The sequence below is a fragment of the Castellaniella sp. genome, from assembly GCF_049651205.1.
Classification (GTDB): Bacteria; Pseudomonadota; Gammaproteobacteria; order Burkholderiales; family Burkholderiaceae_B; genus Castellaniella.
This window is the reverse complement of sequence record NZ_JBASBR010000004.1, coordinates 1-56,519: the sequence shown is the minus strand read 5'-3', so window position 1 is coordinate 56,519 and position 56,519 is coordinate 1. Positions and strand designations below refer to the sequence as shown.

53 protein-coding genes and 1 other RNA gene (1 of these 54 running past the window's edge) are annotated in these 56,519 nt (G+C 59.6%); 28 read left to right on the top strand and 26 right to left on the bottom strand.

Annotated features, from left to right (window positions below; genetic code table 11):
• From WA928_RS01415 to WA928_RS01395, 5 genes are all read right to left on the bottom strand, one after another.
• Positions 1-769 carry the 5' portion of an ABC transporter ATP-binding protein gene (locus WA928_RS01415; RefSeq protein ID WP_424298622.1) on the bottom strand. It extends 272 nt beyond the left edge of the window, so the window shows 769 of its 1,041 coding nt (coding positions 1-769); its start codon is at positions 767-769; its stop codon lies beyond the left edge, outside the window.
• A gap of 29 nt (positions 770-798) precedes the next feature.
• Entirely contained in the window at positions 799-1,452 is a 654-nt protein-coding gene (locus WA928_RS01410; protein ID WP_417251976.1) for an ABC transporter permease, read from the bottom strand.
• A 194-nt stretch (positions 1,453-1,646) separates the two neighbouring features.
• Positions 1,647-2,630: a GlxA family transcriptional regulator gene (locus WA928_RS01405; protein ID WP_417251975.1), complete on the bottom strand. Its 984-nt coding sequence runs from the start codon at positions 2,628-2,630 to the stop codon at positions 1,647-1,649.
• 81 nt (positions 2,631-2,711) lie between these two features.
• The gene (locus WA928_RS01400; protein WP_417251974.1) at positions 2,712-3,368 is read right to left on the bottom strand and encodes a MarC family protein; all 657 of its coding nucleotides are present in this window, start codon (positions 3,366-3,368) and stop codon (positions 2,712-2,714) included.
• Positions 3,369-3,476: 108 nt separating this feature from the next.
• Positions 3,477-5,123, bottom strand: a complete 1,647-nt coding sequence (locus WA928_RS01395; protein WP_350382105.1) for an electron transfer flavoprotein-ubiquinone oxidoreductase — start codon at positions 5,121-5,123, stop codon at positions 3,477-3,479.
• Positions 5,124-5,231: 108 nt separating this feature from the next.
• Between WA928_RS01395 and WA928_RS01390 the strand changes: the two genes are divergently transcribed.
• The 10 genes from WA928_RS01390 (at position 5,232) to ftsB (ending at position 14,953) form a co-directional block, all read left to right on the top strand.
• Complete coding sequence (locus WA928_RS01390; RefSeq protein WP_424298616.1) at positions 5,232-5,669, top strand: acyl-CoA thioesterase; 438 nt, start codon at positions 5,232-5,234, stop codon at positions 5,667-5,669.
• A 36-nt stretch (positions 5,670-5,705) separates the two neighbouring features.
• On the top strand, positions 5,706-6,401 hold the full coding sequence (locus tag WA928_RS01385) for a CoA transferase subunit A (protein ID WP_350382102.1): 696 nt from the start codon (positions 5,706-5,708) through the stop codon (positions 6,399-6,401).
• An 11-nt stretch (positions 6,402-6,412) separates the two neighbouring features.
• Positions 6,413-7,069, top strand: coding sequence for a CoA transferase subunit B (locus WA928_RS01380; protein ID WP_350382101.1), 657 nt, complete (start codon positions 6,413-6,415; stop codon positions 7,067-7,069).
• A 6-nt stretch (positions 7,070-7,075) separates the two neighbouring features.
• Entirely contained in the window at positions 7,076-8,887 is a 1,812-nt protein-coding gene (locus tag WA928_RS01375; protein WP_424298611.1) for a M24 family metallopeptidase, read from the top strand.
• 98 nt (positions 8,888-8,985) lie between these two features.
• Entirely contained in the window at positions 8,986-9,453 is a 468-nt protein-coding gene (locus WA928_RS01370) for a MarR family winged helix-turn-helix transcriptional regulator (protein ID WP_424298608.1), read from the top strand.
• The gene (locus WA928_RS01365) at positions 9,450-10,655 is read left to right on the top strand and encodes an MFS transporter (RefSeq protein ID WP_417276184.1); all 1,206 of its coding nucleotides are present in this window, start codon (positions 9,450-9,452) and stop codon (positions 10,653-10,655) included. Before WA928_RS01370 ends, WA928_RS01365 begins: the two co-directional genes overlap by 4 nt.
• 66 nt (positions 10,656-10,721) lie before the next feature.
• Positions 10,722-12,377, top strand: coding sequence for a CTP synthase (locus WA928_RS01360; protein ID WP_350382096.1), 1,656 nt, complete (start codon positions 10,722-10,724; stop codon positions 12,375-12,377).
• A gap of 18 nt (positions 12,378-12,395) precedes the next feature.
• Positions 12,396-13,247 (top strand): 3-deoxy-8-phosphooctulonate synthase, encoded by an 852-nt coding sequence (kdsA, locus tag WA928_RS01355; RefSeq protein ID WP_424298605.1) that lies wholly within the window; start codon positions 12,396-12,398, stop codon positions 13,245-13,247.
• 122 nt (positions 13,248-13,369) lie between these two features.
• A complete protein-coding gene (gene eno, locus WA928_RS01350) occupies positions 13,370-14,656 on the top strand; it encodes a phosphopyruvate hydratase (RefSeq protein ID WP_424298602.1) in 1,287 nt (428 codons plus the stop codon).
• 9 nt (positions 14,657-14,665) lie between these two features.
• Complete coding sequence (ftsB, locus tag WA928_RS01345; RefSeq protein ID WP_350382091.1) at positions 14,666-14,953, top strand: cell division protein FtsB; 288 nt, start codon at positions 14,666-14,668, stop codon at positions 14,951-14,953.
• Between the two features lie 51 nt (positions 14,954-15,004).
• On the opposite strand, the gene WA928_RS01340 is transcribed toward ftsB, so the two are convergent.
• From WA928_RS01340 to WA928_RS01280, 13 genes are all read right to left on the bottom strand, one after another.
• Entirely contained in the window at positions 15,005-16,108 is a 1,104-nt protein-coding gene (locus WA928_RS01340; protein WP_424298599.1) for a hypothetical protein, read from the bottom strand.
• Positions 16,109-16,250: 142 nt separating this feature from the next.
• A complete protein-coding gene (locus WA928_RS01335; RefSeq protein WP_424298596.1) occupies positions 16,251-17,183 on the bottom strand; it encodes an Hsp33 family molecular chaperone HslO in 933 nt (310 codons plus the stop codon).
• Positions 17,180-17,698 (bottom strand): RDD family protein, encoded by a 519-nt coding sequence (locus tag WA928_RS01330; protein WP_424298593.1) that lies wholly within the window; start codon positions 17,696-17,698, stop codon positions 17,180-17,182. Before WA928_RS01330 ends, WA928_RS01335 begins: the two co-directional genes overlap by 4 nt.
• 151 nt (positions 17,699-17,849) lie before the next feature.
• Positions 17,850-18,038 (bottom strand): hypothetical protein, encoded by a 189-nt coding sequence (locus WA928_RS01325; protein WP_350382086.1) that lies wholly within the window; start codon positions 18,036-18,038, stop codon positions 17,850-17,852.
• Between the two features lie 118 nt (positions 18,039-18,156).
• Positions 18,157-19,845 carry a THUMP domain-containing protein gene (locus tag WA928_RS01320; protein ID WP_424298590.1) on the bottom strand — a complete coding sequence of 563 codons (1,689 nt, stop codon included), beginning with the start codon at positions 19,843-19,845 and terminating at the stop codon, positions 18,157-18,159.
• Positions 19,846-19,850: 5 nt separating this feature from the next.
• A complete protein-coding gene (locus WA928_RS01315) occupies positions 19,851-20,267 on the bottom strand; it encodes a CopD family protein (protein WP_424298587.1) in 417 nt (138 codons plus the stop codon).
• Positions 20,268-20,269: 2 nt separating this feature from the next.
• A complete protein-coding gene (locus WA928_RS01310; RefSeq protein ID WP_424298584.1) occupies positions 20,270-21,538 on the bottom strand; it encodes a glutamate-5-semialdehyde dehydrogenase in 1,269 nt (422 codons plus the stop codon).
• 24 nt (positions 21,539-21,562) lie between these two features.
• A complete protein-coding gene (holA, locus tag WA928_RS01305; RefSeq protein WP_424298581.1) occupies positions 21,563-22,618 on the bottom strand; it encodes a DNA polymerase III subunit delta in 1,056 nt (351 codons plus the stop codon).
• Positions 22,618-23,244 carry an LPS assembly lipoprotein LptE gene (lptE, locus tag WA928_RS01300; protein ID WP_424298578.1) on the bottom strand — a complete coding sequence of 209 codons (627 nt, stop codon included), beginning with the start codon at positions 23,242-23,244 and terminating at the stop codon, positions 22,618-22,620. Before lptE ends, holA begins: the two co-directional genes overlap by 1 nt.
• A 5-nt stretch (positions 23,245-23,249) precedes the next feature.
• Entirely contained in the window at positions 23,250-25,901 is a 2,652-nt protein-coding gene (gene leuS / locus WA928_RS01295; protein ID WP_424298575.1) for a leucine--tRNA ligase, read from the bottom strand.
• A 218-nt stretch (positions 25,902-26,119) separates the two neighbouring features.
• Positions 26,120-26,287, bottom strand: coding sequence for a 50S ribosomal protein L33 (rpmG, locus tag WA928_RS01290; RefSeq protein WP_094827438.1), 168 nt, complete (start codon positions 26,285-26,287; stop codon positions 26,120-26,122).
• 19 nt (positions 26,288-26,306) lie between these two features.
• Positions 26,307-26,543, bottom strand: coding sequence for a 50S ribosomal protein L28 (gene rpmB, locus WA928_RS01285; RefSeq protein ID WP_066453342.1), 237 nt, complete (start codon positions 26,541-26,543; stop codon positions 26,307-26,309).
• Between the two features lie 80 nt (positions 26,544-26,623).
• The gene (locus WA928_RS01280; RefSeq protein ID WP_424298570.1) at positions 26,624-27,829 is read right to left on the bottom strand and encodes a multidrug effflux MFS transporter; all 1,206 of its coding nucleotides are present in this window, start codon (positions 27,827-27,829) and stop codon (positions 26,624-26,626) included.
• Between the two features lie 68 nt (positions 27,830-27,897).
• On the opposite strand from WA928_RS01280, the gene WA928_RS01275 reads away from it, so the two are divergent.
• The 4 genes from WA928_RS01275 to WA928_RS01260 all read left to right on the top strand — a co-directional run bounded on the left by WA928_RS01275 (position 27,898) and on the right by WA928_RS01260 (position 32,662).
• Positions 27,898-29,157: a class I SAM-dependent methyltransferase gene (locus tag WA928_RS01275; protein WP_424298567.1), complete on the top strand. Its 1,260-nt coding sequence runs from the start codon at positions 27,898-27,900 to the stop codon at positions 29,155-29,157.
• Between the two features lie 401 nt (positions 29,158-29,558).
• Complete coding sequence (locus WA928_RS01270) at positions 29,559-30,527, top strand: ABC transporter substrate-binding protein (protein ID WP_417276241.1); 969 nt, start codon at positions 29,559-29,561, stop codon at positions 30,525-30,527.
• A 10-nt stretch (positions 30,528-30,537) separates the two neighbouring features.
• On the top strand, positions 30,538-31,392 hold the full coding sequence (locus WA928_RS01265; RefSeq protein ID WP_417276192.1) for an ABC transporter permease: 855 nt from the start codon (positions 30,538-30,540) through the stop codon (positions 31,390-31,392).
• Position 31,393: 1 nt separating this feature from the next.
• Positions 31,394-32,662, top strand: coding sequence for a quaternary amine ABC transporter ATP-binding protein (locus tag WA928_RS01260; RefSeq protein ID WP_417276193.1), 1,269 nt, complete (start codon positions 31,394-31,396; stop codon positions 32,660-32,662).
• Positions 32,663-32,729: 67 nt separating this feature from the next.
• Here WA928_RS01260 and WA928_RS01255 read toward each other — a convergent pair whose 3' ends face one another.
• From WA928_RS01255 to radC, 4 genes are all read right to left on the bottom strand, one after another.
• The gene (locus tag WA928_RS01255; protein ID WP_417276194.1) at positions 32,730-34,142 is read right to left on the bottom strand and encodes an MATE family efflux transporter; all 1,413 of its coding nucleotides are present in this window, start codon (positions 34,140-34,142) and stop codon (positions 32,730-32,732) included.
• A gap of 30 nt (positions 34,143-34,172) precedes the next feature.
• A complete protein-coding gene (locus WA928_RS01250) occupies positions 34,173-35,927 on the bottom strand; it encodes an ArnT family glycosyltransferase (protein WP_417276195.1) in 1,755 nt (584 codons plus the stop codon).
• A 128-nt stretch (positions 35,928-36,055) separates the two neighbouring features.
• Positions 36,056-36,316: a type B 50S ribosomal protein L31 gene (locus tag WA928_RS01245; RefSeq protein WP_350382280.1), complete on the bottom strand. Its 261-nt coding sequence runs from the start codon at positions 36,314-36,316 to the stop codon at positions 36,056-36,058.
• A 106-nt stretch (positions 36,317-36,422) separates the two neighbouring features.
• A complete protein-coding gene (radC, locus tag WA928_RS01240; RefSeq protein WP_417276196.1) occupies positions 36,423-37,103 on the bottom strand; it encodes a RadC family protein in 681 nt (226 codons plus the stop codon).
• 39 nt (positions 37,104-37,142) lie between these two features.
• Here radC and WA928_RS01235 point away from each other — a divergent pair, with 39 nt between their 5' ends.
• The 11 genes from WA928_RS01235 to WA928_RS01185 all read left to right on the top strand — a co-directional run bounded on the left by WA928_RS01235 (position 37,143) and on the right by WA928_RS01185 (position 49,818).
• Positions 37,143-37,616, top strand: a complete 474-nt coding sequence (locus WA928_RS01235; protein ID WP_417276242.1) for an FKBP-type peptidyl-prolyl cis-trans isomerase — start codon at positions 37,143-37,145, stop codon at positions 37,614-37,616.
• Positions 37,616-38,590 carry a 4-hydroxy-3-methylbut-2-enyl diphosphate reductase gene (ispH, locus tag WA928_RS01230; RefSeq protein WP_417276197.1) on the top strand — a complete coding sequence of 325 codons (975 nt, stop codon included), beginning with the start codon at positions 37,616-37,618 and terminating at the stop codon, positions 38,588-38,590. The genes WA928_RS01235 and ispH overlap by 1 nt, the downstream gene beginning before the upstream one ends.
• Before the next feature lie 74 nt (positions 38,591-38,664).
• Positions 38,665-39,549: an NAD(P)-dependent oxidoreductase gene (locus tag WA928_RS01225; RefSeq protein ID WP_424298560.1), complete on the top strand. Its 885-nt coding sequence runs from the start codon at positions 38,665-38,667 to the stop codon at positions 39,547-39,549.
• Positions 39,546-40,967 (top strand): YdgA family protein, encoded by a 1,422-nt coding sequence (locus WA928_RS01220; protein WP_424298557.1) that lies wholly within the window; start codon positions 39,546-39,548, stop codon positions 40,965-40,967. The genes WA928_RS01225 and WA928_RS01220 overlap by 4 nt, the downstream gene beginning before the upstream one ends.
• A gap of 2 nt (positions 40,968-40,969) precedes the next feature.
• Positions 40,970-41,401 (top strand): HIT family protein, encoded by a 432-nt coding sequence (locus WA928_RS01215; protein ID WP_424298554.1) that lies wholly within the window; start codon positions 40,970-40,972, stop codon positions 41,399-41,401.
• Between the two features lie 429 nt (positions 41,402-41,830).
• Complete coding sequence (locus WA928_RS01210; RefSeq protein WP_424298551.1) at positions 41,831-43,192, top strand: substrate-binding protein; 1,362 nt, start codon at positions 41,831-41,833, stop codon at positions 43,190-43,192.
• An 88-nt stretch (positions 43,193-43,280) separates the two neighbouring features.
• Entirely contained in the window at positions 43,281-44,147 is an 867-nt protein-coding gene (locus tag WA928_RS01205; protein WP_424298548.1) for a branched-chain amino acid ABC transporter permease, read from the top strand.
• On the top strand, positions 44,144-46,030 hold the full coding sequence (locus tag WA928_RS01200) for an ABC transporter permease subunit (RefSeq protein WP_417276203.1): 1,887 nt from the start codon (positions 44,144-44,146) through the stop codon (positions 46,028-46,030). Before WA928_RS01205 ends, WA928_RS01200 begins: the two co-directional genes overlap by 4 nt.
• A complete protein-coding gene (locus WA928_RS01195; protein ID WP_417276204.1) occupies positions 46,017-46,721 on the top strand; it encodes an ABC transporter ATP-binding protein in 705 nt (234 codons plus the stop codon). Before WA928_RS01200 ends, WA928_RS01195 begins: the two co-directional genes overlap by 14 nt.
• A 118-nt stretch (positions 46,722-46,839) precedes the next feature.
• Complete coding sequence (ribA, locus tag WA928_RS01190; protein ID WP_417276205.1) at positions 46,840-47,487, top strand: GTP cyclohydrolase II; 648 nt, start codon at positions 46,840-46,842, stop codon at positions 47,485-47,487.
• 180 nt (positions 47,488-47,667) lie between these two features.
• Entirely contained in the window at positions 47,668-49,818 is a 2,151-nt protein-coding gene (locus tag WA928_RS01185) for a putative bifunctional diguanylate cyclase/phosphodiesterase (protein ID WP_424299553.1), read from the top strand.
• Here WA928_RS01185 and WA928_RS01180 read toward each other — a convergent pair.
• Entirely contained in the window at positions 49,815-51,410 is a 1,596-nt protein-coding gene (locus WA928_RS01180; protein WP_424298543.1) for a glycosyltransferase family 39 protein, read from the bottom strand. The two genes, WA928_RS01185 and WA928_RS01180, sit on opposite strands and share 4 nt — an antisense overlap.
• Before the next feature lie 132 nt (positions 51,411-51,542).
• On the opposite strand from WA928_RS01180, the gene lipA reads away from it, so the two are divergent.
• A complete protein-coding gene (gene lipA, locus WA928_RS01175; RefSeq protein ID WP_424298540.1) occupies positions 51,543-52,529 on the top strand; it encodes a lipoyl synthase in 987 nt (328 codons plus the stop codon).
• A 23-nt stretch (positions 52,530-52,552) separates the two neighbouring features.
• Here the strand turns inward: lipA and WA928_RS01170 are convergent, their stop codons facing one another.
• The gene (locus WA928_RS01170; protein WP_424298537.1) at positions 52,553-53,458 is read right to left on the bottom strand and encodes a LysR family transcriptional regulator; all 906 of its coding nucleotides are present in this window, start codon (positions 53,456-53,458) and stop codon (positions 52,553-52,555) included.
• Positions 53,459-53,553: 95 nt separating this feature from the next.
• On the opposite strand from WA928_RS01170, the gene WA928_RS01165 reads away from it, so the two are divergent.
• Positions 53,554-54,435 carry a pirin family protein gene (locus WA928_RS01165; protein ID WP_424298534.1) on the top strand — a complete coding sequence of 294 codons (882 nt, stop codon included), beginning with the start codon at positions 53,554-53,556 and terminating at the stop codon, positions 54,433-54,435.
• Between the two features lie 98 nt (positions 54,436-54,533).
• Here WA928_RS01165 and WA928_RS01160 read toward each other — a convergent pair whose 3' ends face one another.
• Positions 54,534-54,854, bottom strand: coding sequence for a hypothetical protein (locus WA928_RS01160; protein WP_424298531.1), 321 nt, complete (start codon positions 54,852-54,854; stop codon positions 54,534-54,536).
• A 242-nt stretch (positions 54,855-55,096) separates the two neighbouring features.
• Positions 55,097-55,765 carry a dienelactone hydrolase family protein gene (locus WA928_RS01155; protein ID WP_424298528.1) on the bottom strand — a complete coding sequence of 223 codons (669 nt, stop codon included), beginning with the start codon at positions 55,763-55,765 and terminating at the stop codon, positions 55,097-55,099.
• 119 nt (positions 55,766-55,884) lie between these two features.
• On the opposite strand from WA928_RS01155, the gene ssrA reads away from it, so the two are divergent.
• Positions 55,885-56,250: a transfer-messenger RNA gene (gene ssrA, locus WA928_RS01150) on the top strand.
• Positions 56,251-56,519 lie beyond the last annotated feature (269 nt).

Genomic DNA, 56,519 nt, shown 5'->3' with positions numbered 1-56,519 from the left:
CATCGTGTACTGTGAGTAGTCTCAGCCGTTTCAGTGTGCGATCACGCCCCACGAAATCCGCAACAAATTCATTGGCTGGAGAGGCCAAAACATTGTTGGGCGTGTCAAATTGCTGCAGGCAGCCTTCACGGAAAACAGCGATCTTGTCACCCATCTTGACCGCTTCGTCGATATCGTGGCTGACAAACAGGATCGTCTTCCCCAATTTTTCCTGCATCTTCAGGAACTCGTCCTGAATGACCTGGCGGTTGATCGGATCGATTGCCCCGAAGGGCTCATCCATCAGCAGCACCGGGGGGTCTGCCGCCAATGCGCGGGCTACGCCTATACGCTGTTGCTGACCACCGGAAAGTTCTTTGGGATAGCGCGGCAGAAAGATGGCTGGATCCAATGCGACCATTTCCAACAGAGCCTCGGTGCGCTGCTGGATGCGGCGCTTGTCCCAGCCCAGCAGGCGGGGCACGACGCCGATGTTTTCACCAACCGTCATGTTGGGAAACAGGCCAATCTGCTGGATCACATAACCGATCTGCCGCCTCAGGCTGATGGTGTCGTAGTCGGTGGTGTCTTTGCCGTTTAAAAATACCCGGCCCGAGCTGGGCTGGATGATGCGATTCACCATCTTCAGTGTGGTCGTTTTGCCGCAACCTGATGGGCCCAGCAAAATGCAGATTTCACCCGTCGGCACCTCCATATTGATATTGTCGGCGGCCGTAGCGATACCTTCGTGGGTGGTGAATTTTTTGGTGAGGTTTTCCAGCCGGATCATGGTGTCGGGCCTCTTTTCTGGTTTAGGGGTCAGGCGGTTTGCACACCGGCCGGCGTGAGACGGTTCTGCAGCCATAGCAGAAAGAAATCAGCAACAATCGCCAATACGCTGACAGCAACGGCGCCCGTCACGAGCTGGCGGGGATCTGTTTGCGAAATGCCACGGCTGATGAATACGCCCAAGCCGCCCGCGCCAATGTAGGCAGCGATGGCCATGATGCCGATGGAGAGCACCACGGCGCTGCGCACACCGGCCATGATGACTGGTATCGCCAGCGGGATTTCCACCCGGCTCAGCCGCTGCAAGGGGGTCATGCCCATGCCGCGTGCGGCTTCCCGCAGGGCAGGATCGACATTATTGATGGCGGTATAGGTGTTGCGGATAATCGGCAACTGCGAATAGAGCAGTACCGCGATGACGGCGGGTACGTAACCGATGCCGTGACCAAACAGGGATAACACCGGGATCATCACGCCAAAAAGTGCGATCGATGGCACCGTCATGATGATCGAGGCAATGTAAAGCACCAGGTTGGCGGCGCGCTGGTTCTGCGTGATGGCGATACCGATGGGCACACCCGTCAGGATGGCCAGCCCGATGGCTACGCCCACAAGCGAAATATGCTCAATCGTGCGGGCAAGGATCAGGTTGGCATGGCCGACCATGTAAAGCAGGATGTCCACGAATTTGTCTCCTCTTTTGAGGCGTGGGGCGTTGTGCTTGCAACACCTTTATGTGGCGTAGACTGCCATGGTGTCATGGCTGTGTTTCCGCACTTTGAGCGCCCATAGTAGGGTGTGTTTGCTTGTGCTGATAGTCCAAAATAGACGTTATATAGTCTTTTTATGCTATTGCTGGATTTTTGCCTGTGGTGGCTTCAGGCGCCTGGCATGTGTGGTGCGTCTGCGTAGCGCCCACGCTGATGCCCACGCGCAGCGGTGGGGGTATGGCTGAAACGCTCGCGAAAGCAACGAATGAAGTGCGAGGTTGTGGCAAACCCGCAGGCCAGGCTCACTTCGGCCACCGGCATACCGGTTTGCTCCAGCAGATTGCGGGCGCGTTCAAGACGCAGGTTCCGATAAAAGCCGCTGGGTGTTACCGAGAAATTTGATTGAAACAGGCGGTTCAGTTGCCGTACCGACAAACCAACCTGCAATGCCAGCTGTGCACTGCTCAACGTGTCTTCCATGTGCCGCTCCATGCATTCGATGGCGGCCAGCAGGTGCGGGTTGGTTACGTTCAGGCGATTGCGCAGCGACAGGCGCTGGCTGGCCCGGGATTTGCGGATTTCCGGGTGGATGCATTGTTCTGCCACAGCGGTGGCCAGGCGATATCCATGCCGCTGGCCGATCAGATGCATCATCATGTCCAGCCCCGCGGTGCCGCCTGAACAGGTCAAGCGCTGACCATCAATTTCGTAGAGCTCATCGGTGATATTCAATAGTGGGAATTCCTCCCGCAGTCCCGCCACGTTCTCCCAGTGAATAGTGCAACGGTGCTTGTCCAGCAAACCTGCCCGGGCCAAAAATAGCGGGCCGACAGAGGTGGCCCCCAAATTAACGTTGTGGCTGGCCAGCCGGCGCAGCCAGCCCAAGATGTCTGGGGTGCAGTACGTATTGGCATCGATTCCGGCCACGACAATCAATGTATCCAGCGTGCCAGGTGCTTCCATGCGTCCGGTAGGCTCGAACAGCAGGCCATTGCTGGCTGGAACCGGCAGATTTTCTGGTGTAAACATCTGCCAGCGGTAGAGTGGTGTTTCCACCAGGCGGTTGGCCATGCGTAGCGGTTCGAGCACGCCCGAGAATGAAAGCATGGAAAACTGCGGGATCAGCAGAAAGCCGAATTCGACGGGTGCCATATATCGCCTCGGGTGTGGTGCCTCGCCGTCTGGGGGGAGACCGAGGCTGCGGCAGCGCTGCCGTTCAGTGCTGCCCCGATATCAGTGCGCCAGCCCTGGCAGCATCGCCTTGGCGCCGGCAAACACCATCTCTACCGCAATGGCGGCCAGGATGATGCCCATGATGCGGGCCATGATAACGCGCATCTTGGTGGACAGCAGTTTGCCGATTGACGCGGCAAAATACAGAACGACAAACAGTGCGGCCAGTACCGCCAGCAGCACTACGCTAAAACCGACGATACGGGCAGTGCTTCTGGCCTGGGCACTGTAGATGATCAAGGTAGCGATGGTGCCGGGCCCGATGATCATGGGGAAGGTCAGGGGGTAGAAGGCTGGGTTGTCATCCGTGCCTGCGGCCGCTGCCGCAGCGGTGTTGGCACTTTTTTCCTGGGTGGCGCGCTCGTGGGATGTAATCGGTTGGCCATTCAGCATGGACAGCGCAATGCCAATCAGTACCATGCCGCCCGCAACCCGGAAGGAGTCCAGACTGACACCAAAAAAGCTGATGATGTGGCTGCCCCCCAGTGCAATCACGACGCACATGGCAGTGGTGTATCCCAGGATGGACACGGCCAGATTGCGCTGCTCGGCCACGGATTTCTGTGTGGTCAGCGCCAGAAACAGTGGCAGAGTAATAAAGGGATTCATGATGGCGAACAGCGCGCCCAGAAACTTGGTGGCGTATGCGATATCCATTGATTTTTTTGCCGGGGCCTTGCCGCTCAGGTGCTGATGTAGCCATAAGGTGACAACATCTTCGGGTGATGAAAAAGGGCGCTGTCTCAAGCAGCGCCCCGTGTCATTTTACATGCCGTTATATACCGGCCCCTCGCCACCCTGTGGTGTCACCCAGACAATATTTTGCGTGGGATCCTTAATATCACAGGTTTTGCAATGAACACAGTTTTGCGCGTTGATCTGCAGACGGTCTTCGCCGGTGTCTGTTTTGACGAACTCGTACACGCCCGCCGGGCAGAAACGCGCCTCGGGGCCGCCGAACTTGGCCAGGTTTACCTGCACAGGCACGGTATCGTCCTTCAGTGTCAGGTGCGCGGGCTCGTTTTCATCGTGGTGTGTATTGGAGATGAACACCGAGCTCAGGCGATCGAATGTCAGCTTGCCGTCGGGCTTGGGGTAGTCGATGCGCGCACACTGCGCTGCGGGTTGCAGGCAGGCGTGATCCGGTTTGGTGTGATGGATGGTCCAGGGGATGCTGCCCTTGAGCAACCATTGCTCGACACCTGTCATCAGCGTGCCAATGGTGCGGCCTTTTTTAAACCACTGCTTGAAGTTGCGTGATTTGTTGAGCTCGGCATGTAACCAGGAGGATTCAAATGCAGCAGGGTAGGTGGTCAGCTCATCATGGCTGCGGCCGGCTGCCAACGCCTCGAATGCGGCTTCGGCCGCCAGGGCCCCTGTCTTGATGGCAGAGTGGCTGCCCTTGATGCGCGATGCATTCAGCACACCGGCTTCGCAGCCCACCAGGGCGCCCCCCGGAAACACCATCTTGGGCAGCGACAGCAGGCCGCCGGCTGTCAGCGAGCGGGCACCGTAAGCCACACGCTTGCCGCCTTCGAAGATGCTGCGGATATGCGGATGTGTCTTGTAGCGCTGGAACTCGTCAAAGGGCGACAGCCACGGGTTGGCGTAATCCAGCCCCACCACCAGCCCAACCGCCACCAGATTGTCTTTGAGGTGATACAGGAATGAGCCACCATAGGTATCTGAATCCAGCGGCCAGCCCGCCGTGTGCATCACCGTGCCAGGCCGTGCCTGGGCAGGATCAACCTCCCAGAGTTCTTTGATGCCGATTGCGTAGCTTTGAGGATCGCGCCCGGCGTCCAGACGGAATTTTTCGATCAGTTGGCGTCCCAGATGGCCGCGAGAGCCTTCGGCAAAAATCGTGTAACGGGCAAGAAGCTCCATGCCGGGCTGATAGGCGTCGGTATGGCTGCCGTCTTTGGCCACGCCCATGTCGCCTGTCAGTACGCCTCGCACGGCACCGGTGTCCGAATAAAGGATCTGGGCGGCGGCAAACCCTGGGAAAACATCCACGCCAAGGGCTTCAGCCTGCTCACCCAGCCAGCGGGTAACGTGCCCCAAACGCACAATGTAATTGCCGTGATTTTTAAAGCAGTCGGGAAGCAGCCAGCCCGGTGTGCCGCGGCTGCCTTTTTCGGTCAGAAACAGAAAGCGGTCTTCCTGAACCTCGAGATCCAGCGGGGCGCCTTTTTCTTTCCAGTCGGGGATGAGCTCGGTGATGGCTCTTGGATCCATCACACAGCCCGACAGAATGTGGGCGCCGATTTCGGATGCCTTCTCCAGCACACAGACGCTGACTTCCTGGCCGCGATCAGTGGCCAGTTGCTTGAGGCGGATGGCGGCTGACAGGCCTGCCGGGCCGCCGCCAACGACGAGGACGTCGTATTCCATGGATTCGCGTTCAGTCATGTCTATGGCTCCCGTGTCTTGGTGCTTGAATTGCCGGCCATTGTATTGCAGATCGTTATACTGCATGGCTGTGAATGGCGCGGGCCCGGCCTGCTCAAGGAGTGTTGCATGTCCGCTGAATATCCAGACAGTCAAACACCTTCAGGGACGTTTGAAATCCAGCTGGACATATGGTGGGGCGATATGGACGCACTGCGCCATGTCAACAACGTGGCGTATTTTCGCTACTTTGAAGAAGCACGCGTACGTTTGTTTCGGGCTATGGATCTGGAGCCCTCCAAGGGGCGTTATTGTGTGCTGGCACATGCCTCGTGTGATTTTCTGAAACCTCTGTTGTATCCTGCTTCTATTGTGGTGGGCATGACGCTCGTGCGTGTGGGCCAGACCAGCATCGAGCTCGATTGCTGGATCGCTTCGGCTGACAACCCCGAAAACCGTCATGCGCACGGCCGCAATGTGCTGGTGTGCACCGATGGTGCCACCGGCCGGCCTGTACCCTGGACATCTGCAGATCGCCATATGTTGGCGCACTGTTTTTCGCACTGATTCTTTTTTCTCAGTTGGTCTCAAAGGAAACGTCGTATGGATAAAGTCTATGAAAACGCTGCCGCGGCTTTGCGCGACATCGTTGCCGACAACCAGATGATCGCTGTCGGCGGTTTCGGGCTGTGTGGCATCCCCGAAGCCCTGATTGCCGCATTGCGGGACTCCGGTGTTCAGGGTCTCACGTGTGTCAGCAACAATGCGGGCGTGGATGATTTTGGCTTGGGACAGTTGCTGACCACGCGCCAGATCAAAAAAATGATTGCCTCATATGTGGGCGAAAACAAAGAATTTGCGCGCCAGTTCATGGCCAAAGAACTTGAACTCGAGTTCACGCCGCAAGGTACCCTGGCCGAGAAGCTGCGGGCAGGTGGTGCCGGTATCCCGGCATTTTTTACACCCACCGGGGTGGGCACCGTGGTGGCCGATGGCAAGGAAACCCGCGAGTTCAACGGCCGCACCTATCTGATGGAAACCTCGCTGACACCCGACATCTCTCTGGTCAAGGCCTGGAAGGCTGATCGCAGCGGCAACCTGGTGTTTCGCCGCACTGCGCGCAATTTCAACCCCAATGTCGCCATGGCCGGGAAAATCACCGTCGCTGAGGTCGAAGAGGTGGTGCCCACAGGCACCTTCGATCCCGATGAAGTTCATTTGCCGGGCATTTATGTGCACCGTATCGTCCTCAATGCGCATCCCGAAAAACGCATCGAACAACGCACTATTCGTCAATAAGGGGCATTTACATGGCTTGGGATCGTGAACAAATGGCGGCACGTGCTGCCAAAGAATTGCAAGACGGCTTTTACGTCAATCTGGGTATCGGCCTGCCCACAAAAGTGGCCAACTACGTGCCTGACGGCATGGAGGTCTGGTTGCAGTCCGAAAACGGTTTGCTGGGCATTGGCCCGTTTCCCACGGATGATCAGGTCGATGCCGACCTGATCAACGCCGGCAAGCAAACCGTCACCACATTGCCTGGTTCGTCCATCTTTGCCTCGGCCGATTCCTTCGGCATGATTCGTGGCGGCAAGATCAATCTGGCCATTTTGGGCGCCATGCAGGTGTCCGAGAAAGGCGATCTGGCCAACTGGATGATTCCGGGCAAGATGATCAAAGGCATGGGCGGTGCCATGGACCTCGTCGCCGGGGTTGGCAAGGTCGTTGTCCTGATGGAGCACGTTGCCGTCAATAAAAAAGATGGCTCCGAAAGCCTCAAGCTGCTGCCCGAATGCACCTTGCCGCTTACCGGCGTCGGGGTAGTCAACCTGATCATCACCGATCTGGGCGTCATGGAAGTCACCGACAAGGGCCTCAAGCTCACCGAGCTCGCCCCCGGCGTCTCTGTCGACGAGATCAAGGCCAAGACGTCTGCCAAACTGGATGTGTCGGCAGTTGCCTAAGGAACCATGGTGTCTTTGTTGCATTCTCTAGCGGCTCCGGCCGATCGCATTGCGGCCCTGCGCGGGCAGATGGCCCTGTCCGGGGTTCAGGCTTGCCTGATCCCCACGGCCGATCCCCATCTGTCCGAATATCTGCCAGAACACTGGGCGGCCAGGGCCTGGCTGTCGGGTTTTGATGGGTCGGCAGGCAGTCTGCTGCTTACAGCAGATTTTGCCGGCCTCTGGACGGACAGCCGTTATTGGGTGCAGGCTGATGCCCAGTTGCAGGGTTCAGGCATCATCTTGATGCGTGCGGGTACCCCCGAGGTACCCGACATGCTGGATTGGCTGCTTGAACACCTGCAGCAGGGAGACCAGCTGGCCGTGGACGGCCGCGTGCTGGATCAGTCCACTGCGACACGCTGGCAGCCGGCCTTGCAGGCCGCCTCGATCAGCCTTGTGCTTGGACAAGATCCTGTTGGCGCCATCTGGGAAGATCGCCCCGATCTGCCCACCGCGCCGGTGTTCGAGCACCTGCCGCCGCACGCCTGCCGCAGCCGCGCTGCCAACCTGGCCGAGGTGCGCCGGGCCATGCAGGCTAAAGGGGCTCAGTACCACCTGTTGTCCTCTCTGGACGACATCGCCTGGCTGCTTAATTTGCGCGGCGCCGACGTCGATTACAACCCGGTATTTCTGGCGCATGCCTTGCTGGATGAATCCCGCGTGCGCCTGTACGTGGCGCCTGCAAAAATTGATGCGGATCTGGCTGTGCGTCTGGCCGAGGATGGGGTTGAGCTGCGTGATTACCCGTCGCTGGCAGCCGATCTGTCGCAGTTGCCGGTCGATGCCCCCTTGCTCGTGGATCCCGTGCGGGTGACGGCAGGTACGCTGTCGCATGCCACGCAAACCCGCCTGATCCAGGACATCAACCCTTCGCAGTTGCTGAAAGCTGTCAAAACAAGCGCAGAAGCTGCTCAGATCCGTCAGGTCATGGCCCAGGATGGTGCCGCCCTGTGCGAGTTTTTCGCCTGGTTTGAGGCTGCCCTGGCCGAGGGCCAGAAGCTTACCGAGGTTGATGTCGACACCTATTTGTCGGCTGCACGTGCGCGGCGCCCTGGGTTTGTCAGCCTGAGCTTCGCCACTATTGCGGGTTTCAATGCCAACGGCGCGATGCCGCATTACCGTGCCACGCCGCAGGCGCATGCGTTTATCCAGGGTGACGGCCTGCTCCTGATTGATTCGGGCGGGCAGTATCTGGGTGGCACCACCGATATCACCCGGGTAGTGCCCATAGGCACGCCTTCGGCGGCGCAGCGGGTGGATTACACCTCGGTACTCAAGGCCCATATTGCGCTGGCCCGCGCCCAGTTTCCAGTGGATACCCCGTCATCTGTGCTGGATACGCTGGCGCGTACCCCTTTGTGGCAGCGTGGCCTGGATTATGGTCATGGCACCGGCCATGGGGTGGGCTATTTTCTTAACGTGCACGAGGGCCCACAGTCTATTTCCGTGCGTGGCCATGCCCGAGCCCACCAAGGCATGCGGGCAGGCATGCTCACGTCCAACGAGCCCGGCCTTTACCGGGACGGCCAATGGGGCATTCGCATCGAAAACCTGATGCTGGCTGTGCCTGCGGCGCAAACGGCCTTTGGCTCGTTTCTGGCGTTCGAAACCGTCACACTGTGCCCCATTGATACTCGTTGCGTGGTACGTGAGCAACTGTCTGCCGATGAGATCCGCTGGCTGGATACCTACCATCAGCACGTGCGCAAGCAGCTGCTGCCCCTGGTGGATGGCGATACGCGCAACTGGTTGATGCAACGCACCGAGGCTATATAACCAGCCACACCACCAGCTGTTTCTGATGCTCATTCCATCGGTTCAGCTGGTTTTTTCGCTATAATTGCATAGCTATACTATTTAAATATGGATTTGACATGTCTGGGTCTGCTGATCATTTATTGGTGGGTGCACAGCTGCTTGATCGCATCGTCCGGCTTAACCGCTGGGTTACCCATCACACCCAATGGGCTGTGCCTTTGGCGCAGGCGCGGGTGCTGTCTCAGATCAGCCAGTTGGGCCCGTCCCGCGTGGGAGACCTCGCCCGGGCCGAGCACTGCAGCCAGCCCACCATGACCACCCTGGTCAAGCGTTTGCTGCAGCAGTCTCTGGTGCGGCGCGTACCCGATCCCTCCGACGCGCGTGCGGGGCTGGTGTCCCTTACCCCCGCAGGACAGCACATGCTCGACGACTTGCGTCGCGAACGGGCGAGGGTGATGGGGGCGCTTATTGCCCAGTTTGCGCCTGCCCAGCGCCAGGGCCTGGACACCACGTTGCAGACCCTGGAAGGCTTGCTGGATGCGGCCTATACCGATTCTGTTTATTTTCCGGATCTTTCATCATGAATTTATTGCGACAACCCAAGGCCGTCATGGCCGTCGCGTTTGCCTGTGTCATTGCCTTTATGGGCATCGGGCTTGTGGATCCCATCCTCAAGCCGATTGCGGATTCCCTGGGCGCTACGCCCTCACAAACCTCCCTACTGTTTACCAGCTACATGGCTGTCATGGGTCTGGCCATGCTGATCACCAGCGTGGTTTCCAGCCGTCTGGGGGTCAAGCGCACGCTGCTGCTGGGTTTGCTGGTCATTATTGCAGGGGCCGGGCTGGCCGGGATGTCTGGATCAGTGATGGAGATCGTCGGCTACCGCGCCATCTGGGGCCTGGGCAATGCGCTGTTTGTGGCCACCGCACTGGCCGCGATTGTCAGCGCTTCCCAAGGGTCTGTTCGGGATGCCGTCATTTTTTACGAAGCTGCGCTGGGTGTAGGGATCGCCGCCGGGCCGCTTATCGGTGGCGTGCTGGGTTCCATTTCCTGGCGCGGGCCTTTTTTCGGGGTGTCGGTATTGATGGCCATCGCTTTTGTGGTCACGTTCTTTCTGTTGCCGCCCTTTGCCGCCACCGTGCACCACAGCTCCTTGCGCGACCCTTTCCGGGCCCTCAGGCATCCCGGTTTGCTGGGGGTGGCCATCACCGCGCTGTTGTATAACTTCGGCTTTTTCACCTTGCTGGCCTACACGCCATTTCCGCTGGACATGGGCGCGCAGCAGGTGGGCCTGATTTTCTTTGGCTGGGGGGTGATGCTGGCGTTTGCTTCCGTGTTTCTCGCACCCCGTTTGCAAAGTGCGTGGGGCACGATTCCATCGATTGTGTTTGCCCTGCTGGGTTTTGCCCTGGTGCTGGCCGTGATGGCCATCTGGACAGACCATAAATCTGTGCTGGTGGTTGGTGTGGTGGCGGCCGGCCTGTTTTTAGGCATCAACAATACCTTGGTCACAGAAACCGTCATGAAAGCAGCCCCTGTCGAACGCGGAGTAGCCTCTGCGGCCTACAGTTTTGTCCGCTTCAGCGGCGGGGCGGTGGCGCCCTGGCTGGCAGGCTATCTGGGTGAAACCCTCAACGATCACGTGCCCTATTGGGTGGGCACGCTTGCAGTATTGGCTGCTGTGGGGGTGCTGCTGGCAAGCCGTGCACATTTGACTGCTGTGGACCAGCCGCACGACCTCGAACCCGTTGTGCCGACGGCACCTGCAGTCGAGGGCTGCTAAGCCCGTCGGCAAGCGGCTATAATTCCCATTTCCCGCTCCGCCCGTCCACACCGGGCAAGTATTCAAATGACCAAATACGTATTCGTCACGGGGGGAGTCGTCTCATCCCTGGGCAAAGGCATTGCTGCGGCATCTCTCGCCGCCATCCTAGAATCCCGCGGCTTGCGGGTCACCATGCTCAAACTGGATCCCTATATCAACGTCGATCCTGGCACCATGAGCCCGTTTCAGCATGGCGAGGTTTTCGTCACCGAAGACGGGGCCGAAACCGACCTTGATCTCGGCCACTACGAGCGCTTCGTCTCGGCACGGATGCACAAGGTCAATAATTTCACCACCGGTCAGATCTACGAATCCGTCCTGCGCAAAGAGCGCCGTGGCGATTACCTGGGTAAAACCGTACAGGTCATTCCGCACATCACCAACGAGATCCAGGATTTCATCGCCCGCGGCGCCAAGGCGGCCTATAACGGCCAGGCCGATATCGCCATGGTCGAGATCGGCGGTACGGTGGGTGACATCGAATCCCTGCCGTTCCTCGAGGCCGTGCGCCAGATGAGCCTGCGCCTGGGGCGCAATCAGTGCGCGTTTGTGCACCTTACGCTGGTGCCGTTCATTGCTTCTGCCGGCGAGCTCAAAACCAAGCCCACTCAGCACTCGGTGCAAAAACTGCGCGAAATCGGCATTTATCCCAATGCCCTGTTATGCCGCGCCGATCGCCCGGTGCCCGATGACGAGCGTGCCAAAATCTCATTGTTTTCCAATGTGCCGCTGGATGCCGTGATTTCTGTGTCCGACGCGGATTCCATCTACAAGATTCCGGCCATGCTGCATCAGCAGGGGCTCGACAGCCTGGTGTGCGATGCGCTGGCCATCACGCCACCGCCCGCCGATCTCACCGTCTGGGATCGCCTGGTGCACGACCTCGAAAACCCGCGCGGCTCGGTCACTATCGGCATGGTCGGCAAGTATGTCGATCTCACCGAGTCCTATAAATCGCTGTCCGAAGCCTTGGTGCACGCAGGCATCCATACTCATTCCCGTGTCGATATCGTCTATCTGGATTCCGAAGAGATCGATACCCAGGGCATCGCTTGCCTGGCGGGCCTGGACGCTATTCTGGTGCCCGGTGGCTTTGGCAAACGGGGTACCGAAGGCAAGATCAAGGCCATCCAGTATGCCCGCGAGCACGGCATCCCCTATCTGGGCATCTGCCTGGGCATGCAGCTGGCTGTGGTCGAGTTCGCACGTCATGTGGCGGGCTTGGGCGGTGCCAACAGCACGGAGTTCGATCCTTCCGCACCGCATCCCGTGGTGGCCCTGATCACCGAGTGGCAAGATCGGGAAGGCAAGATCGAGAAGCGCGATGCGTCTTCTGATCTTGGCGGCACCATGCGCAAAGGGGCCCAGCGTTGCCCGGTCAAGCCGGGTACACGGGCTGCCAGCATCTATGGCACCGAGGTCAACGAACGCCATCGCCATCGCTACGAGGTCAATAACGTCTACGTCAATCGCCTCGAAGAAGCCGGCATGGTCATCAGTGCCCGTACGCCCACCGAGAATCTGCCGGAGATCATGGAGATCCCCAGTCATCCGTGGTTCATGGGCGTGCAGTTTCACCCCGAGTTCACCTCTACGCCGCGTGACGGCCATCCTTTGTTCAGCAGTTTCATTCAGGCAGCGCTCACCTATCAGCAAAGCCAGGTAAAAAAGGCCGGTTGACGGCCAAAGGGGTACCCCATGCAGTTATGTCACTTCGAGGCCGGGCTCACCCAGCCCTTGTTCCTGATTGCCGGGCCATGCGTCATCGAATCCCGCGAGCTCGCTTTCGAGACGGCCGGTGTTTTGCAAGAAATCACCCGGGCCCTGGGTATCCCCTTTATCTACAAAAGCTCGTTTGATAAGGCCAATCGCAGCTCTGGCGCGTCTTTCCGCGGCCCGGGCATCGATGAGGGCCTGAAAATCCTGGCCGATGTGCGCCAGCAGCTGGGCGTACCCGTGCTCACCGATGTGCACGAGGCCGGCCAGGCCCGCGAGGTTGCCTCGGTTGTGGATGTGCTGCAGACGCCGGCCTTTTTATGCCGTCAAACCGATTTCATCCAAACCTGTGCAGCCACGCTCAAGCCGGTCAATATCAAAAAGGGGCAGTTTCTGGCCCCCGAAGACATGCTGCAGGTTGTGGCCAAGGCCCGTGCCGCTGCCATCGAGGCAGGCGGAGATGGCCAGAACATTATGGTCTGCGAGCGCGGCGCATCGTTTGGTTACCATAATCTGGTTTCTGACATGCGGTCCTTGGCCATCATGCGCGATACGCATTGCCCGGTGGTTTTTGATGCCACGCATTCAGTTCAGCTGCCCGGTGGGCAGGGCACCCGGTCGGGCGGCCAGCGTGAGTTTGTCCCTGTGCTGGCGCGTGCGGCGGTGGCGGTTGGCGTGGCCGGTATCTTTATGGAAACACACCCCGATCCCGAAAAAGCATTATCCGACGGCCCTAATGCTGTGCCGCTGGATAAAATGCGGGCCTTGCTGCAAAGCCTGGTGGCGCTGGATCGTTGCGTCAAGCAAGACGGTGCGGTATCACTGACTCTGTAATAGCGGCTATAAAGCCGGGCTAATCGTGCGGCGGCTGTCCTGAAGTAGACTGAACCCGTGCATCCCCCGCTACAATAGTGGGGTTTCCCTTGAACACATTACACAGGCAGGACACCCTCACCATGAGCGCAATTGTAGATATCATCGGACGCGAGATCCTCGATTCACGCGGCAACCCCACTGTAGAGTGTGACGTTTTGCTCGAATCCGGTGCCATGGGTCGGGCTGCTGTGCCCTCGGGTGCCTCCACGGGCTCGCGCGAGGCCATCGAGCTGCGCGACGGTGATAAAACCCGCTATCTGGGCAAAGGGGTGTTGCGCGCTGTCGAGCACATCAACACCGAGATCTCCGAGGCACTGTTGGGCCTGGATGCCCAAGAGCAAACGTTTATCGACCGCACCCTGATCGAACTCGATGGTACGGAGGATAAAAGCCGCCTGGGTGCCAACGCCATCTTGGCTGCCAGCATGGCTGTGGCCAAGGCAGCCGCCGAGGACGCCGGCCTGCCCCTGTACCGCTATTTTGGTGGCAGTGGCCCTCTGCAAATGCCCGTGCCGATGATGAACGTCATCAATGGCGGGGCGCATGCCAACAACAGCCTCGATCTCCAAGAGTTCATGATCCTGCCGGTGGGCGCGGTCAGCTTCCGTGAAGCCCTGCGCATGGGTGCAGAAATCTTCCATGCACTCAAAAAGATCATTGCCGATCAAGGCATGTCCACTGCCGTGGGTGACGAAGGCGGGTTTGCGCCCAACGTGGCCAACCACGAAGCCGCCATCCAGCTGATCCTGCAAGCAATCAGCGCCGCCGGCTACGAGGCCGGCACGCAAGTGGTGCTGGGTCTGGATTGCGCCAGCTCCGAGTTCTACCGTGATGGCAAGTACCATCTGGCCGGCGAGGGTGGTGTGTCTTTAAGCTCGCAGGATTTTGCCAACCTGCTGGCCTCCTGGTGCGACAAATACCCCATCGTCACCATCGAAGACGGCATGGCCGAAGACGATTGGGACGGCTGGCGCATTCTCACCGAGCAACTTGGCAAAAAGGTTCAGTTGGTGGGCGACGACCTCTTCGTCACCAACACCCGTATTCTTAAAAAGGGCATCGAGCAGCACATCGCCAACTCGATCCTCATCAAGATCAACCAGATCGGGACCCTCACCGAAACCTTCGCCGCCATCGAGATGGCCAAGCGCGCCGGTTACACCGCAATCATTTCGCACCGCTCGGGCGAAACCGAGGACGCCACCATTGCCGATATCGCGGTGGCAACCAATGCCATGCAGATCAAAACCGGCTCTCTGTCGCGCTCCGACCGCATGGCCAAGTACAACCAGTTGCTGCGCATCGAAGAAGAGCTCGCCGAAGTGGCCAGCTATCCCGGTGTGTCTGCCTTCTATAACCTGCGCTAAAACGGCCTCATGCGCCTGCTCAGCCTGGTTCTGCTGGCGCTTGCGCTAGTCATCCAGTACCCGCTTTGGTGGGGCAAGGGTGGCTGGCTGCAAGTGCAGGCGCTCGAGACGCAGGTGCATAAAGAAACGGACACCAACCAGGCCCTGATGGCCCGCAATAACGCCTTGCAGGCCGAAGTTCAGGATCTTAAAACCGGTATCTCCGCCGTCGAAGAGCGCGCCCGGGGCGAGCTCAACATGATCCGCGAAGGCGAATACTTCGTGCAGGTCTTGCCGCGGCCGCCTCAAGGCCAATAAGGTTCTGCAGGCCAGCTATTGGCCGTTTGCGCCGTTTATCCAAATCAGATCTTAAGGCGCGCACAGCGCACCTGGCGGAGTGCCTGCGTCCGTGCCGGGTGCCGGGGCTTGCCCGTCGCCTGTGCCAGAGCCGGGCACGCCTTCGTTGTTTGCGCCCGCTGGGTTGCCATCACCGCTCGCTGCACTCGGGGCCACTCCTGTGCCATCGGGTATCGGTTCGGTGGATGGGTTTGGCACGTTGCCGGTGGCCGGCGAGTCTGGCATTGTGGGCAGGGGTGGTGCCGGATTGCCGGGCAGTGGCTGATTGCCTGGTGCTGATCCATTTACGCCGCTCGGCGTGGCGTGCACCACACGGCCATCCGGCAGATCCGGCCAGTTCAGTGGATCGGATTGCATCGATAGCGTCAGCTTGCGCTTAAAGGGCAAATACCCGTGCTGCATCATACGCTTGGCCAGTGGGTCGGGGTGCAGGCCGGCCAGTGCCCGTATCAAGCTTGCCGTGGGTGGCAACAGGGCTTGCTGGGGCCACCAGAGTTCCAGGCTCAGCGTATTGGCCTGCTGGATTGTCTGGCCAGACTGTGGCCCACGGCCTTGCGGCCAGCCTTGGGTAAGCCGTTGCTGGTGCTGCAGAGCCTGGTAATCGTTGCGGATGCGTGCCAGCCCTGCGGGATGGGCGCCTGGGCGGTGGCTGAAGGCATATGGCGCTGCCGTGGTGGCAAGCTGCGTAGAACCTGGCTGGCCGGGATGGTCTGCGTGATCGGCAAAGGCGGCAGCGGTGGGCTGCAGGATGCGGATCTGCCAGGGGATGCCCAGAGACACCTGCTTGGCCAGTACCCGGGATTGTGCTGTGTGGTTTGGGTAGAGGCGGTGCAGCGATTGCTCAAATGCGGCCGCAATGGCTCCAGGGCTGGCCTGGCGGGTGATGCCCGCACGGGCGGCATCCATCAGGTTCAGGCTAAGCGTCTGGCGCAGGTTCATCCAGTGTGCCAGTTCGGCACCTCCCAGGCCCAGACCCAGCACAGGCATGGCCGCCAGCAAAAAGCCAACCATACCCACGCCGTGTTGTTGCCGTGCGCTGTGCAGGCAGACGGCCTGGTGCTGTCGGCGGTCCGTTGCGGGCACAGGCCTGTGTGTCTGGATGAGGTACCCGCGCATGCGTGGCTCCACAGCAGTGTCTGGGGCCTGTCCAGGAATGCAACAGGATGGACACCTAGTGTGCCGCAAGCGCCCGCAGCAGGGCAGGCGGGGGATCCCTCTGTGCTGCTTTGGGGGTATCGGGGCTTGTCAGCCGCAAGAATCAGTGGATGGTGCCTGAGCCAGGTGCGGGGGTTTGGGCGGGATCGTCCAGAAACAGGCTGGCACAATCCACAGCGTCAAAATCGTAGGGTTTGCCACAGAAATTGCAGTCGATATGCACCTGTCCTTGTTCTTCAAGGATGGATTGAACCTCGGCCTGGCCTAGATTGCGCAGCATGTCTGCCACCCTGGCACGGGTGCACGGACAGTGCCAGCTGACTTCCTGGTCGTCAAAGGCCAGCAGGTCGTCTTCCCAAAACAGCTTGTGCATCAGGGTGTCAGGGCTGTCGGCCAACAGTTCGCCGGACCGCAGGGTTTCGGCCAGCGTCTGGCAATGCGCCCAGGTGGCGTTGGCTGCGTCGGTGGTGGCAGGGGTTGCCTGGGGGCTGCTGGGTAATGGCATGCGTTGCAACATCAGCCCGGCACATTGCTTGTTGTCTGCCGCCAGCCACAACCGGGTGTCCAGCTGTTCGGAGTGCTTCATGTAATGCTCCAGCGCATCAGAGACGCGATCGCCTTCCAGGGGCACAATGCCCTGGTAGGGCGTTGCGCCGTTTTCCCGGTGGCTGGGGTCCAGCATCACGGTGAAGCGTCCTTGCTGATCAGCGTTTAATAGTGCTTGCAAAGAAGCAGATTCGGGGATGATGGCGTCTTCGCGCAATTGTGCGGTGGCACGCAGCTGCAACGCAGCGGTGCATTCGACCATGATCAGGCGCACAGGCCCGTTGCCTTGCAGCTGCAGCACCACAGAGCCATCAAATTTGATGTTGCCGGCCAGCAAAACAGCCGCTGCTGCGAGTTCGCCCAGGAGTTGTACAACCAGCGGCGGGAGATTCTGGTGTGCCAGCCCGGTTTGCCAGGCTGACTCCAGATGCAGGGCCTGAATGCGGGTGCTGTGGTCGGGGGTAAGGTATTTTTTTAGGATATTGCTCATGTCGGGGTAGACCGGAGATCGTGGAGTTCAGTGCCCAGAAGGCGATCGTGCAGAAACTGGCCCTGCGGATCTATCCACGTCCAGATGAAAATTGAAAATGGTGCCAGAACAATCAGCATGTCGATGGCCGGCCAACCGCTTAAATGGGCAATGCCGCCGATCAGCAAGGCACTCAGCAAAGGCAGTGGCCACAATAATACATAGCGCAACAGCATGCGGCTGGTGCTGACGGCGCGCCCGCCGCGATCTGTCAGGCGGATATCCCAGGTTTTCATGGGCAGGGTCTGGCCACCGCGGCGCCAGCAGGTCACAAAATACACGCCGATTGCGATAAACAGGACTACCTGGCGCACATTGCGCAGCATCAGCCCGCTGCGGCTTTGCGTCAGCGTGTCAAACAGATAGCCTGCCAAAAACACCACCCCAAACAGCAGGACGCCTTCATACATCATGGAGGCAAAACGCCGCAAGCGTGGTGGAGCAAGGGGCGGGATAGGCAAGGCGGAAGCAGACATGGTAGGCCGGGGTCTAAAACGCGCGTGGCGTGAAAGCCGCATTATCCCACGGTCACGCCTTGCGTACGGCATCTGGTATCCGTCTGGCTGCGCAGGCAAAGCAAAGGCCGCCCTAGGGCGGCCTTTGCCAGATCAGCCTGTTGTGGCGTGATCAGTTGGCGGTGCGTACCGTGTGGTGCACTCGGCCTTCCGGGGTCTTGAAGAAACTGGCAACTTTCTGAACCAGCGACTTCACCATGCGATCCAGTGTGTATTCTTGTTGGGCCTCGATGGCTTCAGCCAGCAGTTGGCGTTCCAGGGCATCGGTCAGGCGGACATCCGCGTAGTTCGTGTTTTTCATTGCAAGCCTCTTTGCGTGAAAAGAGCGTTTCGCTCGGGTTAACCCTATTATAGGGTTTACCCTAGTCGAAATGCAAGTGCTTGTACTGAAAATAAAAGGCGGGTGTAGCCCCGGCGCATCAATCGATATCGTCTGCCTGGCCTGGGGGGTTACGATATCCTTTGGCTACCAGATCAAACTGGAACAGGCGGCAATCCAGTGCACCGTTGTGCAAGGGGTGGCGCCGTCGGGCTTTCAGCCGCAGCTGCTTGGGAAAATCGAGGTCGCTGGTGATGACATTGAGCTGCCAGCCTGCATATTGTTGCTTAAGCTGTGAGGCCCATTGCGACCAGATCTCTGCCTCGCCGCTGCCCAGACGCTCGCCGTAGGGTGGGTTGGTCACGATCCAGCCGTGGTCAGCTGGTGCCGGCATCTGCCTTGCGTCGCACACACGAAAATCAATTGTGCCGGGGCTTAGATGAGCCCGCTCGGTATTTGCCCGGGCCGCCTCGATGGCCGCTGCATCGATGTCGCTGCCCACCAGGGGCTGCTCCAGACGCGGGGCAATGTGACTGCGGGCATCTTCTTTCAGATCACGCCATAGGCGTGCATCGTGCGGGCGCAGCCGCTCGAATCCGAAAGGCCGCCAAATGCCCGCGGGTACGCCCAGTGCAATCCAGGCGGCTTCAATCAGGATGGTACCGCTGCCACAAAATGGATCCAGCAGGGGGGCGTCGGGTTGCCACCCGGACAAGGCCAGCAAGCCGGCTGCCAGGTTTTCGCGCAAGGGGGCCTCGCCTTTGTCCAGTCGCCAGCCGCGCTTGAACAACGATTCTCCTGATACGTCCAGGTAGAGGGTTGCGTGCGTGGCGTCCAGAAACAGGTGTACCCGGGCGTCCGGGCGCACGGTGTCAATGTCGGGGCGGCTACCTTCGCGCTCGCGCAGGCGGTCGCAGATGCCGTCCTTGGCTCGCAGATTGCAGTATTGCAAGCTTTGCATTGGACTGTGGATGGCAGAGGTATCCACACGCAAGGTGTCCTCGGGGCCAAACCAGCGTTCCCACTCGGTTTCGCGTGCCAGGGCCAGGATGTCGTCCTCGTGTTGCACCGGGGCGTGGGCCAGCTGTACCAATATCCGCGTCGCCAGGCGTGAATATAGATTGGCACGCAAGATGCCGGTCCAGTTGGCATCAAAATGGCAGCCGGCCCGGCCTGCCTCAACCCTGTCGTAGCCCAGTGCCTGGAGTTCCAGGCTTAGGGCCTCTTCCAGCCCGTGGGGGCAGGGCGCAAACACGTGGAATACTTCGGCGGTAAAGGGGGCTCTTGGGCGCCGCGTCTTATGTTGAATACGAGGTGGTGAGTCTTCGTCCGGCCGGCGGCGCTCGGTGGTAAATGTCCGTGCCCTGGGTGTGCGGGTTTCAGGTTGCCAGGATGTATCGTCTGCCCGGGTGTTTCGCCGGGTGTCTGTCCGTGAGTCTGGCCGCCTGGAGGCACCGCGAGGGCGGGCGGAGGGTGATCCGTCTGTCTGCCGTGCGGGTGAACGCGGCCGAGAGGGTGATGACTCATCAAAGCGGCGTGAGGGCGAACGCCCTGGGGCCTGGTCGTCCTGCCATCTTGGCGCGGTGCCGGGCCGGGAATCCCTGGTGTGGCTTCTCGGACTGCTGGTCTCGGGTGTGTCTTCACCGCGGGCGTGCAAGGCGCGCTCTTGCAGCGCTGCCTGACGGGCGCGTGCGCCCGATCTTTTGGGACGTTGATCGTCGGCGGGCTCTTGGTGTGTGCGCTTTTTGGGCTTGAGACGCAGTGTTTTGCTGGGGCTGGAGTCGGTCATAGGGTTCAGAAGGGTTTAACCACCACGAAGATCAGAATCAGCAGCAGCAGCAGGACGGGGATTTCGTTGAACCAGCGGAAATACCGGTGGCTGTGCCGGCTGGATCCGTTGGAGAACACCCGCAAATGGTGGCGGCAGGCGATGTGAAACGCCAACAAGCCCAGGACGCCGCACAACTTGGCATGCATCCAGATCTGGCCTTGCCCGATGCCGTATCCCAGCCACAGGATCAGGCCTAGAATCAAGGCCAACACCCCTAGAGGGGTCATGAAACGATACAGTCGCTGCGCCATGCCCAGCAGCGTCTCGCGCGTAGAGGCATCGGTGGTCTGGGCCAGATTGACAAAAATGCGTGGTAAGTAAAACAGGCCGGCAAACCAGGACACTACGAACAGGATATGCAATGTTTTAACCCACAACATGCTTAGCCTCGCAGCTGGCCGTTGCCGGTCAGCACCCATTTCTGGATGGTCAGGCCTTCCAGGCCAACCGGCCCGCGGGCATGCAGCCGGTTGGTGGAGATGCCGATTTCCGCACCCAGGCCGTACTCAAAGCCATCGGCAAAGCAGGTAGGCAGATTGACATACACCGAGCTGGAATCCACCTCGCGCTGAAAACGCTGGGCCGCCGAGATATCCTCGGTGAGGATGGACTCGGTGTGTTCGGAACTATACCGGGCAATGTGATCCATGGCTTCGTCCAGAGAATCCACAACCTTCACGGCCAGTATGGGGGCCAGGAATTCGGTGGCCCAGTCGTCCTCGGTGGCCGGCACTGCATCGGGCATCAGCGCAGCGGCCCGTGGGCAGGCGCGCAACTCGACGCCCAGCTGGGCAAAGCGTGCCGCAACATCCGGCAGCCAGGCGGCGGCGATATCCGCATGCACCAGCAGGGTTTCCATGGCACCACAGATCCCGCAGCGGTAGGTTTTGGCATTCACCACGATCTCAAGTGCCTGATCCAGCCGGGCGGCGCGGTCGACAAAAATATGGCAGTTGCCTTCCAGGTGCTTGATCAGCGGGATGCGGGAATCTTTGGACAGGCGGGCAATCAGGCTTTTGCCGCCCCGAGGGATAATGACATCGATATAGTCTGTCAGGGTGATCATCTCGCCCACGGCTGATCGGTCGGGTGTATCCACCACCTGCACGGCCTGCGCCGGTAAGCCTGCCGCCTGCAGGCCTTCCTGGATGATGGTACCCAGTGCCTGGTTGGAATAAAACGCCTCGCTGCCGCCGCGTAAAATTGTGGCGTTGCCTGATTTCAAGCATAGGGCAGCGGCGTCGATGGTGACGTTGGGGCGGGATTCGTAGATGATGCCGATCACGCCCAATGGTACGCGCATGCGGGCCACCTGCATGCCGTTGGGGCGCACAATGGTTTCGCTTAAACCACCGATGGGATCGGGCATGGCGGCAATCTGTGTCAGGCCGGCAGCCATGGTATCCAGCGCCTTGTCCGACAGTTTCAGCCGATCCATCAGCGGGGCTTCCAGGCCACGTTGCGCTGCAGCCTGAAGGTCGCGTACGTTTTCATCCTGCAGCCATTGCCGGCGGGCCTGCAGTTGCTTGGCCATGGCCAGGAGGGCGGCCGATTTGGCGGCCCCGGAGGCAATTCGCATGTGTCGGGCTGCCTGGCGCGCCTGGCGGCCCAGTTGTTCTAACGGTGTGTGGTCTGTGTGTGCAGCAGTCATGGCAGTCTCGGAAAGACGTGAAGATCAGGTGCGGGCAGGGCGGCGGCCCGGCGTGCTGGCGATGCGTAACACCAGGCGGGCCAGTTCATCCCAGGGGTTGGAGAGCCGGCCGGCCACCGGGATGCCTTTGATCAGGCAGTCGACCTCGTGGGTATGGCGCAGGGCAGCCGGCCAGGCTTTGCTGGGCACGCGCTGCAGCGCCTGTTTGAACAGACGCTCGCGGGGCCCAAAAATACGTTGCGCCCGAAAAGCGTTTTCGGGGTTGGGTTCTTGTGCCAGACGTGCCAGCAGCCGGATTTCCTCGCCTACCGACCACAATACCAGAGGCAGCGCCTCGCCTTCGGCATGCAGGCCGTCGAGGATGGCAAGTGCGCGGTCGCTTTGACCTGCCAGCATTGCATCGCGCAGATCAAAGGGGTTGTAGCGGGCCACGTTAAGAACCGCTGCCTGGATATCGGCCAGTGTCAGGGCGCCGGCGGGATGCAGCAGGGCCAGCTTCTGGATCTCCTGGTGGGCAGCCAGCAGATTGCCTTCTACCTGGTCGCTTAACCAGGCCAGCGCGTCGGTGTTTGCCGATTGATCCTGGCGTGCCAGGCGCTCGGAAATCCAGCCAGGCAGTGCGGCCCGGGTAATGCTCGGGACGTCGATCCAGAGTACCTGTTTTTTAAGTGTTTGAACCCATTTGGCTTTTTGGCTTGCCCAATCCAGCGCGGGGAGCCGAATCAAAATGCGCACATCCGGCAACTGCCCCTCGGCCGCCATGGTGGCCAGCGACTGTAGAGCGTCTGCCCCGACTTTGCCGGGTTTGCCAGTGGGCAGGCTGATTTCCAGCATGCGCAAATCGCCAAACAAAGAGGTGTTGCGTGCCGTGGCCAAGGCGACAGACCAATCGCTGCGCGCATCCATCACCAGGTGTGTGCGCTCGCTGCACCCTTGCTGGATGGCCGCTGCCTTGCAGGCGTCGGCGATCTCGGTGACCAGCAGGATCTCGTCTCCCGACAATACCGCGCAAGCAGGCAGCTCGCGGCCGTTCTGGAACTGCTCGATCAGTTGGCGGGCGTCGGACGCTTGTCGGGACACTAGTACCCCCGTCTACCCGGGTTCATCAGCAGTTCGCCGGCCGAGTTGTCTTGCTGGATGGTGTCATCGGGCATCTGGATCACCGGCTGCGCGGCAATGTTTTCATAGGCTTCCTGGACGTCCGGTGCGCTTAGGCGACGCAGGATCTGGTCGATCAGGCTCTGGCGCATGTCCTTGAAGGTGCGGGTGATCTCGCTTTCTTTGGCCTGCACGATGCGGTCGTTGTAGGGCAGCTCACGGGTACTGTGCAGGATGGTGGGCGCCAGCAATACGTGGCCTGCGGGATCCAGCAGTTCGAAGGTGAAATCAAGATTGAGCTCGTATTCCTCGACCCGGCCTTCGGTGTCGATGGATAACTGACGCAACCATTGGTTTTCGGATATCTGGTGCAGATAGACGTCGGCCTCGGATCGCTCTCGTGTGAATCGTGTATCGGGCGAATTGGCGCTGACGATGCGCTCCAGACGTGCACCAAATGCCGAATCAAGATCGATGTTGGTGTAGATCTGGTGAAATGGCAGTGGTGTGGCAGCTTTGAGATGAAAGCCGCATGCGCCCAGCGCCAGCAGGCATCCCAAAGACAGGAGCAAGCGCAGCAGGCGATTGGATGCAGGCAAAATGTTCATGCGGCTTATCCCACAATATTGACCAGTCGGCCAGGCACCACCACCACACGCTTGGGTGGGCGGCCTTCAAGAAACTTGCCCACGGCTTCGTGCGCGGTGGCCATGGTTTCGATCGTTGCCTTGTCGGCTGCTTCGGGCACATTCAGGTGTCCGCGTACCTTGCCGTTGATCTGCAAGACCAGTTCGACGACATCTGCGTGCAAGGCGGCCTCGTCGACTTCGGGCCAGTTGGCGTCCAGGAGGTCGCCAAGCGAATCAGCAAAGCCAAGCTCGCGCCACAATTGCCAGGTAATGTGTGGCACCACCGGATACAGCACGCGCAGCAATATGGAGGTGGTTTCGGCCAGGGCCGGGCCTGCAACACCCGCTTGCGCGGCGGATTCCAGCGCGTTCAGCATTTTCATGGCAGTGGAGACCACGGTGTTGTACTGAATGCGCTGGTAGTCGTAGGCGGCCTGTTTCAGCAGGCTGTGAACCGTACGGCGTAGGTCGGCCGCGGCATCGTCCAGGCCTTCCCAAGAGATGCTGGGCTTGAGTTGACCGTGCAGTGCTGCTTGCTGGCTTTGACAGTAAGACCACAGGCGCCGCAAGAAGCGATGGGCGCCATCCACCCCGGAGTCAGACCATTCGAGGGTGGTTTCGGGGGGGCTGGCAAACATCACGAACAGGCGGGCGGTGTCGGCGCCCATGCTGTCGATCAAGGATTGGGGATCGACACCGTTGTTCTTGGATTTCGACATAGTGCCGATGCCGCCGTAATCCACGGCTGAGCCATCGGACTTGAGGCGGGCTCCTGTGATGGCACCTTTGTCGTCGGTGATGTTTTCAACCTGTTCGGGCCAGAAGTATTCGATCCCGCCACGCGAGGTGCGGCGTGAGTAAATGTGGTTAAGCACCATGCCCTGGCATAGCAGCCGGGTAAAGGGTTCGGAAAACTTGAGCATGCCGAGGTCGCGCATGACGCGGGTCCAGAACCGCGCATACAGTAGGTGCAAGACTGCGTGCTCGATGCCGCCGATGTATTGATCCATCGGCATCCAGTAGTCGTTGCGTGCATCCACCATGGCCTGATCGTTGCCTGGTGAGGTATAGCGCATGAAATACCAGGACGAATCAACAAAGGTGTCCATGGTGTCGGTTTCGCGTCGCGCCGGCTTGCCGCAAGACGGACAATGGCAGGACAAGAAGGCCTCGTGTTTGGCCAGGGGGTTGCCACTGCCATCGGGGACGAGGTCTTCTGGCAACACCACCGGCAGGTCTTTCTCGGGTACTGGTACCGGCCCGCAATCGGGGCAATGAATGATGGGGATGGGGGTGCCCCAATACCGCTGACGGGAGATCCCCCAGTCGCGCAGGCGCCAGGTGGTGCGCAACTGGCCCAGATCCATGGCCTGGAGGTCGGCTGCCACGGCCTGGATGGCCTGGGCCGTGCTCAGGCCATCGTATTTGCCCGAGTTGACCGTATGGCCGACTTGTTTATCGCCATACCATTCTTGCCACTGGGTGTCAGACCATGTCTGGCCCTCGGCCTGGATCACCTGGTGGATAGGCAGACCATATTTGCGAGCAAAGGCAAAGTCGCGTTCGTCGTGGGCAGGCACGCCCATGACGGCGCCATCGCCGTATGTCATCAGTACATAATTGCCTACCCAGACCGGGACAGGCTTGTTGGTAAGAGGGTGGGTGACAAACAGCCCGGTGGGTAGGCCTTCTTTCTCGCGTGTGGCGAGTTCGGCCTCGGTGGTGCCACCCTGGCGGCAGGCTTCGATAAAGCTGGTGAGTTGAGGGTTGTCCTGGGCCGCGCGTGTCGCCAGAGGATGCTCGGGGGCCACCGCGCAGAAGGTGACGCCCATGATGGTGTCGGCGCGCGTGGTAAAGACATGCAGCAGGCCGTCCTGGATCAGATTGCCCTCGGCATCCCGGATATCGTGGCGAAATGCAAAGCGCACGCCTTCACTGCGGCCGATCCAGTTTTCCTGCATCAAGCGCACACGCTCGGGCCAGCCGGGCAGACTGTCTTTCAGGGTGCTCAGCAGCTCGTCGGCGTAGTCGGTGATGCGCAGGTAGTAACCGGGGATCTCGCGTTTCTCAATTACCGCACCCGAGCGCCAGCCGCGCCCGTCGATGACCTGCTCGTTGGCCAGCACGGTTTTGTCGACCGGATCCCAGTTGACGGTTTGCGTCTTGCGATAGGCGATGCCTTTTTCGAGCATCTTCAGGAACAGCCATTGATTCCATTTGTAGTAGGCTGGATCGCAGGCGCACATTTCGCGCGACCAGTCGATGGCCAGCCCCATCGCCTGCATCTGCTTTTTCATGTAGGCGATGTTGTCGTATGTCCATTTGGCCGGGGGCACGTTGTATTTCATGGCGGCGTTTTCAGCCGGCATGCCAAACGCATCCCAACCCATTGGCATCAGGACGTTATATCCGCGCATGCGCAACTGGCGCGCCATCATGTCGTTGATGGTGTAGTTGCGCACGTGGCCCATATGCAGCTTGCCACTGGGGTAGGGCAACATCGAGCAGGCGTAGAACTTTGGTTTTGGCGAGCCATCTGCGTGAGTGGCGTGTTCGGTGACGCGATAGACGTCGCCTGCGCGCCAATGGGCCTGAGCGTCGGATTCGACCTGGTTCGGGTTGTAGCGTTCCTGCATGGATGTGTCTGGAGAAAGAGAAGGTTGAAAAAGGGCCAAGCCAGACATTATAGGGCGCAACGATATCCGTGATGCCCGGATATGCCGGATGTGGGAGCGTGGCGGCGCTGGGGGTGACCAGACGTAGCTTGCTTGAGGGTGCGGCAGGCATAAAAAATCCCCGCCAAAAGGCGGGGATGATCGAAACCGGTGAGACGGTCCGGGTGAGGCGCCCCGGATTATTTCAGCTTGATTTCTTTGTAGTCGACGTGCTTGCGAGCAACGGGATCAAATTTCTTGATCAGCATTTTCTCGGGCATGTTGCGCTTGTTCTTGGTGGTGGTATAGAAATGACCTGTACCAGCCGTGGACTCAAGCTTGATTTTTTCGCGGATACCTTTTGCCATGATGTATTCCTAGGGCCAATCAGGCCAGTTCGCCGCGAGCACGCAAGTCGGCCAAAACGGAATCAATGCCGTTCTTGTCGATGGTGCGCAGGGCTTTGGTGGACACGCGAAGGCGCACCCAGCGGTTTTCGGACTCGACCCAAAACCGGCGCGATTGCAGGTTGGGCAAGAAGCGACGCTTGGTTTTGTTGTTCGCGTGCGAGACATTGTTGCCCACCATTGGGCCTTTGCCGGTTACTTGGCATACGCGTGCCATGGTCTCACCTCTGTATCTATATCAGGAAAGCCTGTTATTCTATACTGAAGTGCTGCTTTAGAGCAAGCAGCCTTTTGATCTTATATTGATGTCCTAAGGACAGGCGGCTTGGCCAGATGGCTGGCTACCCACGACAGCAGTGCGCAAATCGTCAGCAGGGTGGTAAGCGGCAGGGGGCTATCTGCATGCCACAGGCTGATGGCAAACCCAGACAGCGCGCCACACAGCATTTGCAGGCAGCCCATCAATGCAGACGCCGTGCCCAACCGTGGGCCTTGTTCGGCCAGGGCCAGGGCCGCTGCATTGGGGTTTACAAACCCTTGGCTGGCCATAAAGCCCATCAGGCACATCATCAGCAGCGGTAGTGTAATCCAGCCGGCAAGCGTCAGGATCAAGCCCAGTGCGGTCATCAACACCAAAGAAATCTGGGCGCGCAGCAATAGTTTCAAGGGAGTATGGCGGCGCAGCAGGCGAGCACTGATCTGTGCAGCCAAAATCAGCGAGGCAGCGTTCAGGCCAAACAAAAGTCCAAACCAGCGGGGGCCGATGCCGTAGATGTCGATGAACACCTGGGGCGAGCCTGAGATATAGGCAAACATGCCCGCGGAGCCAAAGCCCCCCGCCAGTGCGTAGCCCATGAAACCGCGATGCCGCAGCAGCAAGCGAAAGTTTGCTGTAATGGTGGAGACGGCCAGCGGCGTGCGTAACTCTGCGGCCAGGGGCTCGCGCATGTTTCGCGTGGTCAGCCAGGTCAGTGCCACGCCGGCCGCAGCCATCAGGTAGAACACCGTGCGCCACGAGCCCAGAGTAACCGCCTGACCACCCAGCAGTGGCGCCACAATGGGCATGACGCCCATCACCAGCATCAATAAAGACAGAGCCCGGGCGGCTTCCTGGGTATCCAGGTAATCGCGGATGACTGCGCGCGGAATCACCATGCCGGCTGCGCCGCCAAATGCCTGGACAATGCGCCAGACAGTCAGTTGATAAATGTTGTCACTCAGTGCGCAGCCCAGCGAGGCAATGGTAAAGAGCACCAGCCCGGCCACCAGCGGCAGCTTGCGGCCGTAACGATCCGCCAGGGGCCCATACAGCAGCTGTGCCCCTGCCAAACCCAGCAGGTAACTGGCAAGTGTCCGCTCGACAAGGCCCTGGGGTGCTTGAAGGTCGTGAGCAATGGCACCGAAGGCCGGCAAATACATGTCAATTGCCAGCGGGCCCAGAGCTGCCAGCGCGCCCATCAGAACCAGCCAGGATGGCATCAGGGCAGGGATTTTACGGGGCATTTGCGGCTTGATGAGGGCATCATTGGCGCTACTATAACAAGGTTCGTTGTGAACCCAGGGAGGCTCTGTTGACTGCTCTTGCATCCGTTATCGAAAACAAGCTTGGTGCATTGTCCATTCCAGTATCCATGGAACTACCCGATGGTCAGCGGGTAGGCGCGGCCGATGCTCAAGTGCACTTCATCATCAAGGATTCGTCCGTACTCACGCATTTTGCGGCTGGCGAAGTCGGCGCCTTAGGCGAAGACTACGTCGAGGGCAAATTCGAGTTCAATGGCTCGGTGCGCAACTTGATGAGTCTGGCATCAAGTATCTTGCCAGGCTCGCCCGTCGAGGCAGCCCAGCGCGGCTGGCTCACTGGCCTGGTTCAGCGTCTGGTGTCGGTTTGGCGCCATTCCATAGAGCGTGATGCCCGCCAGATCGAGTTTCACTACGATTTATCCGATGATTTCTATGCCTTGTGGCTGGATCCACGCCGGGTGTATTCCTGTGCGTATTTCCGCACGCCCGACATGACCATCGCCCAGGCGCAAGAAGCCAAACTCGATCACATCTGCCGCAAGCTGGCACTCAAGCCGGGCGAGCGTTTCCTGGATGTGGGCGGCGGCTGGGGCGGCCTGATGCTATGGGCCGCCGAGCACTACGATGTGGATGTGACGGGCATTACGCTCTCGCACAACCAGCATGCGTACGTCAATAAGCTGATCCAGGAAAAGGGCTTGTCCGGGCGGGTGCGCATGGAGCTCCTCGACTACCGCAAGCTGGATGAATCCCGGCCGTACGACAAGATCTCCTCCGTGGGGATGTTCGAGCACGTGGGCCGGGCCCAGTTGGTGGGTTACTTCGGCAAGCTTCGGCGGCTGGTGCGGCCCGGCGGCCTGATCATGAACCACGGGATCACCGCTGGTGGGCTCAGCAACACAGAGCTCGGTGCTGGCATGGGTGACTTCATCGAGAAATTCATCTTCCCCGGTGGCGAGCTCTCGCATATTCACTTTGTGATGCAGTCGCTGGCCGAGGCTGGTCTCGAAGACCTCGATGTCGAAAACATCCGGCCGCATTATGCCCGCACCTTATGGGCTTGGAGCGATGAGCTCGAAGCCCGGCTGGACGAAGCCAAGGCGATTCTCAATACACCCCAGGGCTTGCGCTCCTTGCGTGCGTATCGCATGTATCTTGCCGGGTGTGCCATGGGTTTCGAGCATGGCTGGATTGCGCTGCACCAAATCCTCGCCCAGCCCCAGCCCGCAGGGCGCTCAGACGAGCTCGATTATCCGGCGGATCAGGCGTATCCCTGGCGTAGGGATTACATCTATACCAGTCGCTAAAGCGTCTGTTTATATGGTGCATATTCCCCCCAAGAGGCTGGTCTTTTTGGGGGGAAATTCTTGAGTTTCTGCTAAAGGTCTTTATTTTCTTGCATCTTGCGTGTAAAATAACGTTTCTGCTGTATTAAGATCTTCCCACTCTGATAGCGGCGAGCCCCGTTTCCTGGGCACTCGCCTAGATCTGTCCCTTGGCGCATCGCGCCTGCAGTGTCGGTATGTATTGGCGGTTTCCACTGTCTTCCGCACACCCTCCCCTAAGCTATGGCGTCTGGTGCCCGCGTGTCGGACGTCTCCGTAACCCAAAGGAGGCTTCAATGTCTAATTTCCTGCGCACGTCGCGTACCGCGACTCCTCTCTCCCGCCTTAATCGCTCGGTACTGGGCCTGGCGCTGACCGCTGTCATGGCCGGCCTGTCACTGGCACCGGCTGCTGCCCAGGCGGCCGATGATCTCAAGTGCGAACTCGATCGCCCCATGCGTTTTGGGGGCATGAACTGGGAGTCCAACCTGGTGCTGGTCGAAGTCGAGCGCTTTATCGTCAAGCATGGTTATGGCTGCGATTCTGAAGTGCTGCCCACCGAAACCTTGCCTGCGCTGGCAGCCTTGCAACGGGGCGACCTCGATATCAACAGCGAAATTTGGCTTAACAGCACGCTCGAACCCTGGACCAAGGCCGAGGCCACAGGCAAGGTCAAGCGGATTGGGGACATCTACATGGGCGGCGAAGCCTGGTTTATTCCCAAGTACACCGCCGAGCGCCTGCCCGATCTGAAAAAGGCCTCTGACCTGCCCAAATATTGGGAAGACTTCAAGGATCCCGAAGAGCCCACCAAGGGCCGCTTCTATGGTTGCCCAGCCGGCTGGGGCTGCGAAGTTGTCAGCACCAACCTGTTTCATGCACTGGGCCTCGAAGACACCTTCACGCTGTTCTCCCCGGGTACCGGCGCCACGCAAAAGGCAGCCCTGACGGCCGCCTATCAGCGTAAAGAAAATGTCGTGTTCTATTACTGGTATCCCACACCGCTGGTGGGCTCCATGGACCTCGTCAAACTCGAACTGCCTGCTTATGATGCCGCCAATCAAAAGTGCCTGACAAACCCCAATTGCGAGAACCCGCAAGCCAGCGACTACCCCGAGAACCCGGTCTTTACCGCGGTGACCACTCAGTTCACCAAGGATGCGCCCAAACTGACGGCGTTCCTGTCCAAGGTCAAGGTACCGCTGGATGTCATGAACCAGACCATGGCTTACATGGAAAAGAACGAAGCCGAGCCCCAGCCCACCGCACAGTGGTTCTTGCAAAACAAGCAGGACGTCTGGACGAAATGGTTGCCTGCTGACGTCACCGAGCGGGTCAAGGCTGCCTTGTAAGGGGCGCTGAATGTTTCCCGAACTGATTTCAGCACGGACACTGCAAAAGCCCATTGATGACTTCGTCAATGGGCTGGTGACGCAGTATTCAGATGTGCTGCGGGCCTTGACGCAACCTCTGCTGGATCTCCTGATCTGGGCCGATCACTTGCTGCGCTATTCGCCCTGGTGGGCGGTTGTCCTGGCTGTGGTGGGCCTTGCCTGGTTCAGCAGCAAGCAGTGGCGCTTTAGCCTGGCCATGGGCGGCTTGCTGTGCCTGCTGGGGGCCATCGGCCTCTGGGAGGCCTCGATGCAGACGCTGTCCTTGATGCTGGTGGCCGTGGTGTTTTCTGTGGTGATTGGTATCCCGGTGGGGATTGCCATGGCCAGCTTTCGCTGGGTCCGTACCGTGATGCTGCCTGTCCTGGACATTATGCAGACCATGCCCAGCTTTGTGTATCTGATTCCAGTGGTGATGCTGTTCAATCTGGGTAAGCTGGCGGCCTTGTTTGCCACCGTCATCTACGCCGTGCCACCAGTGATCCGTCTCACCGACCTCGGCATCCGTCTGGTGGATTCCGAGGTGCTCGAGGCCTCCAGAGCCTTTGGTGCCAGCCGGTCACGCCAGTTGTTTGGCGTACAGCTGCCCCTTGCGATGCCCAATATCATGGCGGGCATTAACCAAACCACCATGATGGCATTGGCCATGGTCGTGATTGCCTCCATGATCGGGGTGCGTGGGCTGGGCTACGAAGTATTGCAGGGCATCAATCGCCTGCAGGTGGGGCGTGGCCTGATGGCAGGGCTGGGCATTGTCATTTTGGCCATTATTTTTGATCGCATTACCCAAAAATTTGGCCAGCGGCATGCCACCCGGAGGGCCTGATATGAGCAAGATCGAAGTCCGCAATATTTACAAGATTTTTGGATCCCATCCAGATCGTTGGCTGCCGGCGGCCCGTGAAGGCCTTTCCAAAGAGGCCTTGCTCGAGCGCAGCGGCCACACCCTGGGCCTGCGTGATATCAGCCTGTCCATCAAAGAAGGTGATATCCACGTGATCATGGGTTTGTCCGGCTCGGGTAAATCCACCCTCATCCGGCATTTCAACCGCCTGATCGAACCCAGTGCGGGTCAGATCCTGGTGGATGGGGTGGATGTCGTGGGCCTCAAGCCCAAAGAGCTTGAACGCTTTCGCCAGCAAAAAATGAGCATGGTGTTTCAGCGCTTTGGCTTGATGCCACATCGCACGGTGCTGGATAACGCCGCCTACGGGCTGGCTGTGCAAGGCGTAAGCCGTTCGCAGCGTAATCAGCGTGCCGCCCATTGGCTCGAGCAAGTGGGGCTGAGCGGGTTTGAGGCGCAATATCCCCACCAGTTATCGGGCGGGATGCAGCAGCGGGTTGGCCTGGCGCGTGCGCTGGCCACGGATGCCGAGATCCTGTTGATGGATGAGGCGTTCTCGGCACTGGATCCTCTGATCCGTCATGAGATGCAGGATCAATTGCTGGCACTACAGGCCCGGCTGAACAAAACCATCGTGTTCATCACGCATGATCTCGACGAGGCCCTGCGCCTGGGTAACCGGATTGCGATCCTCAAGGATGGCGAGCTGATCCAGGAAGGCACCCCCGAAGACATTCTGCTGTCTCCGGCCAATGATTACATCGAGTCTTTCCTGCAAGATGTCAATCGTGGCAAGGTGCTCAATGCGTCGCACGCCTGCAACGAGCGTCCCCTGACGCTCACCATGCGCAGCAAGCCGGATCACGCCCTCGAACGCCTGACGGCGCGGGATTACGAATATGCTGCTGTGCTGGATGGCAAACGCCTGGCGGGTGTGTTGATGCGGGCAGATGCGCAACGCGCCGTGTCCGAAAACGCCCGGGATATCGGGCGCTACATCAGTGATATGGCTTCTGTGCCCGCTTCGGCAGGCCTGGATCAGGTGCTGGCACAGTTGCTGCAAACGCCTGCGCCCGTGGCCGTCACCGACGCTGCGGGTGAATTCATCGGTGTGCTGTCACGCAGCAAGGTGGTCGAGCTGGTTACCCCAGGGCCTGGTGCGGATGCAGACGAGAACGGTGAGGCGGCGTTGGCGGATGTGCTGACCAACCCTGCACCAGAGGCCGAGTCGGTCCGGCGTCCGGCGGCTTGATAGCCGCTGCCCCGCGCTGGTAGGCTGGGGTCGGCGAGACCCAGCCTGGCGAGCATCAAGCCGGGGCTTATGCCGGTTTGATGCCTGCACGGTTACGCTGCTGGCGCAGCACATGGCCATACCAGCCAAACAGCAATAAGGCGGTTAGTGCCAAGCCTGCCATGGCCATGATCCACATAGTGGCGGTGCCTACCGGGGCGCCCGGCATAAACCAGGTAGCCACCGGTGCCAGGGCACCAGCCTGGGGGCCATAGCCCAACCACCAGCCACCAATCAGGCCCAAGCCGGTCAGTGCCGTGATTTGCAAAATCAGCGGCACCATGGCAATTTTGTATGCTCGCAGAATGTAGGCGCTGATGCAGTGCATGGCATCACAAAAGTGAAACCACGGCGCAATTTGCAACAGCGTCAGGGCAATCAGCGCCACCTGGGTGTCGCTGGTATAGGCATACACAATGGGCTTTTGCGCCACAATCAGCAGCAGATTGGTGATCAGGGCGCCGGCCAGCACCAGCCCAACGCCGTGCAGGCCGGTTTGCCGGGCAGTGGCCAGTTGATGCGCGCCCACTGCCTGTGCGGTCAGTGAGGCCGTGGCAAGGCTGAGCGACATGGGCAGCATGTAGCAAAGCGCAATCAGGTTGGCCAGGATCTGCTGGGCGCCGCTGGCATAGATGCCATCGCGTGCCACCAGCAGCGCCATGAAGCTGAAGGCACACACCTCGATCAGATAAGAGCCTCCCATGGGCAGGCCCAGGCGCAGCAGCTCTTTTTGGTCCAGCCATCGAGGCCGGCTGACGCGCAGCAGCAGCTGGCGAAACGCGGCCTGGTGCCGGATCATCCAGAACCCGGCAGCCAGCATCATCCAGCTGACCATCAAGGTAGAGAGGCCGGCGCCTACCGCACCCAGTGGTGCGACACCCAGGCCGCCGAAAATAAACCAGAGGTTGAAGCCCAGCTTGAAAACAATGCTGCCCAGGTTGATGATCATCACCCCGCGCGTTTGCGAGATGGCCGTGGCCATGGCGTAAATGGTGCGAAACAGCAAGGCGGCTGGCAGAGCGGCAGCCAGGGCCATCAGATAGCCTGCTACCCGCTCTCTGACGGCGGGCTGGACGCTGCCGGAGAGCGACAACCAGATATCCGGAAACATCAGGGTGGCGCCGCCCAGCACTGATAGTGCCAAGGCTAGCCAGACGCCCTGGCCCCAGGCGGCGCCCGCTTGGGGTAACCGTCCGGCACCAAAATGCTGGGCGATGATGGGGATCAGGGCGTGCACCACACCCATCAGGCCAATAAATACGGTGATGTAGATGGATGCGCCCAAGGCCATCGCTTGCAGATCGATGGCGTCGGTGTGTCCCACCATGGCGGTGTCCAGCACCGCAAAAATGATGCCGGCCCAGGCGCTGATCAGAATGGGCCAGGATTGCTGGGCAATCGTGCGCCAGGGCGCCGGGCGGGCAACAGAGGCAGAAGCCATGAGGGCAGGGGTATCCGGGCTGGGGGGGTGTCAGGGGGCTGGTGTAATCCGCACCAGCCGGAACATCTCGTGGCGGTCTGGGCCACGACGCCCTTGCCACAGGATATGGTAGCCGGCGGGCGAGGGCCGGTCGGCCTCGCCGGAGTCGATATCCAGTTGCTGCAACAGCAGGGGGCATTCGCCGTCAAAGGTGAATTCGATCTGGTTAAAGACCAAAAAGGATGCCCGTTGACCGCTGCCCAGGCCCTGTGTGCGGATGCATTCGCCAGGCTCGCGGGATTGTTCCAGGGCGTGGGCCAGGGATGCGGAGACCCCGCGGTAGCTGCGCACGTAATCGAGGGCAGGCATCCAGAGGGTGGCCAGCAGCAGCCAGGTGGTGAGCAAGCCGCCTGCAGACAAGACTGTCCCGCGCCATAGGCCGGCTGGATGGTTGCGCAGGCGCCAGCGCACCAGGGCAATCCAGCCCAGCGTGCCCAGTATGGCGATGGCGGTGGCCGGCCAGGCGACGTGAATATGGATGCCGGCTGTCTGGCGCGCGATATTGGCGGAGATCTGTGCCGGCCAGCCGCTTTGCAGGGCAATCCAGCCCAGCCACACCGTGGCTGCCGTGAGCGAAAAGCACATCATGGCAAACCAGTCGAGGGTGTTGACGACGCCGCGGCGCAGCGTGGGCAGTGCAAAGGCGGCCAGCACGGCACTGGGTACGGCCAGCGTACTGTATTCGGGTTCGAAGGGGTCGCTGCTGGCCAGCAACACCAGCAGGGCACCCAAAGCGAAGCTTAAGGGAATACGCATGTGTGGTGCGGAAAACCAGTCGCGCCAGCGCCAAAGGGCCAGCAGGGCCAATGGCCAGGTAGGCCATAAAAACCAGGGCAGATCGCGGGCGATGCTGAGCCAGGCCCGGGCGCTGGGCCAGCTGAAGGCGTCTTCAGACCAGATCAGCCAACTGCTTGTCCAGTAGGGGCCAAACGTGCGGGCCGGAATCCACCACAGCAGGATCAGGCTGCCGGCAATCAGGGCACTGACAAACAGCCATTTTTTTATATGCGCCAGGGGGCCGCCGGGCAGCAGGACAAAAACCATGGCCAGCATCAGAGGCAGGCTGCCCAGCCAGCCGCGGGCCAGGAACCCGGCACCGATCGCCACCCCCAGAGTGATGGCTCCGGAAACAGGATGGTCGAGCATGCGGGCAACCGCGTAGAAAGCCAGAGCCTGGCAGGCAATGACAGCGGGCACCTCTGAGGTTTCGTGCATGCGCCAGATGATGCCAACCGTGGCCACAATCAGCAGCAGCGCCGCATCTGCCAGCATCCGGCCGTAGTCGCGCTCGTCGGGTTCGCCGCCAAAGGGCAGGGCCAACGGCTGTGCTTCGCGTCTGCGCCCCAGCAGATAGGTGCCATACCAGATGGAGCTGGCAAGAATGGCAAACCAGAGAATATTGGGCAGGCGCGAGGCGATGATCGCGGCGTTGAGCGGGGTGAAAAAGGTTTCGAGCAAAGGGCGCAGGAGCGCAATAAACGTAGCACCCACCCAGGTAACCAATGGCCCGTCTTGTGCCTGTGCCAGGTGCCCCACCTGAGGCAGCAGCCAGGCGTGCACTTGTCCGGACAGCGCGGTGAGCATTGTCGCCAGGCCCGTGACGTCGTCGGTTTTCCAGGGGTCGCGGTAAAACAGGCCGGCCAGGATGTAAATCAACCCCACCGACACCAGAATGAGCCGGGGCAATTTTGCGGCTGCAGTGGCCGTCAGCCGGGCAGGCGTAGATTGCGGTGGATCGGTGCGCACAGGGTCAGCCAGAGGGTTAGAGCATTGGGCTCATGTTAAATGAAAAAGGCAGCCAGACGGCTGCCTTTGTGGCATTGTACAGAGAGGCACATAGCGTGCGCCGCCGTACAGGCCGATGCGTGGACGGGTTATTTTTTAACCGTGCCAGCCGTACGGGCAAAACGGGCGCGGAACTTCTCGACGCGGCCGGTTTCGACGATACGCGTTTGTGCGCCCGTGTAAAAGGGGTGCGATTCGGACGTGACGTCGCACTTGAACAGCGGGTACGTCTTGCCGTCGATTTCGGTGGTTTCGCGGGAGTTCAAGGACGAACGGGAAATAAACGTGTTACCCGTTTGCTGGTCCAGAAACGCAACCTCGCGGTATTCGGGGTGGATGCCTTCTTTCATGGTGATATCCGTAAGTGTGGTGGGGTCGCCAGCCAGACGGATGTGATCGCTCACATCAAGATCCTGGCAACGTATCCAAGGTTTAGCCCTGCATTCTACCATTGTTTTATAGTTGCCCACGCTCTGCCAAAGAGACAACATCTGTGGCCCCCACCACCAGGTGGTCAAGCAGACGCACGTCCACCAGGGCCAATGCCTGCTTGAGCTGGCGCGTCAGGGCGATATCAGCAGGGCTGGGTTCAGACAGGCCCGAAGGATGGTTATGCGCAATGATCAGGGCGGCCGCATGGTGCTGCAGGGCGGATTTGACGAGTTCGCGCGGGTATACCGAGGCGTGCGACAGCGTGCCTTTGGCCACTTCAATGCAGTCGATCAGGCGTAGCTGCGTGTCCAGGAACAGGCCAATGCAATGCTCGATTCTCAAGTGGGCCAGGCGCATTGCACAAAATTGCTTTACCTGGTCGGGTTGATTAAGCACCCGGCCGTTGCGCAGCGGCTCTTCCAGCGCCCGACGCCCAAGCTCCTGCACCGCCAGAAGCTCGCATGTCTTGGCAACCCCCAAGCCGGGAAAAGCCAGCAGAGCGGTTGTTTCTGCCGACAGCAGACGGCGCAGCCCGCCAAAGTGCGCGATCAGATCGTGGGCCATGCCTACCGCCGAGCGCCCGCGTGTACCGGTGCGCAGCAAGACTGCTAGCAGCTCGGAAGCAGTCAGGGACTGCACACCATGTTGCAACAGGCGCTCGCGCGGACGCTCGTGGCAGGGGGATTGGCTGTCTTGTGGCATCATTGACCTTAAACTATCAAAGTTTGATTTCTTGGGTGATCCATTTTGACCTCTTCCAACGACGTGGCACATGTTCATGCAGACTCTTATGTCACGCTGCACTATCGAATCGAGCCGCTTTCGGGACCTGCAACCGGCACCGCTTTTGCGGATACTTTCCTGGATCGTCCCGCCACCCTGCAAATGGGGATGGGGCAGTGGGCACCTGGGCTTGAAGCCATCCTGATCGGCCAGCCCGAAGGCGCGCACTTTACCCAGGACGTGCCTGCGGCACAGGCCTATGGCGAGCGCAATCCCGAGCTCCTGCGCTGGATCTCGCACGATGAAATGGTTCGTAATGCGCCGCCCGACACTGTCTTCGAGGCTGGTGATCTCATTGAGTTCGTTGCGCCCAATGGCGGGCGATACTCGGGGGTGCTCAAAACACTAGAGGGCGATTCGGCCCTGTTTGATTTCAACCATCCGCTGGCGGGTGTCGACTTGCAGGTTGAGGTTCGTATTTTGGGGGTTCTGTAATGTCTGATTCCACCGACAAACTTGCCCTGGAGGCTGCTCCCGAGGTTGTGCTGGCACAGCCGCGCGGGTTTTGTGCCGGTGTCGATCGCGCCATTGATATCGTCGAGCGGGCGCTCGAGATCCATGGCGCGCCTATTTACGTACGCCACGAGATCGTGCATAACCGCTACGTGGTTGAAGACCTCCGTACCAAGGGAGCGATTTTCATCGACGAACTCGAAGACGCGCCAGCTGGGGCAATTGTCATTTTTTCGGCGCACGGGGTCTCCCGTGCCGTGCGTGCCGAAGCCCAGGATCGCGGCCAACGCATTTTTGATGCTACATGCCCGCTGGTTACCAAGGTGCACGTCGAGGTCGCCCGCATGCGTAAAGAAGGCCGCGAGGTCATCATGATCGGCCACAAGGGGCACCCCGAGGTCGAAGGTACCCTGGGCCAGGCCGACGAGGGCATGTACCTGGTTGAAACCATCGAGGACGTTCAGGCCTTGCAGGTGCGCAATCCCCAGCATCTGGCGTTTGTCACCCAAACCACCTTGTCCATCGACGACGCCGCGCAGGTGGCGGATGCCCTGCGCACGCGGTTTCCCGGGATCACCGAGCCCAAAAAAGGCGATATTTGCTATGCCACACAAAATCGCCAGGATGCCGTGCGCATCATGGCGCCGCAATGCGATCTGGTGCTGGTGGTGGGTAGCCCCAACAGTTCCAACTCCAATCGCCTGCGCGAAGTCGCAGAGCGCAAAGGGGTAACAGCGTATTTGCTGGATTCGCCCGATATGATTCAGCCCGAGTGGCTGCGTGATGCGCGTCGTGTGGGTGTCACGGCCGGGGCCTCGGCACCCGAGGCACTTGTGCAGCAGGTGCTGGGTCGCCTGCGCGAACTCGGCGTGCGCTCGGTGCGGCCGCTGGATGGCATCCGCGAGCAAGTGTCCTTTCCGCTGCCCCGAGAACTCTCGCGCAAGCACTCTGCCTGAGCAGCAGATATCCGGGTAACAGCCAAGGCAGGCAAGGCCGGCCCGTCCGTACAGATGTCAGCAGGAGACTCCCCATGAAAATCGGATTTTGCGGCCTGGGCCGAATGGGCGTACCCATGGTGCGGCGCCTTTTGCAGGCAGGCCACCAGGTGCATGTCTGGAATCGCTCGCCCGGCCCGGCCCAAACGCTGGCCGCCGAAGGCGCCATCGTGTGCCCCACGCCGCAGGCGCTGGCCGATGCCTGTGAATACGTGGCCCTGTGCCTGTTTGATGCCGCTGCCGTCGAGGCTGTGGTGTTTGGCCAAGCCGGCCTGGCGCAGTCTGCCCATTTGGCGGCGATTGTTGATCATTCTTCGATCCCGCCAGACGCTACCCGGCTTTTTGCCCAGCGCCTGCAAGCGGCCAGTGGGGCCCAGTGGCTGGATGCGCCGGTATCGGGCGGCACCGGTGGTGCGGCAGCCGGCACGCTGGCCGTGATGACTGGTGGCCCGGCGCAACTATGTGATCACCTCAGGCCGGTGTTGTCAGCCTACGCACAGCGCGTCACCCACATGGGGCCGGTGGGTGCAGGGCAGGTCAGCAAGTTGTGCAACCAGGCCATCGTTACCACCACATTGGCAGCAATTGCCGAAGCCATTGCCCTGGCCCGCGAGGCCGGAGTGGATGCTTCCCGTTTGTCCGAGGCACTCCAGGGTGGTTGGGCCGATTCCACCCTGCTGCAGATTTTTGTGCCACGCATGACCCAGCCCCCACCGGCGCCGCAGGCCAGCCTGGACACCATGGTTAAAGACCTCAATACTGTGGCGGCACTTGCCCAGGCACAAGGCACCGCCATGCCGGTGGTGTCTGCCGTGGGGCAGGCCTGGCGCATGGCCAGCCGGCAAGGACTGGGCGCGGCCGATGCGTCCCAACTGATTCGTCTGTACGATACGCAGTCCAACACAGGAGACTCTGCATGACTCGAGGTTTGAAGGTAACGCTGGCGCTTGGAGGCATTGTTGTTCTGGGATACGTGGGCGCATCCTGGTATGCCGGCCAGATTGCCCAACAGTCCATCGTTTCCTGGGTCGATCAAACCAATCAGGACATCCAGCGGCAGTGGACGGCACCTGAAACCCCACCCGAACTGCAGGTTGCTGACTATCAGCGGGGCGTTTTTTCGTCACAAGCCCGCTACATTTTTAAATTTACCGATCAGGATGGCCAGGCGCAGTCGCTGGCTGTAGAACAGGCACTTCAACATGGCCCCTGGCCCCTGGAGGCACTGAAAAACGGCATCTGGCAACCGTTGGCAGCCTATAGCCATCTGCAGCCCTTGCCCGACGGTGCCTGGCAGCCCTGGTTTGATGTAGTGGCTGATCATCAGGTGCCCTGGCAGGCTACTGTGCAAGTGGGGTTCCAAGGGCAGGCCAGCGGTGTCTGGACACTGCAACCGGTTAAAACCATCGGCGAGCTTGCGCTGGATTTCAGTGGCGGCGTGCTGCGCGCCGATTACACGCCCAAGCAGCGTCAAACCACTGTCACCGCAGAGGCCCAATCCCTGAAAATTCAGGATGACAGCGGGTTGCTGCACTTTGAAGATCTGCATTTCCAGGGGCTGACTACCCTGAGTGGTGAAACCGACATGCAATCGCACCAAACCCTCCAGGCAAGCCAGGTGCGCATCCAGCAAGAGGGGGCGCCGGATCTTTTATTGCATCAGCCTGCCATGTTGCTGGACCTTGCCCGTACGGGCAGTTTGCTTGATGGCCGGGTGCGCTATGACGTCGAGCAATTGTCCGCCGGCAAGCAGAATCTTGGCACCTTGCAGTTGCAGGCGTCGGCACAGCAATTAAATGTCGAGGCAGTGCAAGCCCTGATGGCCTTACTGGCGCAGCAGCAAGCTCAGGACGATGATGGCGCGCCGCTGACGCCCCAGCAAGAACAGCAGGTGCGCGAGGCCTTGCTGCCTGTGCTGGCGGCATCTCCCCGCCTGGCCCTGGATGCAGTCACCTGGAAAACCGACAAAGGCCAGACCGACTTCAAGGCAGTGGCACAGTTTCGGCCGGTGCCCCAGGACGCCGACCCCGACCTGGGCCGCACGATTGAATCGGCCATTGCCCGTGTCTCGGCACACGCGGGTGTCTCCAGGCCCATGCTGATGCAGATTTTGCGCGATACGCAAGCCAGCAGCTCTGACGGCGATATGGCGGTTGCACTGATTGGCATGCTGTTCGATCGCTATAGTGGCCGTCTGCGGCGTGCCGAGCTGCTGCGCGAGCAAGACGGACAGCTGCAAGTGGATATTTCTTATGCCGATGGTGTGGTAACCATCAACGATCGTGAAATGACCCCCCCTGAACTATCCGGCCGTTTATCGGCGGCATTGGGAGAGTAAGCATGGACACTGTTTTTACCCGCATTCTGGCTGGCGAAATACCGGCTGCTATCGTTTATCGGGATGACACCTTCTTTGCGTTCATGGACGCCGGGCAGCTGAACCCGGGCCATGTACTGGTGGCGCCCTGCCATCCGTATCCCTCCTTGCTGGATATGGATGAGGATACGGCTGCGGGTCTGATGCGTCTGGCCTGGCGCGTGGCCCATGCGGTGCAAGAGGCCTTTCAACCAGAGGGCCTCACCCTTTTGCAGGCAAACCGGCCTGCAGGGTGGCAGACGGTGCCTCACGCCCACATGCATGTCTTGCCGCGCTACGAGAACGATGGGGTGGGCCTGGTGTGGCCACGCAAGGATCCCGGCCTGGATGTATTGCGTGAGTATGCCGCCCGGATTCATCTGCCGGTGCAGGGGTTGTTACCTGCATCAAAATAATTGTTTTAGGTAACAAGCATACCGGAGGCTCAGGCCTCCTTTTTTTTGCTGCTTACTGGTTTTCAGGGTAAATACCGGACTAATGATTTCCCTTAGGCATTAACCCTTATTTATTGCATTGCAGCATTATTTCCAATAATAAAAAACGCAATAAAACAAAGGATTAGAACACCCTCCCAGCAATGATTCAGGTATGCAGCAAAAGGACATCTGTGGGCCTTATCCGGAGATGCGAGCAAGCGTAAGTTTTGCGTAAGTTTCAAACCACTTAATAGCATCACGCAGAAGTCTTGCGGTTCGTTTCTCTGCTTCGACATAAAAATAAAGCTGTTTTTATATCCAAAAAAATCGCGGGTTATTTACTGGAATGCAGTAACTCTGCCGGGCGTCACCGACACCCGGGGCCACTCAAATTCAGGAGACAAAGCAATGAAAGACAAAAACATCTTGGGTCAAGCCATGCAATCGCAGGTTAAACGTCGCTCCGTGCTTAAAGCTGGTGCCGCAGGCGTTGCCGGTGGCATGCTGATGCCCGGCGCCGCACGGGTTGCAATGGCCGCAGAACAGAAACCTCTGGGTGCATGGCCTGCTGGTGTCGAGGGCGACTCCGTCTTTGTCGGCCTCACGGTCGACCTCACCGGTCCGTATTCTGCACAGGGAGCTGAACAGAAAAACGGCTACGAGCTTGCCGCCGAGCAAATCAACGCGGGTGCGCCTCAGGTACAGAAAATCTCGCCCCTGATCAAAAAGGGCATCATGGGCAAAAAACTGGTGCTGGGCTCGGCCGATGCCGAAACCAAACCCAATACCGGCGTGCAAGCTGCCACCCGCTTTATCCATGACAACAAGGCCATGATGATTGCCGGCAGCACCAGCAGCGCCGTGGCCATCGCGCTGCAAAAAGTGTGCAACCGCGAGCACACGCCGTACTTCACCGCCATTTCGGGCTCTAACGAAACCACCGGTGTTGATTGCCAGCGCTATGGTTTCCGTCTCTGCTACTTTGCCTACATGGCTTGCAAGGCCATTGCCCCTGTGGTGGCCAAAGAGCTCGGCAAAGATCGCAAGGCTGCCTACCTCACCCCTGACTACACCTATGGTCACACCACCACCCAATCGATGAAAGAATTCACCGAGAAGGAAGGCTGGACAACCGTCACCAACCAGGTTCACCCACTGGGCGCCAAGGATTACAGCTCGTACCTGATCAACATCGCCAACACCGACGCCAATGTGTTGGTGGTGGTGGCCTATGGTGCAGATGCCGCCAACGCCATCAAGCAAGCCAAGCAGTTTGGCCTGCTCGAAAAAATGAAAATCGTGGTGCCTTACATGTCGGCCTACCTCGAAAAAGAAGTTGGCGCCGATGTCATGCAGGGTGTGTACGCGGCCCAGGGCTTCTGGTGGACGATGCAAGACGACAATCCGGTTGCCAAGGATTTCGTCGAGGCCTACGAGAAGAAATTCAACAGCAAACCACGCGATTCGGCCATGTACGCCTATCTGGCCTTGGTGTTGTGGGCCGATGCCGTCGAGCGCGCCAAGAGCTTCTACCCGGTGGATGTGGTCAAGGCCCTCGAGGCCGGCGAGCTGCGTGACAGCCCGGTTGGCAAGGTGACCTTCCGTGCCGAAGATCACCAGGGCATCGTCAACTTTCCCATCCTGCGCGGCAAGAAACCCGCAGACATGAAGAGCCCCGAAGACTTCTTCGAAGTCGTTCAGGTCGTCCAAGGCAAGGATGTCTTGCCTAAGGTCGGCTTGCTGGGTTGCAAGATGGGCGATTACGTCTAAAACCAGGTTTCCGGCCATTGCCCTGCTCAGGTGGGCAATGGCTGGTTACTGATTCGGGGTTCTCACAGGAGGCAACTCGATGCCGAGCATGTCTTTATTTCTTTCGCAGTTATTTAACGGGCTGGCCACCGGCCTGTTATTGGCGCTTATCAGTACCGGCCTGACGATTATCTACGGCACGCTCGGTGTCATTAACTTTGCTCACGGCGCGCTGTTTGTCGTGGGTGGATATGCAGGGTATACGGTTTATGGTTTAACCGATTCTTTCGTGCTGGCGGTTGCCGGGGGTTCTGCCGTCGCACTGGCCTGTGGCCTGATCATGGAACGCGGCCTGATGCGCAAGTTTTACAGCCGTCCGCCCGAAGACCAGATTCTGGTCACGTTTGGCATCAGCATCGTGCTGGTCGAGATCGTGCGCGGCCTCTACGGCGGCGTCAGTCTCTCGATTACGCCACCGTCCTGGGGGCAGGGCATCGCCCATATTGGTTCGCTGATTTATCCGCTTTACCGGCTTGAAACCCTGGGTATTGCAGCAGCCACCCTGTTGGTGCTGTATCTGGTTCTGTACCGCACCAGCCTTGGGTTGATTGTGCGCGCCGGGATCGAAGACGCACAGATGGTCAATGCCTTGGGCATCAACATCAAGCGCACTTTCTTGCTGGTGTTTGGCCTGGGTGCCATGGCAGCCGGTTTTGCTGGGGTCATCAACTCGCCCATCGTGGCACTTACCCCTGACATGGGCTTCCGCTATCTGGTTGAGTCCTTCGTGGTGGTGGTGATTGGCGGGGTGGGTTCTTTCCCCGGGGCTGTGGTTGGCGGGATTATCGCTGGTGAAATCCTCAGTCTCACAGCGATGATCAATCCGCAATATTCAGACGTCATGCTGTTTATCGCCATGGCGCTGGTGCTGATTTTCCGCCCGCAAGGCTTGATGGGTCAGGAGGGCCGGGAATGAGCTCAGTTCACACAAGTACAGTCGACGACGCCGGCGTGGGCAGCAAGCCAGCCGGCGCACCAGGAGGTCATATCGTGCGCAGACAGCTTCCGGAAATGCTGGTCGGGCTGGGCCTGATTGCCGCTCCCTTTGTGTTACCCCTTATTGGCATGAGCCCTGATCTGCTCACCCGGATTCTCATCTGGGGCCTGTTTGGGCTTGGTTTTGATCTGCTGTTTGGCTATACGGGCTTACTATCCTTTGGCCAGGCGGCGTTTTATGGCACGGGCGGTTTTGTCACGGCCTATCTGCTTACTGACGGCATTGTGCCCAATATGCTGGTGGCGCTGCTGCTAGGCACCATCGCCGCATCGGTGGCGGGGCTTATCATCGGCTACCTCACCTTGCGTCGTACCGGCATCTACTTTGCCATGAGCACTTTGGCCTTTGGCGAGATGTTCTACTTTCTTGAGAACTCCTCGTTTAAAGACTACACCGGTGGTGAAAACGGTATCGCCGGTGTGCCGCCTCCCGAGCTCTCCCTGGGCTTCATCAATCTTCACATCTCCAGTGGCTGGCCCATGTACTGGTTTGTGGCGGTGATCTTCTTCATCGGGTATCTCATTGCCCGGCGCATTGTGCGCTCGCCGTTTGGCGCGGTGCTCAAGGCCATTCAGGGCAATCCAAAACGGGCCACCGCCCTGGGTCACTCCATTCAGTCCTACAAACTGATCGTGTTTATTGTGGCTGCTGCGTATGGTGGTCTGGCGGGTGGTTTGCTGGGTGTGTTTCAGTCATATATGCCGCCTGACGCCTTCTCTCTGGATACCTCCGCTCAGTTGGTGATCCAGACGGTGATGGGTGGTGCAGGTACGTTGCTGGGGCCACTGCTGGGTGCCACCATCTGGCTGTACCTCTACGAGGGCTTGCAGCAGGTGGGCAGCCTGGGGCCTTACTGGAAACTCATCCTGGGTGTGGTGTTTGTGGTGCTGGTTACCGTGTTTCGCCGTGGCGTGGCCGGTGGCATCATCGATTTCGTCCGCCATCGCCGCCAGAGCCTGCCGTCGGATCTCGATGACAACGCCAGCCAGCGTGTGGCCAGCACGCTGGATATCGTGCCACCCTTGGCCAGCACCCGTCCTGGTGCGCCGGTGCTCGAAGCACGTGGCATCAGCAAGCATTACGGTGGGCTCAAAGCCAACTCGGATATCGATTTCACCTTGCGTGACGGCGAGCTCCATGGCGTCATCGGCCCCAATGGTGCCGGTAAATCTACCTTCTTTGCGATGCTGGCGGGCGAGCTCCCCACCACGTCCGGCAAGGTGTTCTTCCGTGGCCAAGAGATCACTGGTATTGGCGTTACCTCTGTGTGCCAGTTGGGCATGAGCAAGTCATACCAGATCAATCAGTTGTTCGAGCACCTCACTGTGCGCCAGAACATGATGGTTCCCGTGTTGGCGCGTTTGCGTGGCCGGTATCGTGCCGATCTGCTCAGCGGCCTGCATTCTGATCGCCTGGATTCTCAGGTTAATGCCGCCATTGCCATGGTGGACCTCACCGCCCATGCCGATACCATGGTGTCCGACATGGCCTACGGCGAGAAACGCCGGCTTGAAATCGGTCTGGCACTGGCCACCGGGGCCAATGTCCTGCTGTTTGACGAGCCCCTGGCCGGCCTTGGGCCCGAAGAGCGCGTGCTGGTGGTGTCCCTGCTGAAATCGATTCGTCAGGGTCGCAGCATGGTGATTGTGGAACACGATATGGACGCCATGTTTGAACTGGCTGAACGTATTACGGTGCTGTACGAAGGCCGCAAGCTGGCCGAGGGCACGCCGGATGAAATCCGCCACGACCCGTCGGTCCAGGCGGCTTATCTCGGAGGGATGGACGATGAGTCTGCTTGAAGTCGACAAAATCAACAGTTTTTACGGGGATTCCCACATCCTGTTCGATGTCTCCATGCGCATTGAACAGCACGAAGTCGTCGCGCTGCTGGGGCGTAACGGTGCCGGCAAGAGCACCACGCTGAAATCCCTCATGGGGATGGTCACCGTCAAATCCGGGGCGATCCGCCATAACGGGGTTGAGATCCAGCATCTGCCGCCATTCAGTCGCGCTGCGCTGGGTATCCAGCTGGTGCCCGAAGAACGCCGTGTTTTTGGCTCGATTACCGTCAACGAGAACCTGCAGCTGGCAGCCATGACGGCCGACAAGCCTCGCAGCCTGGATGAAATCTACGCAACGTTTCCGCGCCTGGCCGAACGCAAACGCAATCGTGGCAAACAGCTCTCGGGCGGCGAGCAGCAGATGCTGGCCATCGCCCGGGCGATGATCCGCAACGCAGATATCATCCTGCTCGACGAGCCTTTCGAAGGTCTGGCACCGCTGATCGTGCGCGATCTCATGCAGGTGTGCCGGCAGATGGCCGATGCAGGGCAAACAATTGTCATTGTTGAGCAAAACGTCCGGGCGGCGCTGTCGCTGGCCGACCGCGCTTATATTGTCAACAATGGTCATGTGGTGTACGAGGGCACGCCCAAAGACTTGCACGAAAACGGTGAGATCATCGAGCGTTATCTCGGGGTCAAAGCCTGATTCTTGCAGAGCCTGCTGGGCGGTTTTGGGGGGTCTCACATTTGTGAGGCCCTTTTTTTCCTGATTGTGTCGGGGTGTTAATCTATAGCCCGTTTCAATCCACTTGTGTTTTCAGTCCATGTCCAGTTCTTCGGGTGCCAGTTCGGGTGCAGATGACAATCTGCTGCAGTATGTCGCCTCCAGTCAGTTGCCCATGCCGTGGGCTGTTTTTCAGATTCACGCCTTCGTCGAGCCCGCCAGTGGTAAAGAACACGTGGCGCTGACGCTGGGCGATCTGAGCACCGACGCTCCGGTGTTGGCACGGATTCACTCCGAGTGCCTGACGGGTGATGCCTTGTTCAGCCAGCGATGCGATTGTGGTGCCCAACTGGAAGCCGCCTTGCAGCGCATTGCCGAAGAAGGCCGCGGCATCTTGATGTATTTGCGCCAAGAGGGCCGGGGCATCGGCTTGCTTAACAAAATTCGTGCCTATCATCTGCAGGACGAAGGCGCAGACACCGTAGAAGCCAACGAGCGCCTGGGGTTTCCGGCAGACATGCGCCGCTACGACCTTTGCCGCCCGATGCTGGTGCACTTTGGCGTGCACAGCCTGCGGCTGATGACCAACAATCCCCGCAAAGAGCGTGTGCTGGCAGACCTTGGGTTTGAGATTGCCGAGCATATCCCGCTGCAGGTAAATCGCAACCCATATAACGAGCAATATCTTCGTACCAAGGCACGCAAGCTGGGTCATCAATTCAAAGAGTATTTCGGCGAAGCGCCTTAGCAGGAAAGCAGTGGTTGGCTGCAGCCTGATCTGAGAGGGTTGGAGGTGTGGCGAGGGCGTGCAAAGGCCTATGGATATTACGGATATCCGTAGTCAAGATGGCATGTTAAAAAGCTGGGTGATGCAGGTTTTCAGGTGCCGTCACATGCCCCCTACGCTATACACCACCGATTCCGCGTGATGGTCTCCACTCCTCATTTCACCCGTTTTCCTGATGGGCCGGCGTCTGCATTGCAGGCCTTGCCCCTGCCGTTCGACTCCTCCGACCGCTCCCACATTCTTGCCTTGCTGCGCCTGGGTGATTATTTTCAGGATGCGTGCCTGGCAACCGACACCCACGATCACATCATCTACATGAACCGCAGCGCCGAGCGCCTGTTTGGCTATCGGCATGGTGCGGCGCTGGGTGTGCCGGTGCAAACCTTGATGCCCGATGTCGAGCTGATCAAGTCTCGCCTCGACCAAGAACCTGCGCGACAAACCCTGCTGTGGCGTGGCAAAGGCCGGCATCGCCAGTCTCGGGCGTTGCCGCTTACCGGCGCAGTCACACATATCCCGTCGTCATCGGGGCGCAGTCACCTTTATGTGTTGCGCACCCGCAAAACGGGCGGTTCAAATGAGATCGAGCGCCAGGCCGAGCTCGCCTCGCTGGTGTACCGCAACACCAGCGAAGGCATGTTGGTACTAGACCCCAAAGGCATCATCCTGGATGTCAATCCCGCGTTTGTCAGCCTGCGCGGACGTGCTGAGTCCGACGTCATCGGCCGGCATGTGCGCTGTCTCAATTCTCCCTGCCATGATCGCGAGTTTTACAGCACCATGTGGCGCACTGTGATGGAAACCGGCAGTTGGCAGGGCGAGCACTGGGGCCAGCACGCCAATGGCGAGCTCTACCCCGAGTGGCTCAGCATCAATACCTCGTTTGGCCCGGAAGGCGAACCCCAGCGTCGCGTAATGATCTTCTCGAACATTGCCGAGATCAAGCAGGCCGAGGCCATGATCTGGAAGCAGGCCAACTTCGACCGTCTTACCGATTTGCCCAATCGGCAGATGTTTCATGATCGCCTTGAGCAAAGCATCCGTAAGGCGCGCCGGGCCAACGGGCGCATCGGCCTGCTGTTTCTTGATCTCGACCGCTTCAAAGAGATCAACGATACTCTGGGCCATGCCATGGGCGATGAACTTCTCAAAGAGGCCGCACGCCGGCTCAGCGGCTGCGCGCGCCAAAGCGACACCGTGGCCCGCCTGGGTGGAGACGAGTTCACTGTTTTGCTGGACGATGTGCATGAACCGCGCGATATCGAGCGTCTGACGCGTTCGATTCTGGCCGAACTGGCCGAGCCTTTCCGGCTGGGTGTCGAAACCGTCTTTATCTCCACCAGTATCGGCGTGACGTTTTTCCCGGATGACGCCACTGACGCAGAAACCTTGCTGAACAACGCCGATCAGGCGATGTACTCGGCCAAGGCCGATGGCCGTAACCGCAGCCGGTATTTCACGGCTTCCATGCAAGAGCGCGCACAAACCCGCATGCGTCTGGTCAACGACCTCCATCTGGCGCTGGATCAAAACCAGTTTTCCTTGCACTACCAGCCTATTGTGGATCTGAGCACGGGCCAGGTGGCCAAGGCTGAGACCCTGCTGCGCTGGCATCATCCGGTGCGAGGGCTGGTGTCACCGGTCGAGTTCATCCCGCTGGCCGAAGAAACCGGCATCATTCGTGCGCTGGGTGATTGGGTCTTTTGCGAGGCCACGCGCCAGGCCGCCGAGTGGCGCCAGCAGTTTCAGTCGGATATCCAGATCAGCGTCAATATTTCGCCGGCGCAGTTGCGCCACGAGGGCCTCGATCTGGATTTTTGGCAGGCGCACCTCAATACACTGGGATTGGCCTCAGAACATGTCATCATCGAAATCACCGAAGGCCTGCTGATGGATTCAGACGATGATCGCATCCGCCAGCAGCTCTCGGCATTTCGTCAGGCGGGCGTGCAGGTTGCCCTGGATGATTTTGGTACCGGCTATTCGTCGCTGTCTTATCTGCGCAAGTTTGACATTGATTTTCTCAAGATCGACCAATCCTTTGTGGCCAATCTGCGCCCGGGAAGCGCCGATCTTGCCCTGTGCGAGGCCATCATTTTGTTGGCGCACCGCCTGGGCTTGCGGGTGGTGGCAGAAGGCATCGAAACCATCCCCCAATATCAGCTGCTCAGCGGTGTGGGCTGCGATTTTGGCCAGGGGTATCTGTTTGCGCGGCCCATGCCGGCCCATGCCTTTGAGTCTCTTTTGCAAACGGGCGTGGATACCCGTCCGTTCAGGGATGGCCTCGCTTAGCCGCGTGGCTCAGCCGCGCCACGCAGGCAGTTTGAGGTAGCGGGTATTACCGCCCAATGCAGGTCGATCACCCGGCCTTTGGGGCCAGACCACTGCACGTTATCCGTGCCCTTCCAGGGTGCGGCATCATAAAGGGCCTGCACGGCCGGAGCAGGGGCCGCCCGGCCCGCTGCACTGAAAGCCACCAGCGCCCCGCACTGCAGGGCGGTACCGGGGGCAAACCAGGGCGAATGCTCGTCGCTGGCATCAATGTATACCTGGGTATTGGTGCCTGTATGGATGGCAATATTGCCCCCCAGCCAGGTGTTGGAAACCACTACCCGCAAGGGGCGCCCAGGTTGATGGGCTTGCCAGTGCTGTATGGCCAAGGCTGCCAGGGCGGGCCCGGGATAGGTGGATCGCGCCGCCTTGCCCATGGCGGTGGCCAGCGGGCCCCTAGCCGCGGCATAACCCAGTGCCATCACAATATGCAGGCCAACCACCAAGATCAGCACGCGGCGCATCTGTACGCCTTCTGGTCCGCGCAGATAGCCCATGCCAAAAAAACCAAACAGCACAAAAAACGTGCTGGCCCAGGAGGCTTCCAGCCGTGAGCCCAGCAGTGCAGAGATTGCTACGGTGGATATAAAGGGTGCCAGCCCTACCCACAGCAGAAACTGTCGATCAGGTGCTGATATTTCGGGCCAGTATCGGGTGGCGTGGGTGTCTGGTTCAAAGTGCTCATCGTTGGCTGGGTAACCAGGTGCGCGGTCTGCGCAGCGGCGTCGCCAGAACACACAGGCGATCAGCACCAGCAGCATGGGTGCCAGCCGGCCTGCCTGATCCAAAGAAAACGCCAGCAGATCTGCCCAGGCAGCCAAGCGGCCGCTGGCCTCCAGAGAGTGGTCGGCGTACAGCAGCGGCTCGAAGTGGTGTTGGGCCAGCCAGAACAGATGCGGGCTGAGCACGCACAGAAAACCAAAGGTGGCCACCCCCACACCCAGCCAGGTGCGGCGTGTGCGCCAGGCGCCACTGCGCAGCAGGTACAGAAAGAACGCCGCAAACTGGATCAGGGCACTGTACTTGGTCAGCATCGCCAAGCCGCTGACCGCACCCAAGAGGATCCAGTCGCGCATCTGCTGCTTGCGCACGGCCCGATAAAATAGCCAAATAGACGCTGTGACCGACCACAGCTGGGCCGTGTTGTGGTTATAGATTGTGCCGCGCAGTGAAAAATAAGCCGTCACAGATACCAACAAGACAGCCATCAGAGCTTTGCGGGGGGTAGTGAATTCGCGTGCCAGTTTCCAGACAAACCACAGGCCCAGTGCCGAAAAAATCTGCCCCATCAAAAATGGCAGCCATACGGGGCGCCCGAACATCTGTGTGGCAAAGTACATGACCCAGGAGGGCAGTGGCGGGTGCTTGGTGTAGCCAAGCTCCAGGCTGGCCGCCCACACCAGCTCTTCCATGCCGTCAAGATCAGGCGCAGAGTGGCTGATTGCGCACAGGGTGGTCCAGAGTGCCACCATGCCCAGCAGACAAACAAGCACCAGGGCAGTGCCTGGTGGGCGGGCTAAAAGCGGAATCTTGGGGGGGCGCGGTGGCTGCATGGCCGCCAGTATACCGAGCCCCTCAGGCATCAGGAAAGCAGAACCCGGCAGGTGGCGCGTGGTACTATCGCCGCAGGTGCGCGCCGGGGCTGACGCGCACCCATTTTCTTCATTTTGTACAGGTTTTCACCCATGACGACTGAAGTCCCCATTATCCGCGCCCGTTCGGGCTCCAAATTTGTCAGCCCGCAGGGCACCCGCGCCGTTAAAGACGGCATGCGGCCCAGCGAGCTTACCGAGATCCCAGACTCTGCCCCCAAGCCCGCCTGGTTGCGTGTGCGGGTGCCCGCGGGTAAGGGCTACCAAGAGATTCGCGACATTGTGCAGACGCACAAGCTGAATACGGTGTGCGCAGAGTCCAAGTGTCCCAATATTGCCGAGTGCTGGGGGCGGGGTACCGCTACGCTGATGCTGATGGGGTCGGTGTGCACCCGGGCCTGCAAGTTTTGCGCAGTCAGTACAGGCAATCCGCATGGCTGGCTGGATCACAACGAGCCAAATAGCGTGGCTGATGCCGTGGTCTTGATGCGGCTGAAATACGTGGTACTGACCTCAGTAGACCGTGATGATCTGCTGGATGGTGGCGCCGGGCATTACGCCGCCTGTATCCGGGCCATTCATCAGCGCTCGCCCGAAACCGCTGTCGAGGCCCTGACCCCCGATTTCCAGGGGCAGAAAAGCGCCATCGAAACAATCTTGGATGCCGGCCTGATCACGTTTGCGCAGAATATCGAAACCGTCGAGCGCCTGACCCACGTAGTGCGTGATGTGCGTGCCGGTTACCGGCAAACGCTGGATGTGCTGGCCTACGCCAAGCAGTACGCACCGCATACCCTCACCAAAACCAGCATGATGCTGGGTCTGGGCGAAACCGACGAAGAAATCGAACAGGCCATGGACGACATCCGGGCTGCCAACGTGGATATCCTGACATTTGGCCAGTACATGCGGCCCACGTCCAATCACTTGCCCGTGCGCCGCTTTGTTACCCCCGAGCAATTCCGCGCCTATCGCGATCTTGGTCTGTCCAAGGGCTTTCGTGAGGTGGTTTCGGGCGCATTGGTTCGGTCCAGCTACCGGGCCGAGCAAGTGCTGCAAAAAGAAAACGTCGGCCTTTAAGCCAGCGCAGATGGGCCGGCCGCCTATGGGCTGCTGGGCCCCAGGCCGGCCGCCCGGATCTGCTCATCCAGCGCGTTGGCCAACTCTTGGCAGGCAGGGCCGATAAAGTCTGGCTGCGCAAACACCCGATACAGCATGGCGTAGCGATGGCGGCCTTCTTGCAGGGGTAAGACGCGTAGGCGGCCATCTTTAAGTTCGTCGCGTATGCGCTGCTCTGCGTACCACGCAAACCCCAGGCCGGCGCATGCCGCCCTGATGGATGTGATCGGCTCACTGAATGTCCAGCGCTGTTCGGCATCCAGCCATCCAGAGCTTTCTCTTCGTGTACCTGAGTCCCGTACCACCAGCTGCCGATGTTGGCGCAGGTCGGCCCATTGCAGTGGCCGCCCCAGTGCATGCAGCGGATGATCGGGTGCGGCAACCGCCACAAACCGCACCTGCATCATGGGCTCGCCGCTAAAACCTTGCGGGATGCGGGACGTGATGACCAGGTCTGCCTCGCGTCGCAGCAAGGCTTCATCGGTGCCACTGAGTACGGTTTCCTGGATCTCGACACGGGTGGCCTGGCAATCTTTACTGAATTGCACCAGGGCTGCCAAGAGCAGCCAATCCGGGCATATGGCGTCGATGGCCACACGCAGCAAGGGCTCGCGCCCCGCAGCCAGCTGGCGTCCGGCAGAGTCCAGCCCCTGGGCGTGTTCTACCAATACACGGGCCCGTTGCAACAGGATCTGGCCCGAGTGCGTGGGTACCGCCCGCCGGCCTTGCAGGCGAAACAGGCGCAAGCCCAACTGGTCTTCGAGGCGCTGGATGGCATAGCTGACGGCCGACTGGCTTTTGCCCAGGGCCTCGGCGGCTTGTGCGTAGCCATTGTGATCCACCACAGCGATGAGCGCCTGCCAGTAAGCCAAGGGAATAATGTCTGACATATCTAATTTTTAGATTAAACCATCTTGATTTTTACCATGGATAATCGAATTATATGATTCATAATGGAAACCATTGAGAAACAAGGAGATGTTGCATGAGCACTCGTTCCATCACACGCATTTTGCCCGCCCAGGCCACACAAGACGGTGCCGGGGTTCGCCTGTTGCGCGCCGTGGGTTATCAGCACCAGGTTCGCATGGATCCATTTTTGATGCTGGATGCGTTCTCGTCTGACAATCCGGATGATTACATCGCAGGGTTTCCGGCGCACCCGCACCGTGGCTTTGAAACCGTCACCTACATTGTGGATGGCCATATGCGTCACCGCGATCACATGGGCAACGAGGGAGACCTCAAGGCGGGTGGTGTGCAGTGGATGACCGCTGGCCGAGGCATTATCCACGAAGAAATGCCGCAACAAGAAAACGGCTTGCTGCGCGGCTTTCAGATCTGGCTCAATCTGCCGGCTTCCGAAAAAATGCAGCCCGCGCATTATCGGGATATCCCCGCAGAAGCGCTGGCCACAGCCGATTTGCCTGATGGCGGTTTCATCAAGCTGATTGCCGGTACCATTCCCTGGGCCACATGCCCGCTAAAAGGCCCGGGGCAGGGCAGCCGCGCCTCGGTTACGCAGCCACTGATTGCTGATATCTGTGTGATGGCCGGGCAGTCTGTCGAGATCCCCGTACCGGCCACGCATGACGCCTTGCTGTACGTTTTTGAGGGCCAGTTTGATGGCGGCCAGCAAATCGTGCCGGCAGGCCATACCGTCTGGTACGGCCGCGAGGGCGATGTCGTACGGATTGCGCCGGTTGCCGGGGCTGCCGATGGGGTGCGGGTGTTGCTGCTGGCAGGCAAGCCGCTTAAAGAACCCATCGTGCAATATGGGCCGTTTGTAATGAATACCCAAGAGGAAATCGAGCAAGCCCTGCGCGATTACCGTGATGGTGTGCTGGCCGAGCCCGCTGCTGCTTAAGGGTCAAACGGCCCGCAGCTTGCAAACATCAAAGTTTGCTGCCCGGGCAGTGTAATGAAATCAGGGGGCCGATTGGCCCCCTGATGTTGTTGCGCAAGTTAGTCGTCCCAGCCACGGCCGCGATGGCCACGGTTGTGTTTCCAGTTTTTCTTCCAGTGTTTGCGCTCGTGGCGGTCGTAGTGGCCGCGGTCTGCCCAACCCATGCGATAGACGGGGCCGGGTACATAAACAGGCTCGGGCACCACCACAACCCGCGGGCGGTGATAGTAAGGCCGCGGTGGGTAGTAGTAGCCGGGGCTACCCCAGATCACACCAGGAATGCCGATCGAGACACCAATATCGACATCTGCCTGGGCTGCCGGCGCGGTGGCCAATAGGCCACCCATACACAGGATCGTCGCGATCAAGGCTTTTTTCATGTGATACCTCGCAAGTAATCAGAAATCTTTCAGGAGGCACCCCGGCCTGGCAGGCTGACTGGGGGATTAAACAACCAGGCGAACCAGATCGGGGCGACTCAGTGAAATGCCTGGATAGACTACCCGAGCAAACCACAAGGCTGATTGTCACCCAAAGGCCTTGCTTAAATGCCGACAGCTTGCGAAGAAAGGATTCAAAAGACTACACAAGCGGGTTGTCTGGCCTGTTTAGGCACAAATCCTCACGATTGCTGTTGGAAAAACGCAAGGGTTCTGTCCCAGGCCAGTTGAGCGGCCTCTGGGCGGTATGCGGGTGTTGCCTCGCGCCCAAACGAATGCCCGGCCTCTTGATAGATATGGATCTGGACGTTGGGTTGAGCCGCGCGGATCTTCTCGACGTCTGACAAGGGGATGGAGCCATCCTGGCCGCCAAAGTGCATTTGCACCGGGATTTTGGCCACGTCGTTGCAGTGATTGACGATGCCGCCCCCGTGCCAGCAAGAGGCCGCCGCAAAGTGGCTGGACAGGCACGCCATACGCCAGGAGAGATAGCCACCCCAGCAATAGCCCGTAAGCAGCCGCGTCTGCTGGCCCTTTAGCGCATCGGCCGCTGCCTCGATGTCCAGTTGTGCGGTCTCGTCGGCAATCGATTTTTTATACCCCAGGCCGCGCTGCACGTCTTCGGGGCTGTAGCCCAGTTGGACACCGTGCTCGGGTGTGGTGCGGCGGTCGAAGAGCGAGGGGCAGATGGCCCGGTAGCCCAGGGCCGCATAGCGATCCACGACAGAACGGATATAGGCGTTGATGCCAAAGATCTCTGGCAAAACCACCACCCCTACGCGGGCGGTGTCGGGGCCATTGATGTAGGCGGTGAATTCGTGACTGTCGGCGGACGTCAGGGTAATGTCCATGAAAAAGCTCCTGTGGAGGGCAGCAATGTTGCCGATTGGAGACTTCATCGTACTGCAAGCCGGGCGATCTGCCGCAAAGGTATTGTTTTATATGGAATGCCAGTACAATGACAAGCTCTGGGGCCGATTTGGCTTCGACGTGGGTCACAAAACAAGATAGTGCATACCGAGCACCAGTTCGCTCGTAAATCCACTGGAAAACTACAAACGCCAACGACGAGCGTTTCGCTCTGGCCGCTTAAGCGGTGAGCCGCTGCACCGATCTGTCCCTGGGTCGGATGGGGTAAAACCCATAGCAGCGTCATTCTCAGGGAATCGGATTCTGTCAGGTCACTGGGCCGGATCTTAAATTAGTGTGAATCGCTGCGGAAGGGCCTGTTGTCCGGCATGATCCAAGGTTAAAACTTTAAAATTGGCCAACTAAGTATGTAGAGCTACTTGCAGAGGGCTTGCGGACGGGGGTTCAATTCCCCCCGGCTCCACCAGAACACCTAGCTAGAAACCTTTCAAGACCCGCATATTTAAACGATATGCGGGTTTTTTCTTGCCAATTTCATCCAATCCAATCCATTAAAAACCAGTTGCCTTTGTGGGTACTTCTGGGGGAACATTTGATTAATCCATCTGGGCTCTACCCCATAATCGGGGGATACGCATTCATCAGACACGGTTGATCACACCGTTCCAGCCGCATTGAGCCAAGACTCTTAAGCGGTAATTCTCAAAATTCCTGAAGCCATATGCACGGCGCGAG

What these genes read in the sequence shown, in the direction of transcription:
- WA928_RS01405 (WP_417251975.1), bottom strand. Translation starts at nt 2,630, where the DNA reads ATGGCACCCGTCGAATTCGGCTTTCTGCTGATCCCGCAGTTTTCCATG.
- WA928_RS01400 (WP_417251974.1), bottom strand. Translation starts at nt 3,368, where the DNA reads ATGGATATCGCATACGCCACCAAGTTTCTGGGCGCGCTGTTCGCCATC.
- WA928_RS01395 (WP_350382105.1), bottom strand. Translation starts at nt 5,123, where the DNA reads ATGACTGAACGCGAATCCATGGAATACGACGTCCTCGTCGTTGGCGGC.
- WA928_RS01390 (WP_424298616.1), top strand. Translation starts at nt 5,232, where the DNA reads ATGTCCGCTGAATATCCAGACAGTCAAACACCTTCAGGGACGTTTGAA.
- WA928_RS01385 (WP_350382102.1), top strand. Translation starts at nt 5,706, where the DNA reads ATGGATAAAGTCTATGAAAACGCTGCCGCGGCTTTGCGCGACATCGTT.
- WA928_RS01380 (WP_350382101.1), top strand. Translation starts at nt 6,413, where the DNA reads ATGGCTTGGGATCGTGAACAAATGGCGGCACGTGCTGCCAAAGAATTG.
- WA928_RS01375 (WP_424298611.1), top strand. Translation starts at nt 7,076, where the DNA reads ATGGTGTCTTTGTTGCATTCTCTAGCGGCTCCGGCCGATCGCATTGCG.
- WA928_RS01370 (WP_424298608.1), top strand. Translation starts at nt 8,986, where the DNA reads ATGTCTGGGTCTGCTGATCATTTATTGGTGGGTGCACAGCTGCTTGAT.
- WA928_RS01365 (WP_417276184.1), top strand. Translation starts at nt 9,450, where the DNA reads ATGAATTTATTGCGACAACCCAAGGCCGTCATGGCCGTCGCGTTTGCC.
- WA928_RS01360 (WP_350382096.1), top strand. Translation starts at nt 10,722, where the DNA reads ATGACCAAATACGTATTCGTCACGGGGGGAGTCGTCTCATCCCTGGGC.
- kdsA (WP_424298605.1), top strand. Translation starts at nt 12,396, where the DNA reads ATGCAGTTATGTCACTTCGAGGCCGGGCTCACCCAGCCCTTGTTCCTG.
- eno (WP_424298602.1), top strand. Translation starts at nt 13,370, where the DNA reads ATGAGCGCAATTGTAGATATCATCGGACGCGAGATCCTCGATTCACGC.
- ftsB (WP_350382091.1), top strand. Translation starts at nt 14,666, where the DNA reads ATGCGCCTGCTCAGCCTGGTTCTGCTGGCGCTTGCGCTAGTCATCCAG.
- WA928_RS01340 (WP_424298599.1), bottom strand. Translation starts at nt 16,108, where the DNA reads ATGCGCGGGTACCTCATCCAGACACACAGGCCTGTGCCCGCAACGGAC.
- WA928_RS01335 (WP_424298596.1), bottom strand. Translation starts at nt 17,183, where the DNA reads ATGAGCAATATCCTAAAAAAATACCTTACCCCCGACCACAGCACCCGC.
- WA928_RS01330 (WP_424298593.1), bottom strand. Translation starts at nt 17,698, where the DNA reads ATGTCTGCTTCCGCCTTGCCTATCCCGCCCCTTGCTCCACCACGCTTG.
- WA928_RS01325 (WP_350382086.1), bottom strand. Translation starts at nt 18,038, where the DNA reads ATGAAAAACACGAACTACGCGGATGTCCGCCTGACCGATGCCCTGGAA.
- WA928_RS01320 (WP_424298590.1), bottom strand. Translation starts at nt 19,845, where the DNA reads ATGACCGACTCCAGCCCCAGCAAAACACTGCGTCTCAAGCCCAAAAAG.
- WA928_RS01315 (WP_424298587.1), bottom strand. Translation starts at nt 20,267, where the DNA reads ATGTTGTGGGTTAAAACATTGCATATCCTGTTCGTAGTGTCCTGGTTT.
- WA928_RS01310 (WP_424298584.1), bottom strand. Translation starts at nt 21,538, where the DNA reads ATGACTGCTGCACACACAGACCACACACCGTTAGAACAACTGGGCCGC.
- lptE (WP_424298578.1), bottom strand. Translation starts at nt 23,244, where the DNA reads ATGAACATTTTGCCTGCATCCAATCGCCTGCTGCGCTTGCTCCTGTCT.
- leuS (WP_424298575.1), bottom strand. Translation starts at nt 25,901, where the DNA reads ATGCAGGAACGCTACAACCCGAACCAGGTCGAATCCGACGCTCAGGCC.
- rpmG (WP_094827438.1), bottom strand. Translation starts at nt 26,287, where the DNA reads ATGGCAAAAGGTATCCGCGAAAAAATCAAGCTTGAGTCCACGGCTGGT.
- rpmB (WP_066453342.1), bottom strand. Translation starts at nt 26,543, where the DNA reads ATGGCACGCGTATGCCAAGTAACCGGCAAAGGCCCAATGGTGGGCAAC.
- WA928_RS01280 (WP_424298570.1), bottom strand. Translation starts at nt 27,829, where the DNA reads ATGCCCCGTAAAATCCCTGCCCTGATGCCATCCTGGCTGGTTCTGATG.
- WA928_RS01270 (WP_417276241.1), top strand. Translation starts at nt 29,559, where the DNA reads ATGGCCGGCCTGTCACTGGCACCGGCTGCTGCCCAGGCGGCCGATGAT.
- WA928_RS01265 (WP_417276192.1), top strand. Translation starts at nt 30,538, where the DNA reads ATGTTTCCCGAACTGATTTCAGCACGGACACTGCAAAAGCCCATTGAT.
- WA928_RS01260 (WP_417276193.1), top strand. Translation starts at nt 31,394, where the DNA reads ATGAGCAAGATCGAAGTCCGCAATATTTACAAGATTTTTGGATCCCAT.
- WA928_RS01255 (WP_417276194.1), bottom strand. Translation starts at nt 34,142, where the DNA reads ATGGCTTCTGCCTCTGTTGCCCGCCCGGCGCCCTGGCGCACGATTGCC.
- WA928_RS01245 (WP_350382280.1), bottom strand. Translation starts at nt 36,316, where the DNA reads ATGAAAGAAGGCATCCACCCCGAATACCGCGAGGTTGCGTTTCTGGAC.
- radC (WP_417276196.1), bottom strand. Translation starts at nt 37,103, where the DNA reads ATGATGCCACAAGACAGCCAATCCCCCTGCCACGAGCGTCCGCGCGAG.
- ispH (WP_417276197.1), top strand. Translation starts at nt 37,616, where the DNA reads ATGTCTGATTCCACCGACAAACTTGCCCTGGAGGCTGCTCCCGAGGTT.
- WA928_RS01225 (WP_424298560.1), top strand. Translation starts at nt 38,665, where the DNA reads ATGAAAATCGGATTTTGCGGCCTGGGCCGAATGGGCGTACCCATGGTG.
- WA928_RS01220 (WP_424298557.1), top strand. Translation starts at nt 39,546, where the DNA reads ATGACTCGAGGTTTGAAGGTAACGCTGGCGCTTGGAGGCATTGTTGTT.
- WA928_RS01215 (WP_424298554.1), top strand. Translation starts at nt 40,970, where the DNA reads ATGGACACTGTTTTTACCCGCATTCTGGCTGGCGAAATACCGGCTGCT.
- WA928_RS01210 (WP_424298551.1), top strand. Translation starts at nt 41,831, where the DNA reads ATGAAAGACAAAAACATCTTGGGTCAAGCCATGCAATCGCAGGTTAAA.
- WA928_RS01205 (WP_424298548.1), top strand. Translation starts at nt 43,281, where the DNA reads ATGTCTTTATTTCTTTCGCAGTTATTTAACGGGCTGGCCACCGGCCTG.
- WA928_RS01200 (WP_417276203.1), top strand. Translation starts at nt 44,144, where the DNA reads ATGAGCTCAGTTCACACAAGTACAGTCGACGACGCCGGCGTGGGCAGC.
- WA928_RS01195 (WP_417276204.1), top strand. Translation starts at nt 46,017, where the DNA reads ATGAGTCTGCTTGAAGTCGACAAAATCAACAGTTTTTACGGGGATTCC.
- ribA (WP_417276205.1), top strand. Translation starts at nt 46,840, where the DNA reads ATGTCCAGTTCTTCGGGTGCCAGTTCGGGTGCAGATGACAATCTGCTG.
- WA928_RS01185 (WP_424299553.1), top strand. Translation starts at nt 47,668, where the DNA reads ATGGTCTCCACTCCTCATTTCACCCGTTTTCCTGATGGGCCGGCGTCT.
- WA928_RS01180 (WP_424298543.1), bottom strand. Translation starts at nt 51,410, where the DNA reads ATGCAGCCACCGCGCCCCCCCAAGATTCCGCTTTTAGCCCGCCCACCA.
- lipA (WP_424298540.1), top strand. Translation starts at nt 51,543, where the DNA reads ATGACGACTGAAGTCCCCATTATCCGCGCCCGTTCGGGCTCCAAATTT.
- WA928_RS01170 (WP_424298537.1), bottom strand. Translation starts at nt 53,458, where the DNA reads ATGTCAGACATTATTCCCTTGGCTTACTGGCAGGCGCTCATCGCTGTG.
- WA928_RS01165 (WP_424298534.1), top strand. Translation starts at nt 53,554, where the DNA reads ATGAGCACTCGTTCCATCACACGCATTTTGCCCGCCCAGGCCACACAA.
- WA928_RS01160 (WP_424298531.1), bottom strand. Translation starts at nt 54,854, where the DNA reads ATGAAAAAAGCCTTGATCGCGACGATCCTGTGTATGGGTGGCCTATTG.
- WA928_RS01155 (WP_424298528.1), bottom strand. Translation starts at nt 55,765, where the DNA reads ATGGACATTACCCTGACGTCCGCCGACAGTCACGAATTCACCGCCTAC.